This is a genomic window from Acinetobacter sp. S40 (genome assembly GCF_016624705.1).
In the GTDB taxonomy this organism is placed as follows: Bacteria; Pseudomonadota; Gammaproteobacteria; order Pseudomonadales; family Moraxellaceae; genus Acinetobacter.
The window spans coordinates 1-57,193 of the sequence record NZ_JACVTU010000014.1; the positions used below are offsets into that span (position 1 = coordinate 1).

A 57,193-nucleotide genomic window follows, 5' to 3' on the forward strand; every position below is an offset into this window, starting at 1 on the left:
ATAAGGCACTTTTATTTTGCCATTCTTTAAACAGTATCTCTGTGATTTCAACAACACTTTTATTCATAAACACGCGGCTATTGCGTCGTTTGTGCCAAAGTGCAGTGGGGTCTTGGACAGTGAGGCTGTCTATTGTAAGCGCCCCATCGCTCTGGCCTTGGCTTGCTTGTGTAATGAGGCCTGATAGTCGGGCAAATTGCCCAAGATCAGTCACTTGATCAATCGCTACCTGACAGCCAATGAAGTGTTTGAGTGCAAGATGGGCATTCGTGGATAAACAGGTTAATTTAATTTCCAGACCCTGATTAAGGCAATGCTGTCCTTCTATCCCTTGTAAGAAAACCTGTGTATTGAGTGAGACATTACTAAATTGGACATGAAGAGTGCGGTGTAGGGTTCCTAAACCTAAGTGTTCTAATATATTATCAATATTGTGCAGCATGGTTTTTCGCTGTGTCTATTCTTTATTTTCATCTTAGAAAAGAGACCCGTTTAAATCTTGTCATTTTAAACTTTATTTTTAGCACGAAAACACAAATTTAATTATAAAATATTGATTTTTAAAAAAATTTAAAATATAAAAAAGGATATTGAGATTAAAAATTAAACTAAACATCCTTCACTGATGAGTAAGGTTCAAAGAGACTACTTTTTTATTCAAGGTTGATTCGATATTTTTGTATCGTAAATTCGTGTGAGAATATACGCTTGCTGAGGCAAAATAAAACTCTCACCTAATTGCTGACGATTTTCACCACGATCATCATTCATGGTTTTGGTGAGATTCATTTTTAAATGATCTTGATCATTCACCGTGAAATAGAGATTTCCTCCAGCTGCGACACTCACCACAATTTCATGCTGAGTCCCCTGTTGATCCATCATCCAATTATCATGTCGGTAAGATTTGGTATTCTGGCTATCATCTATTTTCAGACGTCCTAAACTCACTCGCTGACGATAAGCAGAACCATCCTCCAATAGATTTAAAATATAGTCGACTTCACCCGTGTTCCCTTTGCAACGCGCAAATGGATCAGTACAACGAATATGCGCGTGATAGCGCCCTACATATTTCAATGCATCATCAGACAATAAAGCTGATTTCTTCTCAGAGGCTATGCTTTCAGCAGGCAAGGTTGCTTGTCCTGCAACATCCACCAGTTTACTGCCCTGTTCATCTTTAGGAGATGAATCTAGCGCCACAGAAGATACCCCAGCACGATCATTAGACATAATGTCGTGTTCAGTTGACTGTCCGTCGCATGCCGACAATCCCAGACTTAATAACAGTACAAACAATAAACGCTGCTGCACAACTGGGAGACTGGCAAAGGAAAATTTAAAATAAAACATAGATAAGCATCTTTACCGCCTTTTTTCTTATTTTTAGAAAAAAGACCGTTATATCATAAGGTTAAGACCATGATTATGTTTCAAATCTCATGATGAGAGGTTGATATAATTTAACGAATTCAATTTCTGCTTGAAATTGGTGCAAGTTTATCTATTTCAGCTTTTATGAAGTCATTTTATTTACATAAAATAACGATTTTTTAGTTTTGCTGCCTTTAAAGCATATAAATTCTCCCCACTTTATACATTACATAGCAAAAATTATTTGATTGCGTATGTAGTTACTTTTATCTAAGGAGATCTTCTGAATGGCCAATACTGGTTTATATCGTTCTAACCGACAACATGTGATCGCCGGTGTTATGGGCGGTATTGCTGAACGTTTTGGTTGGAATGCAAATTTATTACGGGTTATTTTCGTCCTGATTTCAATGATGAGTGCTGCTTTCCCTGGCATTTTAGTTTATTTAGTTTTATGGCTAGTCATGCCAAAAAAAACTGAACGCCTGCAATATCAGCAGAACTCGTATCACCCGATTCGTACGGTAAATGAAGAGCAACGAATTAGACGTTAATTCTCCACACTATTTGACCTTGTTATTTTGGTCGCTACGATTGTGATCCCCCTAAAATACAATCGTAGCTTTTTTTTAAATTTTAATTCTACTGAGTCCAATCCTTATTTAATCTGATTGAGCTGCTGTTGTAATGCAGCAATCATATCGGCACGACTGATAATACCAATCAATTTTTGATCTTCAACGACAGGAATATAATTAAAAGATTTTTCCACAAAATAAGGCACTAGATCCTGAATAGGTTGCAATGGCGTAACGGTGACCACTTTACGATTCATAATCTGTTTAACTAAATGTTCCCAAGACGCTCTCGGATCTGCCGCTCGCTTAAACCACTCTACGACCTCATATAAAGCCAGAGTTCCAACAATACGGCCCTCTCCCTGAATCACAGGTAAGCTCATTAAATTATTGTGTTTAAATTTATTTAAAGCCTGATGAATATCATCATTCTCATCAAGAGTGATAACATCCTTACTCATAATATCCTGACACACGTAAATATTGACCTGTCTTTCATTGGCCAATTCTTGTGCTTCGAGAATAATTTTTTCCAGATCGTATTGGCTAATATCCAATAATTCAGTGTGTTCATCCAGCGCACGTTGAATATCTTGAGGCTGGATACTCACTTTTTGTGTGGGCGTTGGGTCACTGGAACGTTCATTGACATGTTTCGGGTAAGGATAATGTCGCCCAATCACGCGATTAAAAAGTAAGGCGAATGCCAACAATAGTACAGAATTAAGTAAAACAGGATAAATCACAAAGTTAAAACCCAAGTGATGAACTGTTTCTCCACCTAAAACAGCAGTCATTGCAACTGCTCCACTTGGAGGATGTAATGAATCCGTCGTCATCATCAAAAATATTGCCAAACCTACGGCAAAACTAAATGCCCCCGTAAGATCAGGAATCCATGTAGAACACGCTACGCCAATGATCCCTGCTATCGTGTTGCCAATGACTACATTCCAAGGCTGTGCCAATGGACTTGAGGGGACAGCAAACAATAAGACAGAAGATGCACCCATCGGCGCAATATACCAGGCATTTATTCCACCCAATATATACCAGCTAATTAGGGAAGAAATCGCTAGGCCGCATAAGGCACCAATACCGCATAATAATCGTTCTTTTAAAGGAAGAACTTTGAAGTTTGGTTTTAAGGCCGAAAGCCAATCTTGCTGTATACCGCTCACAATTCACCTAGGTATTGATCTTGCCTGAGTCGCAAAATTATAAGCGGATTTATTTTAAATATGTATTTGTATTATATCTTATGATTATGAGAAAACTTGTTAATGACTTTTAATTCACGTATTCACCCAATTGCTTCACTCGATTTTGATATTCTGACATCGGACAGAATCCATACATTGGAGAACCGATATAATCACCTGCATTCTGACACTCTTGATCAACATATTGTTTCCAAAGCTTTTGCGATTTCATAATGTTGCTATAACGTTCAGAATTCCCCGTTTTTTTAATTTGATCCAACAATTGCACAATTTGCTTTTCATAAATCCGTCGGGCATGTTCACTACAAACGTCTACTACAGCATTATTAATACTAGGTAAATGCTGCTCCTGTATGGTTTCGTCCAAACATTGGCTGTATAAGTCTGGTTCTGTTTCAGTTTGCGCCCAAAGGTTTTGACTCATCAACAAACTGGATAAAATAAAAGCATAAGTTTTTAGATTTTTATTCATGAACTTCATCTCAAGTCATGCGGTGTCGGTATCGTATTCAGAGTAAATTAACATAAAGGTTTTAAATACCCACAGATTATTTATTGGTTTTTGATCTTATAAAAATGCAAGCATTAATTCAGCAGAAATCTTTGCCACTCCCCTTTAAAATCCTTATACTTGAACGCAATTTTTCTTTGATTTTTTAGTGGATGCACCATGAGTCGCGCCATATCGCATATTGATACCTTTCAGGGCTTAATTCTTGCCCTTCAAAACTATTGGGCGGAGCAAGGCTGCGTCGTATTACAACCCTATGATATGGAAATGGGTGCTGGGACATTCCACACCGCAACATTTTTACGTGCGCTCGGTCCTGAAACATGGAATGCCGCTTATGTGCAACCTTCGCGTCGTCCGAAGGATGGCCGCTATGGCGAGAACCCAAACCGCTTGCAACATTATTATCAGTTTCAAGTCGTGTTAAAGCCAAACCCAGACAATATTCAACAACTTTATTTGGACTCACTCAAGGCGATTGGGATTGATACCCTCACCCACGATATTCGCTTTGTAGAAGATAACTGGGAATCTCCAACCTTAGGTGCATGGGGCTTAGGCTGGGAAGTTTGGTTAAATGGCATGGAAGTGACCCAGTTTACGTATTTCCAGCAGGTTGGCGGTGTTGAATGTTATCCTGTCACTGGTGAAATCACTTATGGTCTTGAACGTTTGGCCATGTATTTACAAGGCGTCGACTCAGTTTATGACTTGGTCTGGACGAAAGGTCAATTTGGAACCGTAACGTATGGCGACGTGTTCCATCAAAATGAAGTCGAACAATCGACCTATAACTTTGAATATGCACCTGTCGATAAATTATTTGAGCTATTTGATTTTTATGAGTCAGAAGCAGTTCGTTTAATTGAAGCAAAACTTTCTTTGCCTGCCTATGAACAAGTGGTTAAAGCATCACATACCTTTAACTTACTTGATGCGCGTGGGGCGATTTCGGTGACTGAGCGTCAACGATACATTTTACGCGTACGCACTTTAGCACGCGCTATTGCACAAAGTTATGTTCAAGCTCGTGCTGAACTTGGCTTCCCAATGGCAGAGCCACACTTACGTGATGAAGTTTTAGCTCAATTAAAAGCACAAGCAGAAAGCGATGCAGCGAAAGTGCAAAAAGCGGAGAACAAATAATGAGTCAACATACGGTCTTATTTGAACTTGGCTGCGAAGAGTTGCCACCCAAAAATTTAAAAACATTACGTGATGCCCTACAAGCAGAAACGATCAAAGGTTTAACTGACGCTGGTTTAAACTTCACAGCAGTCGAAGCCCATGCAGCACCACGCCGCCTTGCCCTCAAAATTATTGATGTCGATGGCGCACAGGCAGACACTCAAAAACGTTTTGATGGTCCTGCACTTCAGGCAGCCTATGATAGTGAAGGTAAACCTACTAAAGCGCTTGAAGGTTTCATGCGTGGTCAAGGCATTGAGGCGGCTCAGGTGTCAACTTTTCAAACAGGTAAAGTTGAGAAAGTCTGCTATTACAAAGACATTAAAGGCCAAAGCCTAGATGAATTATTACCCAATATTTTACAAACTGCTTTAGATCATTTACCTATTGCCAAACGGATGCGCTCTGCGGCAAGCCGTACTGAGTTTGTACGCCCTGTAAAATGGGTGGTTTTGCTCAAAGATGATCAGGTCATTCAAGCTACTATTCAGGATCATCCAGCAGCAAATGTGACCTATGGTCACCGTTTCCATGCACCTCAAGCAATTACATTGGGTCATGCTAATGATTATTTGGCAGCACTTGAAAACGCCTATGTGGTGGCTGATTTTGAAAAACGTCAAGCGACTATTCAACAACAAGTCAAAAAATTGGCGGATGAAGTCAACGCCTCTGCAATTGTACCTTCAGATTTATTGGACGAAGTCACGGCATTGGTCGAATGGCCTGTTGCGCTACGTGCAACTTTTGAAGAACGCTATTTAGCCGTTCCTCAAGAAGCCTTGATCACCACCATGCAAGACAACCAGAAATATTTCTGTCTGGTTAATGCTGAAGGTAAGTTACAACCCTACTTCATTACCATTTCCAATATTGAATCGAAAGATCCAACCCAAATTATTGAAGGGAATGAAAAAGTTGTACGTCCTCGCCTAAGTGATGCCGAATTCTTCTTTTTACAGGATCAAAAACAACCACTTGCCAGCCGTAAAGACAAGTTAGCCAATATGGTATTCCAAGCTGAACTCGGAACACTGTGGGATAAGTCTCAGCGTATTGCCAAGTTAGCAAGCCAGATTGCCACTTTAACTCATGGTGATAGCGCAGCCGCAGAACAAGCAGGTCTTTTGGCGAAATGTGATTTGACCTCTGAACTCGTCGGTGAGTTCCCTGAGTTACAAGGAACTGCGGGGACTTATTATGCACGTCTGGAAGGCTTACCAAGTGAAGTAGCAGATGCGATTGCTGAACAATATTTACCGCGTTTTTCAGGTGATGTGTTGCCGCAAACCAAAACAGGGACTGCCCTTGCATTGGCAGATCGTTTAGACACATTGGTTGGTATTTTTGGAATTGGTCAAGCACCCACAGGTTCAAAAGACCCGTTTAGTTTACGTCGTGCCGCGATTGGTGTGTTGCGTCTATTGATTGAAAAAGGCCTAGACTTGCCATTGGTTGAACTCACCAAAATTGCTTCTGAAAACTATCATGGCAAATTACGTGAACCTGTCAAAGCTCAACATGAAGCATTGAACTTTATTGAAGCACGTTATCGCGCCATGTATGAAGATCAAGGTGTTGCGATTGATGTAATTCAATCCGTTCAGGCATTGTCTCCAAAATCTCCACTGGATTTTGATCATCGCGTTAAAGCTGTGAATCATTTCAAGACTTTAGCAGAAGCACAAGCTTTAGCGGCTGCCAATAAACGTGTCGCCAACATTCTGGCGAAAGAAGGTCAAATCACGGGTGATGTGGATACTAGTTTATTAACTGAAAATGCGGAAAAAGAGTTATTTGCTGCCCTTCAAAGTATTGGTCCTATGGTACAACCCTTACTCGAAGCACATAACTATACCGATGCATTGTCGCAATTAGCGTCTTTACGTGCACCAATTGATGCTTTCTTTGATACCGTTATGGTAATGGCGGAAGCCCCTCAACTGAAAGCCAATCGCTTACGTTTACTCGCGCAATTACGTGGTTTATTTACGGCAATTGCGGATGTAAGCATGTTGCAATAATTTATATGAGAATCAAAAAGTGCCTCTGAATTGAGGCATTTTTTAATTCTTATTAAACTATTGTAGTTTTCTGAACAGATTCAATCACTTTATTTTTCCAATTCATCCATCCAATACTTCCTACAATCATCACACCACCCATCAAAACATAAATCGATGGTCGTTCGCCCAAAAATAGGATGGCAATGCTCATTGCCACTAAAGGCGTACTATACAAATAATTTGAAGCCTGCATTAAAGGCATCTGTTTAAGTACATATCCCCAAAGTAAGTAAGCTAAAGCACTTGGAAAAAGCCCCAAGAGTAACACTGCAATATTTGCCTGCCAGTTCGCATATTGAATTTGTAAAATCACATCAGGGCTATAAACCAGTAACGGCAAGGTTCCGAACCAAATCACATAACACATCATGCTAATTGAGTCATAAGGAAGATCAAACTTTTTATACAGTACAAAATAAATAGCCCAACACATCGCCGCCAAGAGAATCAATACACTATGGAAATTGGGCAAATCTAGTCCATGGTCGCCACTCACCACTAAAATTGCACCAGCTAATCCCATTAAAATACAACCACTTTGTTTGAGGGAGATGGTGTCTTTAAAAACTAATGCTGAAATGATTAGGGTAAAAAGTGGAATGGATTGACTTAAAATACTCGAGGCAGTTGCTGTGACATATTGTTGTCCAGTATTAATCAACACATGATGCAAGGTCACGGAAAAAAGCCCCAAGATTAGAAACACTGGAATATCACGTGTTCTTGGAATCATAATTCCTTTATGTATTGCAATTATCCCTAAAATGCCTGAGGCAACCATAAAACGTAAGAGCGCGATATGTTCAGGAGAATAAGACAATAAAGCCGTATGCACACCTACAGGTGAATAGCCCCAGCAGATCACGACTAAAGCAATAGAGAAATAAAGTTTGAGTTGTTGATTTTTCAGAAATGAAAAGGCGAAATGATGCATTAAACACGACCAGACTTAGTCTTTTTTGCATCATAAAGAAATAGATGATTAAGTAAAATTAACTTATATTAAGCTTATCATTCATTTTTATTCAATCATAAAATATGGATATCCAACAGCTCAGAATTTTTCAAAGCATTGTGGAGTGTGGCAGTATGGTACAAGCGGCCACTAAACTGCATTGTGTTCCGTCTAACGTCACTATACGTATAAAAAAGCTTGAAGAAGAACTCAAAGCTCCTTTATTTTTGCGTGAAGGAAAGACCTTGAAACTAACTGCATCAGGAGAGGTTTTTCTAGAATATTGTGAAAAAATTTTAGCATTATGCGACGAAGCCAAACGCAGTATTCATCCGGATAGTGCTCCATCGGGCCCACTAAGAATAGGAGCAATTGAATCGTCCGCCACAACTCGCCTTCCCCGTTTACTGGCAAAATATCACCAACGATATCCAGATGTTTCGATCCAAATTACTACAGGTACCTGGAAACAATTATTGCAGGATGTTCTTCAACATAAACTGGACGGCGCGATTGTAGCTGGACAAATTCAATTTCCTTTACTGCATAAACTCGAAATTTATAAAGAAAATATGGTGCTGATTGCGCCTGCCTCTCTTGGTGAAATTAAATGTCAGGAAGATTTGATCGATAAAGAAATTTTTATGTGGACCGAAGGTTGTCCTTATCGTGCAGCATTGGAAGAATGGCTTAACCTAAAAAATCTATCCCTCCCAATCACAGGAATTACCAGTTATGCCACAATTATAGGTTGTGTAAGTGCAGGTTCTGGGGTTTCTTTAGTTCCCCAAAGTATTTTTGAGCAATACAAAATCATGACTAACATCTGTGGATATCAGTTCACACAACTTGCATCTATGCAGAATCAATTTTTATGGCATCAAAATATTCAACATCATAAAGCCAGAGAAGCATTTATTGAGCTATTAAAAGCAGAATTTTCAAACAAAAAATAGCTTAATTTTTTCATTCATTACTCTAGCTGAACGATCAAATATGGTTATACTTAGAGTCAATAACAACATATGTAAGCAATTGAATGATGAAACTTAAAACTCTTTTTTTAGCAACTGCTACCTGTTTAACTATCACTGCGTGTTCTACAACTCCCCCTCTTCCAGAAACCACGGTAGGGGTAATTGAAGAAGTCACAAACATTAAAGCATTTCCTGACACCAAAAATAATAAGGCAAAGCTGATCAAAATGGGCGATCATTGCAATATTGAATTTACTGGTATTATGGATGCAGCTCGCGCTCGCGAGAACTGGGTATTTAAAGGCAATACCTTGATTTCAGCTGGAAGCGTGATTGTTGCCAAAGATGGAACCAGTTCAGCCAAGTCTTTTGACCTGTATGACAAACAAGTTCAAGCGAATTTCCTTTCGCTACGTGACAATTTCAAAAAAGAAAATGTTGCGGCTTGTGAATAAAGTATCCCGTTTTGCCCTTAATGTGAGTTAAGGGCAAATCCTGATCATTTCCCTTATTTTTTCTTCACTGTATATCGCTTGTAGCAAGCTGTATCAGTTTGATCTCTTTTATTCTTAAATTGACGTGATCCCGCTAATATAGCCAACATCATAGAATCAAGAAAAAAGGATTGCTAAAATGCTTAAGCACGCCCTTTATAGTGCAACTCTCAGCCTAGCTATTATTCTGCCGATATCTGCCAGTGCAACTGAAAGTCCTACATCTCCATCTGATCAACCTAAAACCATGCCTTATGGAGATAACCCGAATATATTTCGTGTATTGACGTATAAGACTGGAGAAAGTATTAGTCGTTTAGGTAATTCAATTCAACGCGGTGCTGATAAATCTTCGGCCAAGATTAGTGAGAAATGGCAAGAAACCAAAACCTATGGCTCAGAACAATCCCAAGTGGCCCAAGAAAAAGCAACTGAAGCAAAAACCTATACTGAGCAAAAATGGCAACAAACTAAAGATGCAGTGGTAGGCACAAATGGCGGCACAGTTCCGATTGAACAAGGGAGTTTAACTCAGTCTTCCACTGTACCAACGCCAGCCGTAGCTGCACCCATTGCGCCTGCAAGCTCTATTAGCTCAGCAACTTCGACGGCTCCCCTGCCTGAAAGTGCTAATCCTTAATTTTTTGGGAATTATCATGCATCAGGCATTGACCTGCCGTAAGATTTGTCCGTTGATAAATCCTTTTGCATTTTCAGTCAATTGTTCCACCATACGCTGTCTGGACTGAACGCTCCCCCAAGCAGAGTGCGGGGTTATGATTAAGTTAGGAAGATTTGCATCTAATAGCACATTGCCATGTTTTGGAGGTTCAACGCTCAGCACATCGGTGGCTGCACCAGCAATTTTTCCTTGTTTTAATGCATCGACCAGATCTTTTTCATGCACGATGCCACCACGCGCACAATTGATCAAAAAGGCAGAGGTTTTCATTAATGCAAAGGCATCTGCATTAATCAGATTTCGGGTCTCCTCTGTAAGCGGACAATGTAAACTTAAAAAATCTACTTGTGATAATAGCTGATGCAGTTCTAAACCATTGGCATGTTTTGGTCGGTTCGGTAGATTGGCAATTAAAACCTGCATACCAAAAGCTTGTGCCAAGCGCGCAACCTCTTGTCCGAGCTCACCATAACCTACAATGCCCAAGGTCTTTCCTGAAAGTTCAATAATCGGATAATCCAAAAAGCAAAATTGCGGTGATTGTTGCCAGCGTCCTTGTGTGACCGCACGATCATAATCAATGAGTGAAGTAGCAAGTGCCAGCATCAAGGTCAAGGTATGCTGTGCAACAGAAGCCGTTCCATAGCCTTGACAGTTACACACTACGATACCTTGTTCTTTGGCTGCATCCAGATCGACATTATTCGTGCCTGTTGCAGAGATCAAAATCAGTTTCAGTTGAGGAAGCTGCTTGAGCATCTCCGCATCTATTCTGACTTTATTACTAATAGCGACCTCAACATTGCTTAATCGTTCAAGTACTTGATCAGATTCGGTACTTTCATATAACTGAAGCTCACTAAAACAGTCTTGTAATGAACTAAAATCCAGATCATTCATGTCTAATGAACCATAATCCAAAAATGCGGCAGTTAAATTCATCATGTACTCTTGTGTAAATTATTGAATAGAAAACTCAGCATTCCTCATAAAGAATGAAGGCTGGTATTTTGGGATATACATATGACTATCTATCCGAAATAACAATGCGTCAAGGCTCATTTACGTTGAATGAATGATTTAATATTTCATTTAGAAATGAGGTTTTTTTTCATCCTCCACAATTTCTCCTTGATTTTATTGATGTTGTTAAATGCGTGTAATTTTTTTGAATTATGTCACACAAATTAGGGATTGTTGCATATGATAGCGACGTCGATTACTCAACCTTAAACTGAGTGAATTCACAAAAGGAAAGAAAAATGAAAATGATGAAGACTGCTATTTTAGCTGCAAGTATTTTAACTTCTGCAACAGTATTTGCAGAAAACGCCTCCGTTAATGCGGGAGCAAACGCCCAAGTAGAATCTGGTGGTTTATTAAGCAACATTGGAAATGGGGTGAAAAATGGTGTCAGCAATACCGCTCACGCTGTGCATTCAACAGCCGTGAAAGCCACAGATGCTACAATTGATGCGGGTAGTCATGTTGCGCATAAAACACATGATGTTGCTGTGAGCGCCAAAGATAAAACTGTAAATGCCGCAGAGAAAGTAGGCGATAAAAGTGAACAAGCTTGGCAGGACACTAAACGCGGAACTAAAAAAGCAGTAAACAACACTGAAAAATTTACTGCTGAGGAAAAAGCCAAAGCTGAATCACATTGGGATGCAAAGAAAAAGCAGTCCGAAGCTAAACGCGATGCTAAAGCACAAACAGGCATAAAAGCAAATACTCAAGCAGGCGTCAAGGTTGGTTCAGTGAATGCCAACGCGGGTGTAGATACCAACATCTCACCACGTAATGCTGGCGTACAAACTCAGGTCGGCGTTGGTCGATAGGCTGTAGCTGCATTAAAAATGATTTGATAAGACTCACGCTAAATAGACCAAAGAGACGAAAATTCGTCCCTTTGGTCTTATCTATTTCAAATAAATGAGGATTAAATCGTTTTGAACTTTTCTGCGTCTTGTACAGAATTTTCCGTAAAAACACAAATGCCTTGCTCATCGCTATTTAGACTTAACTGTTTGTAACTTAGTACAAAATAATCCGTATATTTTTTAATTAAAATTGGACTCATATCTGTGGTCAAGGCATCCTCTTCTTTAAACAGCTTCATGACACGCCGGTCATTCATCGCCACAATATAACGCTCAGCATTAATGACAATTTTGACAATACCACTGCTTTTAGCATGAATACTAATCAGGTACTTATTATTGAGTTGCACCGCATCAGCCAGATAACTCTCAAGCTTATGACTAATTAGATTAAATACCAGATGATGTCCAAAATTATCCTGTAACTGATCATTAGTCTCTTGTTGCGACATCGGAAGATTAACTTTAATGCCCAATTTTTGTAAATCTTGTTCTGTGACCTGACGCTTACTCAACATGACACGAGTGATCAGTTGCTTTAAATTGGCATCAAAATATTGATCATCCAGATGAAGCTCATTATTGCGTAAAATGCGTCCAAGTGCCGCGCTATGCCGCGACATCAAATTTGAAATCACAGTACGATAATAAAACTTGCTATTTTTCTTTACACTTCGCATTTGCTGGTAAAAATAGCCTTGATCATAAGGATGACGAATAAGATCATTGAGCAAACTAGAACTTGCTAACACGGAAAGAGCTTCATGTCCTGTAAATGGCAGTTTTAGTGTATAGAGAGCTGGAATAATTTTTTTGATTTTTAAATAATGTTCACGATCTTCTTTGTAGTAAGGATCATAAACCACAATATATTCTGCTTGAGCTGAAATATCAGTGGCCTGAATCTGCATATCACGATTGAGATTAACATCGAAAAATTCAGCATAACGGCGATCTTCGACCTGTTGAGGATCAATGCTGAATTGGGGTACAAAAGCAATAATACGGTTCATTTTCAGCAATTGTGAGTATTTAATTGCCGCATAACCGCCCATCGAACCACCATAGCCAACAATATGTTTAAATTGTTCCAATATCGGCTGCGCACTTTCCATCATCTGTTGCATTGAAGCGTGTGGAAACCATGACTTGAGCTTAGGCATAATACCCAATACATTGTAATCATATTTGATTAATGATTTTTCAGCATTAATGGTCAGACCTTTGGCACGACTAATTAAATCTCCAAATGAAATCACCAGTTCTTGAGATGTCCCTTTTAGAAAAATAACCCGTATGTGTTCGTCTTCAAAAATAATTTGCTTGTCCATTAGGCTACCGAAAAATAGTGACTGGCTCTGATGTATACGCATGCAATGTTCCATTCGGTACAAAACATGGCGGAACCTGTTATTTTATAAAGACTGTGCGAAGAAAACAGGGCAAAAGCTACCACAATGTTGCAATCTTGTTGGCATCTCTCATAAAAATGCGACTTCAAAAGTTATCAGCAAAATAGGAAAAGTTATCCACAATTCACCCCAATCGAGTAAGATTTAAGCCCTATAACCAACCATTAACAAGCCCAGATGTTAAGGAACTGAAACTCTTATTTTTTTCTAAAATTCAGATAAGAACGTTTTATGAGCTTTAGAGCCCTTCCAAATTAATCAAATACTTTGCCCTTACGCCAATATCCCATAAAATTCAGACAGTTTTTATCTATGCCACAATCCTGAATTAAAAATCGGCGTATCGCTAAAACTGCCGCAGACTCGGCTGCAACCCACGCATAAAAGGTTTGCTGTGCCTGTTGTTCATTTTTAGTGAACCACAAAATTTCTTCATCAATATTAATGTCATCCAATTCGACTTGTTGTTGTTTTTGCGGTTGAAATAATTGATGAACTGTTTCGATCAATTTACGACCAGGTTGTTGGCCATCATCACGACTAAACCAGTGGATTTGTATATTTGGATGTTCATTGAAGGTGACTCGATCAAGAGCCGAAGGCATTTCGATATACACTTTGACGTGTGCCTGAGTATTTTGTTGAATTAACTCATCGATGATTCCAGAAACTGCGGGCAATGCTGTTTCATCAGCCATAAGTAAAATCTGATCTGCCTGTTGAGGCGGTTGCCATTCAAATCCCGCTTGATCCCCTTGCCAAATCGCATTTGGCGCAGCCATTTGTACTCGGTCTCCTACTTTGGCCTGTTCAGCCCATGAAGATGCAGGGCCTGTTGCACCATGCATGGCAAAATCAATATCAACCTGTTTCTGTTGTGGACGTAAATAGCGAATTGTATAAGTACGCATCGGAGGACGAATTTGTTCGGGTAATTGACGGTAATATTGATACCATTCAGGACTATTTTCTATCCAGTGTGTCTGTGCTGAATGGTCTGAGACAGGAAAGAATAATTTAACTCGCTGATCAGGCGCATAACTCACGATCTGAGCCAGTTCTTCTGATTGAAAAGTAAACCGAGTCATGGTTGGAGATAGTTTTTGAATTTGAGCCAATTGCATATTCACAATCAAATAAGGTTGTGCCTGATTCATCATCAAACCCTCATAATAGAAGATAGTTTAAATATAGCACTTATTGATAATGCTTATCAATTTCAATAATTCAGCTCTATGGGCGTCCTTGCCACTTAAACTTAATTTTCTTCTGAACCTTACTGTGATTTAAAATTCTTCATAAATAGCAGGATCCTGATTCCGAATTCGGCCCTCTGGACGGGTCAATTGATTAATTTGCTGGACTTGCTCATCACTCAAACTAAACTCAAAAATTTCTTGATTTGCCACCTGATTTTTATCACTGCTGGCTTTTGGAATTGGAATGACCCCAAGTTGATATTGCCATCTTAAAATTACCTGAGGTACAGAATAATTCAGCTCTTGCGCTATGTGTTGTAATACCTGATTTTGCATGACGTCACTGCCTCGTCCCAAAGGACTCCATGCCATTGTCAAAATCTGTTTCGATTGGTCGTAGTCTCGTTGTTGCGCTTGATTAAAATAGGGATGCAATTCAATTTGATTAATCACAGGCAATATGCCTGTTTCACGTTGTAAAGTGTCAATATGCTCAGGTAAAAAGTTACTTACACCTATTGATTTAATCAGCCCATTTTTTTGTGCATCAATCAACGCTTGCCATGCCTCGACATACAATCCCTGTTTAGGATTAGGCCAGTGAATGAGATAAAGATCCAAATAATCAAGCTGCATGCGATATAAAGATTCTTCAATCGTTTCAGCCGCCGTTTTATATTCATGGTGACGACCCGGAAGTTTTGAAGTAATAAATACCTCTTTTCGCTCTAATCCCGACTGGCGAAAGGCTTCGCCAACAGCGCCTTCGTTTTCATAGTTAAAGGCGGAGTCCAACATACGATAGCCATTATTTAAGGCACGTAGCATGACTTCAACGCCAGCTTTGCCTTTTAAAGTATAAGTACCAAAGCCAAGCGCTGAGATCTGATGTCCGTCATGCAGTTTTATAAGAGGAATTTTCATCTGTTTAGTCATTTTTCAATATTTTCTATATTGATCGTATCTTTCTTTTTAACATGCATAACCTGAGGACTCAGCAACAACCCCATATAAAAATGTTATAAAATTCGTCGAATTGTATGAGAAATGCTATTTTCTCAACAACTTGCATACGAGCTCAGTTCATAATAGAAAAATATACGGTTTACACATCATTCATTGTTATTGAGCCCGATCTTATGAAACCGATTCATCATGCTGCACAACAAGGATTTACTCAGGCTGCTGAACTCTATCAACAAGTTCGTCCTGATTATCCGCAAGATATTGTGAACTGGTTAAAGCGGGAGTTGCGATTAGATCAAAGTTCACGTGTAGTAGATTTAGGCGCGGGTACAGGTAAATTTATTCCTTATCTAAAACAGATAACCTCAGATATTATCGCTGTGGAACCTGTACAGGCCATGCGAGAACAACTTAGTAAAGTGCATCCTGATGTTAAAACCCTAGCCGCCTATAGCTCTGAAATTCCCCTTGCGCCCCAAAGCGTTGACGCGGTCATATGTGCACAATCATTCCATTGGTTTTCTAATATCGAAACACTCAATGAAATCCATCAAATTCTCAAAAAAGAAGGACATTTGGGATTAGTCTGGAATCAGCGTGATATTGAAATTAACTGGGTCAAGGCTCTGGCAAATATTTTGGAACCCCTAGAACAAGATACTCCCCGTTACCACAGTGGTGATTGGAAAAAGGTATTTGAACATCAATTTTTATTCCGACTTGAAAGTGTCAACGTTTTTTCACAGACCCAAAAAGGAAGTGTTGAACAAGTCGTGAGCAAACGCTTACTTTCTACAAGTTTTGTAGCTGCCCTGCCCGAAGATCAACAATATGAACTGAAGCAACAATTTGAACAGGTCGTATTCGAGTTAACGGGTAAACAGCCACAGGACGAAATTGAATTTCCGTATATTACCTACGCTTATCATTTTAAAAAAATCTAATATTGATTCACATTTAATAAGGAATCCCTATGAGCATCCAAAATAATAAACCCTTACAGATTTTAGCCTTAGTTTTAAGTAGTACGCTATTACTGAGTGCATGTAATAAAAACGATCACACCCAAACCGCTCAAACTGAGCAGCAGCCCCCTTCACATGAAGCAGACGTTGATCAGTTAAAAACACCACCTGTAAAAGAGTTCCCTGCAACAGCACAAGATACGCATGATATTGCTCTGTTAGATGAATTTGATGAAAAATTCACTGCCATGACTGATGATATGGACAATGAACTGGCAAAAATGCAACAGGATGGAACATTGACATCAGAGTTCGATCGTAATCGTAAACTAGATCATATACAGTCAGCACTCACTATGCTGAAAGAGCTAGACTTAAAAACAGCACAAGGGCGCTATATTCAGGGATTGCTTTATCAATACTGGGAAAATCAGGGTAAGTTAATCAATGAGCAAACGAGCTCCGCAAATGCACAAAACCAGAAAAAAACCGCCATTAGCGTTCAAGATTTAAGTGATTATTTACATGCTCAGGAACAGTTAAAACACTGGAAAGATCAACAGAAGCCAACATAAATTATATAAAAACAGCGGTAAAACTCAAAGGGAATCTAGTTGGCCGCTGTATAACTAAAATTTTGAAAATAAATTTAAATTTTCTGCCGTTCAATCCATTGGATGGACTGCACCCGAAAGACTTCACATGCTCCATCGCCGACACCACCCGGAGAAAGAGAGGATGTCCATACCAGATTATTATCTTTGACTTCAACCAGTTCACCTTTTAAACGGACCAGATCGCCACGTTTCACTTGGGTAATCTGTTTGGCAATATTCGGATTAGCAGGAATAATATGCATATTCGAGACCAGCTTTAAAGCTTGATCGGGAGGTACTGGAAGTGTTTGCATAGTCCAGTTCAAATAACGATCGTACTGATTAATTTTAATTTGCGATGCAATATTGGGGTGAGCAAATAAGCCATAACTCACAGCAAAATCTATAGGCGAAAATTTTGCCTGTTCATCATCACGGTATTGCTTAGAACCCAAAATACGAAAATCACCTTTAAATGGTTTAAGTACAGAAATAGATTGGCCTTTGACCTCTGGCGCTAATCCTCTTGCAATATTATAGTCGCTGGAAGTGGAAGCGCTGACTTGCCCAATACACAATGCAACCATCACCCCCAGACATAGATGCTTGAGCATATTGACTCCTCTTCCTAGTTAAATACGATTAATCTTTTGACTTTTATGTTAAATCTAATATGAATAAAAAGAAGGAAAATTAAGTAACAATAAATAGATTTTTCGTCACTTTTTGTCTGGATTGTTGTCTTCCCAATTGATCAGTCATGCTGCAAGATGCAGTAATAAACGTTCAATCTTCAAAATCAATCCTAAGCGTTTCAAAACGGACTCGACCTTCTTGCACAGCCTGTGCAATCGCTTGTTGCCCTTTGGTCAGTCTTGCTCCACCACTTTTAATATCAATTAAAATAACCTCAATATCTTCGGCTAATCCCTCGCCATCCCGGAAATCGGTATAACCATCAAACACCACATAATCTACTGGATCGCCTAGGAATTTAGCGTCACTCGGAAGATAACGAAATTCTGGCATTATCGGTGCAAGTTGTTCTGCCATTTTGCCTTTTAATACAGCGCGACTGGTATTCACACTGCGTTTTTGTGCCTGTGCCAAAGCTTGTTGATGCTCAAATTGCAGTTCAGCAATATACTGTTCATATTCCGCTCGAATTCGCCCATTTCGTGTATTTGAAAGAATCAGGGTGGTAACCACCACACCAATACACGCCCCAATTAACATTGCCATCCAGATGGACATGAACTTACCTGCTACCGATTTTGCTTAACACTTTAAATAAGCTTAAGACTTTTGTCATGTGTAACCTTTCGGTGTTAAAAAGATGCTAATCTAATTGAGTAAATCAAGAATATATCTCGAGCATGAAAACGATACTTATAGCAAACCAAAAAGGCGGATGCGGTAAAACCATTACAGCGATCACATTGGCTTCAGCATTGGCTCAGAAAGGATATAAAGTTGCATTGGCGGATGCAGATAATCAGAAATCTGCTTTACAGTGGCTGAAACAACGCCCAAAAACAGCAGCAATCATTCAGAGTCTGGATTGGCGACACGAAAAATCGATTGGCGAGGCGCCCAAAAATATTGATTATCTGATTATTGATGCACCTGGGGCATTATCGGGTGAACATGCTGAACAACTGATTAGTGAAGCACATGCGATTGTCACTCCATTACAACCTTCTTTTTTTGATATTGACAGTACCAAGCGTTTTTTAAAACATTTACAGGACATTAAACGGATTCGTAAAGGTAAAGTGGGAATTCATTTAGTCGCTAACCGCATGAAAGCCAATACTTCGAGCAGTAAAGATATTCAGCAGTTTTTTGAAAAAATTGAACAACAGCCTGTGGCTGCGATTTCTGAACGTAGTGCTTATGGTCAACTGGCCATGCAGGGCTTAAGTATTTTTGACCGCTCTCAAAAGAATTTTCTGTTATTACAGGCGCAGTGGCAGCCATTGCTAGATACTTTAATTGAGGATTCTGCTGAATGGTTTTAGACCTCTGCTGAACGCTTAAAACCTCTAGATTTTTTTTGCATTCATTTTTACAACGTAATGAAACTCAACATTTATTTTCGGATGGTTTTTTTTCAGTTAAGATGATTTGCCTAATATTTAACAGATAGAGAGTTCAGTGCAACAATACGCGCCTACGCTACAACGAGCTTTACTGTTCGGATTACTCATTATCCTGCTTTTTTTGGGATTTAATATCCTGAAATACTTTATTGTTCCTGTAGTTTGGGCAGCCATTATTGCGTATATGACTTGGCCAATTTATCAATCAGTACAACGCCTCTGTGGCGCTCAGCGTCCCAATCTCAACGCCTCTATCATGATTTTACTAATCATTCTGGTCATTGGTGTCCCGCTGACCTTTGGCGTCTTTATGTTACAACATGAGGGGCGCAATCTGTTTTTTGAACTGCAAAAACAGATTTTCTCAGGACATCTGGATGCCCCCGATTTTATTCGTGAACTTCCGATTATAGGTAAGGAAATTTCACGAATTTTAAATGATATTAATAATGACCCCAATAGTATTACTCAGAATGTAGCCGCGTGGATTCAGGGGCATATGGGTTATGGACGTTTTGTATTAAGTGAGATCAGTCGAAATCTAGTCAAACTAGGTTTTGCATTGTTATCCCTGTATTTCTTCTATCGTGATGGGCCGACCATTTTAAATCAGGTTAAAAAAGCCATGGAAATGGTCATTGGTCCACGTGTCCATCATTATATGGACACCATTTCTGAAACCACCCGTGCGGTTGTATATGGAGTCGGTTTAACCGCAGTAGCACAGGCAATTTTGGCCGGTTTAAGTTACTTTATAGCGGGTGTTCCCAATCCGATGGTATTGACTATTGTTACCTTTTTATTAGCTCTGATTCCTTTTGGGACACCTGTTGCATATACATCGGTCGCACTTTGGTTATTTTCTCAGGATCACATGATGGGAGCCATTGGGGTTATGCTGTGGGGGGTCTGTATCGTTAGCACCTCTGACAATGTGATTCGTCCTTTGGTGATTTCTGGCGCAACCAAGATCCCATTCCTACTTATTATGTTTGGCGTACTTGGTGGTTTAGCAAGTTTTGGTCTAGTCGGTTTATTTATTGGCCCTGTGATTTTGGCAATTCTACTTGCAATCTGGCGTGAATGGTTACATGAAAATATTGAACCTGAACCGATGCCGAAAACCACTATGATTTATGATGATCTGGATGATCCCAAAATTTAATTTTGAAATATGTTAAACCTACAGGCTCAGGATTTTAGAGGCTCCATAATGAGTCACATTAATCCTGAGCTTATCTGAATATGCCCTTCCATTTTTTTGCAAAGATATTTGCTTTTTCTCTATTTTTTCATTTTCAAAAATCTTTATAAAATTTAAGTTTCTTATTCATATTTAATTACTTAAGTATGATTGTTACATGGTATGGACATAAAACGAACGTAACTTACAAGCCAGACTGGCATGATAAGAATCACTGTAATTCAAACCTAAGTTAAATTTTTACAAGAAACAAAGAGGCTTACAATGAAAATCGCTTTAATTGGTGCAACGGGTATGGCAGGTTCACGTATTTTGGAAGAATTGGTTTCACGTGGTCATTATGTCAAAGCTATTGCACGAGACACGCATAAAGTGGCAGATACTGAGCGGGTGATGGCAGTTAATGTCGATTTAAATGATCATGAGGGTTTAGTAAACGCTTTAAAAGGACAAGATGCCGTCATAAGTGCAGTTCGTTTTCAGGGTCTAGATGCTCATGCACTGATTCAAGCGGTGCGTGACTCCAAAGTAAAACGTTATTTAGTCGTGGGTGGAGCAGGAAGTTTAAATGCACCCCATCAAAATATCCGCGTTTTAGATACCCCTGATTTTCCTGAGGCATATAAACCAGAAGCAGAAGCAGCCGCCACTTTTTTGGATAAACTCAAAGAAGTAAATGATCTCGACTGGACTTTCATTTCACCTTCTGCCGAGTTTGGTCCAGGCAAACGTACAGGTGAATTTCGCTTAGGCAAGGATGAGCTGTTGGTAGGTGATGAAGGAAGTAAAATTTCAGCCGAAGATTTTGCAGTTGCCTTGGCTGATGAGCTTGAGCAAAACAATCATATCCAACAGCGTTTTACAGTCGGTTATTAAGATCATACAACGTGTTTTTAAAGGAAGCGAAGGATTTGCTTCCTTTTTATTGGATCGGGATTGACAGTGTTTTAAAAAAAGCCCAACCTCAACAAAAATATAAATGAACTACCTACAATTCATGAATGGTCTCACCCGTTTTTTAAAGCATTACAATTTTAATGCGACGCTGGTTTATTGCTTTCAAATATTGATTGTTCTCACTGGCACCACATTGGGATTGCGCTGGTTCGGACATAATGAGCTGATCGTACCTGTTACATTGGGGGCGATTGCAACAGCATTGACGGACTTTGATGATCGTTTGAGTATTCGGCTTAGAAATTTATTTTATGTTGCCGCCTTATTTTTTGCTGTCAGTAGCATTTTAGAGTTTTTAGCCCCTTATAAATTTTTACTCATTTTATATTTATCCCTCTCTAGTGGTTTTCTGATTTTACTGGGTTCGCTGGGTCAACGTTATGCGACCATTTCGTTTGGCACTATTTTACTCTCGGTATATAGCCTTTTTGGTTTAGGTGAATATCAGCATTGGTATCAACAGCCAATTTATTTTGTTTATGGCGTAGTGTGGTATGGTTTCACCTCAATTGTCTTTTTTCTCATAAAACCGACGCTTCCCGTTCAAGAAAATCTTTCACAAGTATTTAGTCATTTATCTGATGTACTCATGACTAAAGCCCGCTTATTTGACCCAGATAATAAAGATAATGTTGAGCCATTATTATTCGAACTCTCAACTGAACATGCGCAAGTGGTTCATTATTTAAATATTAGTAAAGCATCCTTATTAACACGACTCAAAGCATCACGAGTCAATAAAAATAGTATTTATTGGCTACATTTATATTTTGTAGCGCAAGATATTCACGAAAAGGTGAGTGCCAATTATTTACATTATGAACAGATCCAGCAAAACTTTAGTCGTAGTGATCTCATCTTTCGGTTCCAAAAGAATATTCGGTTATTGGCACTTTCCTGTCAGCAATTATCTGAATGTATCTTAGGTAATGAAGCATTTACGCCCAGTCTTGATCCGACGCATGCATTACAAAATCTGGAGCTTTCCCTACAGGACTGGATTCAGGATCATCCCCATAATACCGAAGTCAAAAATCTGCAATTGATTGTAAAAAATTTGAACGATTTGCACGATCAACTGAGTCACTTACAAAATGTGCAATTTACCTATACTTATCGTTTTGAACAACATGTCGATAATTTAAATCTACTGGATGATGACATTCATGGCTTTAAAGATTTATGGCTTAAATTCAAACAACATTTAACGCCAAAGTCTGCCCTATTTCGCCATGCAACGCGTATTGCTTTTGTCTTTGCAGCAGGCTCACTGGTTTCACTTTTACCATTTGCCCAAAATGGTTATTGGATTGTTCTAACCAGTTTATTTGTCTGTCAGGTGACATACTTTGCGACCAAAAGTCGTTTAAAACTACGAACGTTAGGCACATTACTTGGTGTGATTTTAGGGCTGCCGATTTTATATTTTGTGCCCAGTGTCGAAGGCCAACTGATCATTACGATCATTTGTGGCGTGTACTTTTTCTATCTGCGTCAAAAGAAATATGCTCTTGCGACTTCTATGGCAACCTTGATGGTTTTACTAATTTTTAATTTAAAAGGATTTGGTTACAGTATTATCGCCCCCCGAATTATGGATACTCTCATTGGCTGTGCCATCGCATGGTTTGCCGTGAGTTTTATCTGGCCCGACTGGAACTTTCGCAATATTTCTAACAATATTAAAAAAAGTAGTCATGCCAGTATGACTTACTTAAAAGCGGTACTGGATCAATATCAATTTGGCTGTACCAATAGTGTTGAATATCGCACGGCAAGACGGTTGGCACATAATGCACAAACTGAACTCTCCAGCATGATTTCCAGCTTAAGTGCTGAGCCGCACCCGAATCAGGAATTGATTCATTCTGCGTTTCGATATTTGGTTTACAGCCATAGTCAACTCAGTTATATCTCAGCATTAGGGAGCCACCGTGAAAAAATCGATGATCAGGACGTTATGGATTTACTAATTTGGTGCACTCAAACACTGCAACAGACTTTATTGGAACAAAAAATACTTCCTACTCAAGAAATAGAGCGCAAGTTATCAGAAATTCAGCAACTTTCTGAACAGAATTCGACGTCGGATTACCTGATGCTAATTTTAAAACAAATCAGTTTATTGCTTGAAACTTTACCTGAATTATTGATGTTACAAAATAAACTACTCACTCTAGAAATTAAATAAATTCCGTTTTTGTTTAGCTTTAGATCGATCTGGGCTACACTCGGATTTTGTTTATATTTTAGAGCAACGTATGAACGTAAACACTTTACGCATTGTTGGATTCTTAGAAGGCCTATCTTTTTTATTGCTCCTCTTTATTGCGATGCCACTCAAATATATATGGGATAATCCGCTTTGGGTCAAATATGTCGGTATGGGACATGGCCTGTTATTTATTTTATTTCTATTGGTCTTATTGATGGTATGCCAGCGTATGAAATGGTCGGTTCATATGTTTATTCTCGGCTTTATTGCTTCTATCTTACCCTTTGGCCCTTTTGTTTTTGATCATAAATTAAAACGCTATAGCCCTCCTGTTTCCGATGCATAAAAAAAGGCGAATCCGTGGATTCTCCTTTTTTAAAACTGTCCTTCCTGCTGGCGCTGTTGCATCACATCTATCAATATCTGTTTGGGTTTGACAAACCACATAACAATCAAAACTAAACATGCCAAACTAAATGCCATGATATGAAAATGTACATAGAGCTCACGCACCATTTCAATCATCATAAAAAAGCTCAGCATCAACAACATAGATACTGCGGCAGCCACTGTTCCTTTACTAATTTCAGATGACATCAAGGCAAATCGATACATTACTGAAAAACTGATACCCTCACCAAAACTAATCAGCGTCATGCCAATTAATAGACAGAGCACCAAATACTGTTGCCAAATTGCACCAATGACTAAAATAAGCGTGCCTAATAACATAATTGGCAAACCCATTAAAATGGTTTTTCCTAAAGGATAACGGTCAATGATTTTAATCAACACAATATTTCCCAGAATCAGGCCAATAAATACTGGAAATTGCGCCAAACCATATTGCACACTACTAAACTTGAGTTCTTCGACTAACATCACAGGTGACAATGCGATCCATAGCATCAGAGGTAAGCTCACCAAAGGTAAGGCCAGTGTGAGACCTAGAAACTTTTTATCGGTGTAGATTTTTTTAAAATCATCAAATAGATAAATAAAGGGTTGACGAGTCACACTCTGCTGCTGACTCGGCATTTTTGCTTTTAGCCCAAACCAGCTAACAAATGCCAACACCGCAATCGCAACAAAACCCCAGTGCCATGATACATAATCAATCATGAATGCACCTAGCACAGGCCCAAGCAACGGTGCAAGTAAGGAAATATTAGCCATTAACGCCATGACTTTAATGGCATCGCGTTCTTCAAAGCTTTCCTGAATTGCGGCATACCCGACCGCCGCAATCACCGTCAGTCCAATTCCTTGTAAAAAGCGCAAGCTTAGAAATTGCGCCATATTCTGCGTTAATAAAATCAGCAGACAGCAAATACCAAAAAATAACGCACCACTCAGTAAAACTTTTTTACGCCCTAAACGATCCGAAAGTGGGCCGAGCAACCAAGCCACGCTTGCACCACCCAACAAATAAAAAGACATAGACGATGGTGCCCATGTAGAACTGACACCAAAATCCTGTGTAATGGCCAGCATTGCTGGCTGAATTAAATCATTGCCAATATAAACCGCAAGTTCAAACAGAACTAAAGCCAGCGGAAACATTAAGGTCTTACGATTTAATGTTGTCGTTTGCATATCTTGCATTTTGATCTACTTATTCAAGATGTCTGTTTAATGCTGAACATTATTTTTGATCAATATACGCCAGCCCAATGACAAACACTGAGTTTTAAAAAGTTGGATTTTTAATGTGCTGAACACTCAGCAATAAAACACTGTATTCACAAAGTGTCTAAATTTTGAGGAGAAAATAACAACGTGAGATTTGGTAAATGCACATTACCATGATTTATGAAAAAATCTGGCGTCAACATAGCATTTTTTATTTTAAGCGTCGATATTAAAGTGTTAAATAAGAGATAACACTATTATTTCATTCATATTTTTTTAATACTTCGCCCCCAATTATGCTCTATATAACTGTGGTTAAACACGAAGTTATCCACAGTTTGAGTTAAAAAACAAACACAAGGATGACTTATGCCTTTTTATTATTGACTTTTAAGCAATAATATTTTGCATATTAATGCATTTTTTAAACACAATAAACACCCTATAGTCATCCTCATTCATTTTAAAAATTAGGTATTCCCGTGAGTCATATTTTCATCGTAAACGGTGCAAAAGCGTTTGCACATTCCAATGGACAATTAAATGATACTTTGACAAATCTGGCACAGATTCATTTAACCCAGTTAGGTCATGATGTCAAAGTGACGCGAGCGGACAGTGATTATGATATCCAAACTGAAATTGAGAAGTATGTCTGGGCAGATGTGGTGATCTATCAAATGCCGGGTTGGTGGATGGGCGCACCCTGGACCATGAAAAAATATATTGATGACGTATTTACCATCGGCCATGGCGTACTGTATGCCAGTGATGGACGTAGCCGTTCGGATGATTCTAAAAAATATGGTTCGGGTGGATTGATTCAAGGAAAAAAATATATGTTGTCGTTGACATGGAATGCTCCAATTGAAGCCTTTAATGATCCTGATCAATTTTTTCACGGCGTCGGCGTAGATGGAGTTTATCTTCCTTTTCATAAGGCAAACCAATTTTTGGGAATGGACTCACTCCCCACTTTTATCGTCAATGATGTGATTAAAATGCCAAACGTGCCGAGCTATCTGGACGCGTATAAAGCCCATTTAGATCAATTTTTTAAAACTGAAGATTGAGAAAGAGAATAATATGCTGACAATTATTGCAGAAATCCATACTCATGCAGGTTCTGAGCATCGTCAAGCGGTGCTAGATGCCTTTCAAAAAATCATTCCAACAGTGTTGGCAGAAGATGGCTGTCAGGGTTATGAAACTTTGGTTGATCATCTTCCTGCAATTAACATGCAAGTGCAAGATGACAATTTGATTGTGATGCTGGAAAAATGGAAGAGTACGGAACACCTTGAAGCACATATGCAAACAGAACACATGCGGCAGCATTTCAATCTAATTAAAGATCATGTGGCAGATGTGAACATTCGTATTTTAGAGCGTGGAATCTAACTGCTAAAAAATATCAGTAGACGTAAGCTTCTACTGATAATAATGCTGTTTTAGATGACGGCTATATTCTGTTAAATATGCGTCCAAACCTGCACGATGATCCGCCTTTTGCATTGATTTTGCTGTCAACTGTTCAATCTTTGTTTCCAGTAACCGAAGTATCGCGGCTTGTTCTGTTTCAGGCAGTTGTGCCTTTTCTTTTTGCCGCTTTTTAATTTCCAGATAGTTCTCAGCCCAATGACGTAACGGATCATTCGAATCTACTTGTGCAAACAAATCAGTAATAAGCAATTCAGGCAGTTGCTGTTGGGTCGCTAACTCTGCTGACATCAATCCACGAATTGAATAAAATACCTTCTTATAAGTAAAATTATCTGCGGTTTGCATTACTTTCATGCCGCCTTTTGCCAATGATAAATAATGGTGATACAAGGCACTATACTCAATTCGCTCAAGCAATCCTTCACGAAAAGTCTGCCATTCTGGAAATGCATTAAAATAAACAATATGTGCTCTCACCCACTCCAGAACCGTTGGGTTACTTTTTGCGAGTAGTCCAAACATTTTATCCAAGTCATAAGATACAAAATCAAAATCGCCATCCATGATTTCGATCAGATCACGATACTTTTTATAGTCAAAATATTGATTTTTACTGGCTAAATGAAAGCCACGAACATCATAGTCACTATCAGGACTTGCCATGCCCCATAAGCGACTACCACTTTCAATATAAAATAATGGAATGTCTTGGCGCTGTTGAAATAATTTTTCGATTTCATGATCAATATTCATTGTTATAAATTTCTCATAATAAAAAAGCGCATCTTTCGATACACTTTTTACCTAAATTTTTCTATTTATTCAAGTAATAAAGCCTAATCCATTAAGAACACATCTGTTTCTGAAAACCTCGCGTATTCTTCCCTCTAGCACATTGATAACTTTGCTGTTTGTTTTGCAACTGCCACTTTTTATCATCTAACTTAAATAGATATTCAGTCTTGATCGCGGACACCGAATCATCCATCAAACCTGTTTGAATTACAGTAATTCTGGAAACAGTTGCCGATTCAACACGATTAAATACTTGTTGAATCGACGCATTCTGATGTTCTTTAGTAATCTCAGGTTGTGCTTTTAAAACCTGTTGCATTGGGCTTTCTCCGCCACCGAATGACATGAGTTTTGTTGTGGTCGCACAACCCGTCATCAATCCCAAACATAATCCTGAAATCGCAAGTAAACGTAACATCTTTTTCACACATCTAATCAAACAAAAGGCGTAGCTTTATGATGCTACGCCAATGCCAATTACACTGTAGAAACTATGTAGCTTCTAGAAAATGCTAACCTTATAAATCAAATAATTTACCCGGATTCATAATCGCATTTGGATCAAATGCCAATTTCAAAGCCTTCATATATTCAATTTCTTCTGGTGAACGCGAATAGTTTAAATATGGTTTTTTGGTCATACCTACGCCATGTTCAGCAGAGATTGAACCATCATATTTTTTCACAGTATCGAACACATATTTATTAACAATCTGGCATTTAGCAAAAAATTCGTCTTTGCTTAAATTTTCAGGTTTTAAAATATTTAAATGCAAGTTACCGTCACCGATATGGCCAAACCAGCAGATTTCAAAGTCAGGATAATTATCCTGTACAATTGCATCAATTTCTTTAATAAATGCAGGAACATGTGTAATCAATACTGAAATATCATTTTTGTAAGGGATAAACGGCGCAATTGATTCAGAAATGTCTTCACGTAAACGCCACAAGCTTTCAACCTGATCCAGACTTTGACTCATCACACCATCAAGTACCCAGCCTTGTTCCATGCAATGTTCAAAGATCTGCATAGCTTTATCCATAATCGGTTCATATGGCGCTTCAAATTCAAGCAATACATAAAATGGACATTGGGTTTCAAATGGGCGTTGGACATGGCCACGATCCAGTACTTTTTGCATCGCAAGTTCACCAAAGAACTCAAATGCAGTCAGGTCAATTTCTTTCTGGAAAGCGTGTAGTACTGGCATGACAGCATCGAAATCAGGCACTCCCAAAACCAGAACTTGTAAGTTTTGTGGTTGTCGTTCCAATTTAATTTCAGCTTCAGTCACTAAACCTAACGTTCCCTCACCACCAATAAATAGATGTTGTAGTGCATAGCCTGTGGCATTTTTAACCATGCCTTTATTTAAGCGTAAAATGTCACCTTTGCCTGTAACCACCGTCAGACCTAACACCCAATTGCGAGTCATGCCATATTTTATGACTTTAATACCGCCGGCATTGGTGCCAATATTGCCCCCTATCTGGCTCGAACCTGCTGATGCAAAATCAACTGGATAATACATCCCCTGTTCTTCAGCATAATTCTGCAATTGCTCAGTCACCACACCTGCTTGCACACGTACCATACGATCTGCTGGGAAAAATTCCAGAATCTGGTTCATCTTGTCCATACTTACGACAATTTCACCATTGGTCGCAACTGCACCTGCGGACAATCCTGTGCGTCCACCGGATGGTGTAATAGCAACATTAAACTGATTGGCCAATTTTACGATGGCTTGAACTTGCTCAGTAGTCGATGGAAAAACGATGACTGATGGGTGTGGATCAAAATGCTTGGTATGATCGCGTCCCCAATTTTCGAGACTATCCGCATCGGTTTTTATACGGTTTTCACCGACGATTGCAGTTAATTGGGTAAGTAACTCAGGTGTTAAAGCGACTGGAGCATTCATCGTTTACAGGCCTAGCAAGAAATAAACAGGTGGGTTTAGGAAATTTGGGAATGCTATTAAAATCAATTGCACGTCTTGCAAATTTCTAAAAGCTTTTTAGATTCTACCAAAAATCAGCGTTTATTTTACATGTAAGCACGGGCTGGATAAAGCATCGCTTAAAAATGCAGTCGCTACAAAATGTGTTGAATCCACAGCCAAACCGCCAATATTCCTCTCAACGCTAAACACAGCTTGAATGAGATTGTCAATAAACTGAAATTTATTCACCTATTGAGTCCATATCGTCTATTTATAACGCATAAACAACTGGCATGACTTGTGATATAATTTCGCGACTAAATTTGGCCTTTGTAGCGGAGCCGTAATGAGCCAACATCTATCACTACCTAAAGATAAAATTCGTTTCTTATTGTTAGAAGGCGTTCACCAAAATGCCATCGATACCTTAAATGCAGCGGGTTACACCAATATCGACTACCATAAAACTGCACTTGAAGGCGAAGCTTTGAAAGAAGCTGTCAAAGATGCACACTTTATTGGTATTCGTTCGCGTACTCAATTAACTGAAGAAGTATTTGAAGCCGCGAATAAATTGATTGCGGTCGGCTGTTTCTGTATCGGAACAAATCAGGTTGATTTAAAAGCAGCGATGTCACGTGGGATCCCAGTTTTCAACGCCCCGTATTCAAATACGCGCTCCGTTGCAGAGTTGGTACTTGCTGAAACAATTTTGTTGTTGCGTCGTGTACCAGAGAAATCAACAGATACACATGCAGGTGGATGGAATAAATCTGCTGTGGGTTCTTTTGAAACTCGTGGTAAGACTTTAGGTATTGTCGGTTACGGTTCTATTGGTTCCCAACTTTCTGTATTGGCAGAAAGCCTAGGTATGAAAGTCATTTATTTTGATGCTGTCACAAAGCTACCATTAGGTAATGCGCGTCAGGTTGGTTCACTAGATGAACTTTTAGCGACTGCTGATGTAGTCACTTTACACGTTCCAGATGTACCTTCTACTCGTAACTTCTTCAAAAAAGAACAGTTTGCAAAAATGAAAGAAGGCGCAATCTTCCTAAACGCTGCACGTGGTACATGTGTCGTGATTGAAGATCTGGCAGATTCTTTGAAATCTGGTCATCTTGCAGGTGCGGCGGTTGACGTATTTCCGAAAGAACCTAAAGCCAATGGTGAAGAATTTGTTTCTCCATTGCGTAACATTCCAAACGTAATCCTCACTCCACATGTGGGCGGTTCGACTATGGAAGCGCAAGCCAATATTGGTCTTGAAGTTGCTGAAAAATTTGTAGCGTATTCTGATAAAGGTATGACTCTTTCTGCGGTGAATTTCCCAGAAATTGCATTACCATTGACCGAAGGTAAACATCGCCTATTGCATATTCACAAGAATATTCCGGGTGTTTTATCTAAAATCAATAATCTGTTTGCAGAGCAAGGCATTAACATCTCTGGCCAAAGTTTAATGACCAAAGGTGATATTGGCTATCTTGTGATGGATGTAGATGCATCGGCATCTCAGGAAGCATTAGATATGTTGAGTGAAGTCGAAGGGACTATCCGCGTTCGTATCCTGTTCTAATCAAATCCTTGATAAAAGGCCACAGCATTGCCTGTGGCTTTTTTATATCAAGATGAATTATGATGATATAAAATATACCGTTTGTTCAAAATGTCGTTATCCAGTCCAAAGTCACAATTACAGGCACTCATCTTTTTGCTTGTCGCGATGATCTGTGTACAGAGTAGTGGTTCTCTCGCAAAAATCTTATTTCAAAGTTATCCCGTTTTGACAGTTTCAGCCATGCGTCTATTTTTTGGGGCGCTGATTTTAGCAATCATTTTTCAGGCATGGAAAATTGAATGGCAGCAGGTTCGTTGGAAAGCCATTATTAGTTATGGGATTGCACTGGCTGGAATGAATGCGCTGTTTTATTTATCATTACAACGCTTGCCTTTAGGGATTGCGGTAGCGTTTGAATTTGTGGGTCCCCTTAGCATTGCTTTATATTATGCGCGACAAAAGTATGATCTGATCTGGGTATGTTGTGCGATTTTGGGCTTACTCTTATTGTTTCCATTTCATCAAGCCAGTCATCATCTTGATCTCATCGGAATTGCATTTGCATTAGCTGCAGGGGTCTGTTGGGCTTTATATATTATTGCGGGGCAAAAACCTTCAGGTATATCAGGGAATCACACAGTATTTTTAGGCGTGAGCGTAGGGATGATCATTTTACTCCCCATTGCGTTTATGACAGGTTCGATCGCTCATGTGTTTGAACTTCCCCATATTTTTTATTTTATTGCGCTTGCAATTTTAGCCAGTGCCTTGCCTTTTTCGCTGGAAATGTTGGCATTAAAACGACTGACTGCTCTTAGTTTTGGCACACTAATGAGTATGGAACCTGCTGTTGCTGCATTTTCAGGATTTATCTTTTTAGGTGAAAAATTGATATGGAGTCAATGGCTTGCTTTAGCGACGATTATTACTGCTTCAGTGGGTTGTACAGTAACAACTCAACGAGCCAAAAGTACCGATACGATTTCTTGATGAAGGTCTTATCTATTTGGATATGGATTTATTCGAGATTTTATTAGCCAGATTATTTTAATCCCTTTTATACATTTACTTATGTTGAGCCTTAATCATGCCTAACACCCCATTGATTGCTGTTATTGCCATGTTGCTGTCGATGATGTGTTATCAGATTAGCGCATCTTTTGCGAAACAACTCATCGCCGTACTGGATCCTTTAAGTGTTACCATTTTAAGACTTTGTTTTGCCTCGGTTTTAGTTTTTTTCATGTTCCGCTCATGGAGGATTTTAACTAAACTCTCCACACTCAAATGGCGAGATTTACTTGGTTATAGCGGTGCATTAGGTCTAATGAATGTGCTGTTTTATATGTCACTGGGCAAACTTCCACAAGGAATCGCGGTCGGGCTTGAATTTATTGGTCCGCTAGGACTAGCCTTGCTTTCGATTCAACAACGGCGTGATTATATTTGGGTCTTTTGTGCAATTTTAGGTATTGCCCTGATGGTGCCGTGGCAACAGGCGGCACAGGCTAATTTTTCCATCAGCGGCGCCGCTTTCGCACTTGGCGCTGGATTATGTTGGGCATTTTATATTTATTTTGGTCATAAAGTAGTACGTCAAAACATTGGTATGCATGCATTAACCATAGCAATTAGCCTTTCAGCAGTAATTCTGCTTCCCATCGGTTTAGTACATCAACCTGAGCACCTAATCAATCCTGCACATTGGCCCAAAGCATTACTGATCGCCATTCTAGCTACTGCGATCCCCTATGCATTAGATTTATTTGCGCTTAAAAGACTGACCAAACTGAGTTATGGCACACTTTCTAGTCTTTCGCCTGCTTTAGCTGCACTTGCAGGTCTGGTTTTACTCAGTGAAAATATTACGTTATTACAGTGGATCGCATTAGGTTTTATTATGTTGGCTTCCATTGGGGTAACGTTTCGTGCATCGGGTCAGGTAACTGACACTGCCAGTTCCTGACTTTATGCAATTTTATAAAATGTTTTTGATATTTTTACTGGGGCATCAGGCGAGTTCATTGTTCTTATACTTTGCATATTCTTTTAAATATTGCTGACCCAGTTTTTCTTTTTGCTTGTCATCTAAAATTTTTCCTGCCTGTTGGAAAAATTTATGCTCTTCTTCTTTTAAATGATGATGAACGACTTCACTTAATTGTTTAGCAATCGCTAACCAACTAGGGCTACTCATATCCGTTTCTTCAAGCTGCTCAACCAACTCATCCATTTCATGATGTTCTGATAATGCATGGCGACTAATATCCAGCCCAATATCATTAAACATCAAGGGAATATAAAGATAGCGATCTTCAGCAACCGAATGTGCCCACAGTTCATTTTTTAAGTTTTTAAATAATTGTTCTCGTTCTTCAGTATGTCCATGCGTTTGTACCAGTCGCTCTGAAAGTGAACGCTGATTTTCATGACTTTCCCGCAATGCTTCAAAAATATTCATCTATTTATAAGTCCTATTCTGGCTATTATCATGTGGCTAAATAAGAAAAAGGTAACCCTTTGGCTACCTTCAGTTTACTTTTTTGATGTGATAAAAAAAGATTATTGATGTCAAAATCTGTTTCAGAACGTTGCTTTAGCCATTAGCCTGTTACAAACATTTGATAACCAATACGACAGATGAGAATTGAAACTAAAATCAAAAAGATGATCCGGACAAATCCACTGCCATATTTCAGCGCAACACGTACACCAACAACCGAACCAATAACATTGGCGACTGCCATCATTAAACCGATATGAAAAATAACATGACCTGTAGGCGCCAAAAAGCTAAGAGCGGCAATATTCGTCATAAAATTTCCGATTTTTGATAATGCTGAGGCATGCAAAAAATCAACATTCAAAAAGCGGATAAAGAAAAAAATAAAAAAACTACCTGTTCCCGGACCAAAAATACCGTCATAAAAACCAATGAGTAGACTGCCAATTGCAGCCAACACTAAAACTTTAGGGGTAATGCTTAAAGCGACATGGACTTGCCCAAAGTTCTTTTTAATCAATGTATAGATCGCAATAACGATGAGCATTACAAATACAAATGGGCGCAAAACAGATTGAGGAATTAATGACAGACAGGCCGCACCTAAAAAGGAGCTAATCAATGCACAAACTGCGATCACTGCAAGCAGTTTCCATTGTAGTTTAACCCTGCGTACAAAAGTATATGCCGCAGAAGCCGTTCCAAAAACCGATGAAAGTTTGTTCGTTCCAATCACCGTTGCAGGTGACATTTGCGGAAAAGTACTCATAATCGCAGGAATCTGAATCAGGCCACCGCCACCTACTGCTGCATCAATTGCACCTGCACAAAACGCAAAAAAGATTAAGCTGAGTATGACTTCAATTTCCATCGGGGAGCTATGCCTATAAGTTTAAAATACGCTTCGGCACCAATCTTTTTTTATCGGTAATTTCAGCCAGACCCAAACATTGATCCTGATCAAACACCAGAACTTCAGGCGCAGGCCCATGTTCAATATTGCTTTCCTGACCATTGCAGAAGTATTTGTGGCGACCTTCTGGGATTTGAACTTTCGGTAAATATTCGACTGGTGCGTAGGCCGGCAATAATAGCATATCGCGAGCGGATTCATTAAGTTGCTCTAAATATTCAATGCTATATTCTGGAATTAATTCAAAATGCCCCGTCTGAGTACGATGTAACTGGGTTAAATGACCACCACAGCCGAGTGCTTCACCAATATCTTCACCTAATACACGAATATAAGTTCCCTTAGAACAAGTCACATCCAAGGTTAAACTTTCTGCATCAAAATCAATTAATTTTAACTCATAGATCGTCACAGGGCGGGCTGCACGTTCAATTTCAATACCCTGTCTTGCCAACTCATACAAAGGACGTCCGTCGCGCTTTAAGGCTGAGTACATAGGCGGTACTTGCTCAATCTCACCACGGAACTGATTTAGTACTCGCTCAATACTTTCACGGGTCAATACTGGAACCCTTCTGGTTTGTAGGATCTCCCCTTCCACGTCACCCGTTGAAGTGGTTTGTCCGAGTTTGACTACAGTTTGATAACGCTTGGTTGAATCTAATAAATAATGCGAAAACTTGGTGGCTTCTCCCAGACAAATAGGCAATAAGCCTGTGGCCAATGGATCAAGTGCACCTGTATGCCCCGCCTTCTGTGCCCGAAACAACCAACGAACTTTTTGTAGTGCCGCATTTGAGCTAATTCCTAAAGGTTTATTCAACAGAAAAACACCACTTAAGTGGCGACGAGGAATTTTTCCAGATTTAGCGGTCATGTGTGTCCAGTGCAAGGCAGTCAAAACTGCCGCCATGTTATCAAATCCGCTTATCCATTTTTACAGTATTTTATGTTTAGTGTGCTATTTTTATGCATGGATTCTTTAAATCTACTAAAACAAAAAAATGAAATAGGGATGGATCTCTAGATGCAAGGATTTCGCAATCATTATGTTTGGATCACTATTGGTTTTATTCTTCTGCTCGTGATTGGTTTGGTATTCTGGCTTAAACCTCAGCCCGCCAATGGGTCAATATCTACTCAGGAGAACTCAAAGCAAAAGATCATCGGGCAAAGTGCTTTGACGCCATCATCCCCTTTATCAAATTTAAGCTCATCAACATTCAATAGCCCGAGTCAGGCAGACACCCAGATTAACTGCCAGCTTCAGCTGGATAATCACAATAGCTTAATCGTGAATGAGCAAACCAAGGATTGCTTTGAATATTTTATTAGCCAGTATGGCGAAAAAAGTATTCCCCAAATTGACGATGATTTTAAAAAGTATTTACAGGGAAATTATCAACAACCTGCTTTATCCCAGATTCAGGATCTTTGGAGTCGTTATTTAAAATATCGCCAGCAGCTTGGAGAACTCACCCCACCGAATTTAAAACAGGATGACCCAGCTTATTATCGTGCAATTTTTAGCAATATGAAAAATCTACGCCAAAAATTTTTCTCCGCTTATGAAATTTCGGGACTGTTTGGGAGTGAGGATATTTATCATGAATATACACTGAACCGTATGGCAATACTGGATGATAAAAATCTCTCTGAAAGCGATAAAGCCAAACGTTTAAAAGCACTATTCGATCAGCTTCCTCAAGATTGGCAGGAAAACCTACAACAGACTACAAAACTTGAAGAACTGAGACATTTAACTCAAGCAATTCAAGAGCGTCATGGCTCTCCAAGTGAATTGCGGCAGATGCGTTTGAATCTGGTGGGAGCAGAGGCTACCCAACGTTTAGAAACATTGGATCAAAACCGTGATAGTTGGAAAAGTCGAGTTAATCAATATCTAGATCAGCGTGACAATATTTTAAGTAGCAGTATGTCTGAGGCGGCCAAGCAACAAGCCATTCATCAATTACGTCAGCAGTCTTTTGACCAACCACAGGAGCAGCTACGCTTACAAACGTTTGAATCAGTTCACGATCAAGGCGGGAAATTACCTTTTTCCAATTAAAATAATAGTAATCACAGGAGGATGCCTTTTAAACCATTTGCTGGAGAGGACAGCCAGCAAAAAATCCAAAAACAAAAAGAGGATAAGATCAAATGCGATCAAGATTATTCATAACAGGACTTCTCAGTTGCCTTGTAATCCAAAGCAGTTTTGCTGCGGAAGGGTTACAAAGTGCAGAAACAAAAAATGTTATTTCAGACTATGCCAAAACCAAATACCCTTTAGTATTTGTACATGGAATGTTTGGATTCAACCGTTTAGGTTCAGCCGAATTTGGGTTGGATTATTGGTATCAGGTATTGCCCGATTTAGCCAAAAATGGGGCAACTGCCTATGCGACACAGGTTTCACCACTTGAATCCACAGAAGTACGTGGTGAGCAACTCCTACAGCAAGTCGAAGAAGTCGTTGCACTGACTGGAAAAAACAAAGTCAATCTCATTGGCCACAGTCATGGCGGTCCAACAGCACGTTATATTGCAGGGGTCAGACCAGATCTAGTTTCCTCAGTCACTAGCGTCGCGGGTACAAACTTTGGCTCTCCTGTCGCCGATTTGGTTCAGAACGTGCCGTTACTCAATACTGCACTGGCTGCTGCGGTAGATGCTTTAGTTTCGCCTATTATTAGCTATGCACAACTTCGGTCTAAATTGCCCAGTGATTTTAAAGCATCTATTCGTAGTTTATCTGCTCAGGGGGCAGCAGAATTTAATACTAAATTCCCACTCGGCTTGCCATCCAAAGCTTGTCAGGATGGGCCTGCAACGGCCAACGGTATTGCATTTTATTCATGGACAGGTGCTGCACAGACTACCAACCTCCTAGATCCTGATACCTTACTTACTTCAATGGGCTACGTCGCATTTAGTGGTCAAAAGAATGATGGTCTGGTGAGTCAATGCAGCAGTCGACTCGGAAAAACCATTCGAGATGACTACTATCATAATCATTTTGATGAAGTGAATCAGGTACTCGGGTTACGCAGTGTTTTCTCGGCAGATCCTGTGTCGCTTTATCGTCAACATGCTAATCGTCTTAAACTACAAGGTTTATAACAAACATAAAAAATGCGCCAGATTCGGCGCATTTTTTTGCTTGAAAACAAAGTTAAGATTAACCTTGTTTACGTGCTGGCAATTTTTCACGAATACGTGCAGCTTTACCAGACAAGTCACGAAGATAGTAAAGTTTCGCACGGCGAACATCACCACGACGTTTCACTTCAATTTTAGCAACAACTGGAGAGTGAGTTTGGAAAACACGCTCAACACCAACACCGCTAGAAATTTTACGAACAGTGAACGCAGAGTTTAGGCCACGGTTTTTCTTCGCAATCACAACACCTTCAAATGCCTGAAGACGCTCACGATCACCCTCTTTTACTTTAACTTGGACAATAACTGTGTCACCAGGAGCAAAAGCAGGAATGTCTGATTTTAACTGTGAATTTTCAATTGCTTGAACTAAAGGATGTTTACCACTCATTGTGGAATCTCCAATATGTGCGGGAGAGAAGAGGTCTCTTACACCGCTGGGGATAGAGGCTAAAGCGCATATCAACCCGTTTAACTTTCCCTTTAAGACAAAACAAAACTGCCTTAACTTAAAGAGCCTATTTTTAACTTAAACCAAGTTTAAGCAGAACTCGAAGCAACGCTTCTCGTTGGATACGGGGAAAAACAATCATCATGTTTGCTTATCGTCGTGCAAAAGCAAAGCTTTTACCTTCTGGCGGAGCTTTCACTCCTTAGGGCAGCCATCATTTAATCACTGCCATTCCCTCGTTCATCTTTGAGCCATTTTTTTTGCTGCTTACTCAACGTAACCTGCTCAAGCAACTCAGGTCTGCGCGCAAGTGTACGTTGATAACGTTGCAAAAAACGCCATTTTTCAATATTGGCGTGATGTCCTGATTTCAGTACCTCAGGCACATCTAGCCCTTCAAAATGGTCAGGCTTGGTATATTGCGGGCAGTCTAACAAACCATCCACAAAAGAATCCTGTATATGCGATTGCTCATCAGACATAACATCTGGCAGACGCCGAATAATACTGTCTAAAAGCACCATCGCTGGCAATTCACCACCCGATAAAACATAATCACCAATTGACCATTCTTGATCAATATAACGCTGGATCAAACGCTCATCGACGCCCTCATAACGACCACACAGTACAATTAAGCCATCGTATTGGACGAATTGTTGTACCGCCTGTTCATTTAAGGTTTTACCTTGTGGCGACATATACACCACAGGTGCATGAACACATCCTGCTTGGCTCGCAAGTTGTTTGGCATGTTGAATTGCTTTTGCCAAAGGCTCAGCCATCATCACCATACCAGGGCCACCACCAAATGGACGTTCATCCACTCGTTTATAGTTACCCTGTGCAAAATCACGTGGGTTGATACAGGTCACCTGTACCATGTCACGCTTGGCTGCACGACCACTAATCCCATATGCAGTAATTGCATCGAACATTTCAGGAAACAGTGTAATGACTGCAAAAAACATCGCAGACTCCTCTATTTTCCTACTGCGTTCGTACTCCACTACTTATTCGTAATTTAGTAATCTACGCCCCAATTGACGTAAATACGACCCGCTTCAAGATCAACACGCTGTACTACATCTTTATGCCAAGGAATCATGCGCTCTTCAGCATCCACACTATCAGCAGTGGCACGAACCACCATGACATCGTTGGCACCTGTTTCAAAAAGCTCATGAATCTGCCCAAGATTTACTTCTTGCTCATCTTCACTTAGTCCCAAAACTGTAAGACCTTTGAGATCAGACCAGTAATACTCGTCCACATCTGCTTTTGGCAATTGTGATTTAGCAACCCAGATATTGGCACCTACCAGACTATCAGCAGTAGTGCGATCACTCACACCTTTTAAGCTCACAACCAGACCTTTACCATGCGGTTTCCAGCGTTTTACATCTATAGTTTGCCAACCTGCTTTGGTCTCGATGTACCAAGGCAGATAGTCAAACATATTGCTCATAGGTTCTGTATTGGAATACACCCAGAGCCATCCATTTAAACCATAGGCTGAACGTAACTGTCCAATCTGGATACGATCTTCGGGAACATTCAGTGCTGAGGTCATGGATTACCTACTACTGATTAAGCAGCAGTTGCAGCTTTTTTAGCTTGAGCAGCTAAAGAAGCAACACGCTCAGATGGTTGAGCACCTTGAGAAACCCAGTGAGCAAAACGGTCTGCATCTAAACGAAGTTTTTCTGCTTGACCTTGAGCTGTTGGGTTAAAAAAACCAATACGTTCGATGAAACGACCATCACGTGCATTGCGGCTATCAGTCACAACGATTTGATAGAATGGACGTTTTTTTGCACCACCGCGCGCTAAACGAATAACAACCATGATAAAAGCCTTATAATTCTTACGGATTATCCCTGTAGCCGACCATCGGCAACACTTCAAACCCCTTTCATAGAGGGCGATATTCTACGTGATATTTAAGCCAAATGAAAGATGCTTTTTAGAGTTATCCGCAGTTTTGAATTTAGAGTTTAACGGCCATCCCAGTTGGAGGTGGCAGAGGGTACACATGGGGTTCCATCATTCTTATCCGTTCCTTTAGTCCAGCAACGCTCTCCCCTATGATTCAATACAATATGCCCATCACCGAATTGACCAGCGTTTGTAATTGGAGTCGCTGTCAGTGTCCATGTTCCAGTTGTGACATTAGATAAGGCTAAGTCATATAGAGGAGTACTAGATTGAGGAATTTGACTAGATTGACCGATATCACTTAAGCTAATTGCTGAATCATTTGATTTTAGATAAGAAAAATTTACAATTTTATATTTTTGCAGTCTATTCGCAATATTCATCATATCTGCTTGCGCGTCAGTACGTTTAGTCTTATGAACATATTCTTGATAAGATGGATATGCTATTGCGGCCAAAATACCAATAATAGCCACTACTATCATTAATTCAATCAAACTGAACCCATAGCTCTTCATTACCATTCCTCCGAACCAATACCGCAGGTCGTAAATGTAATATTTGCTTGAGTTTTATTTTTACATTGTATACCTGTACTCGTCATTAAAAATGAGTAATTTTTTTCATCATCATTTAGCACACGAATTGCCCAATTTTGACCACTTGCTGTAGCGGCTGTTAATAATGGATTACCTACTGCTGCATCTCTAACTTCAAAAGCTGTAGAGGGATATCCCCCCTGTACTGTTCGTGCAGATAGATTATAACCAAGGTAGTTAAAGTTCCTAGATTTCCAGCGAGCAAGCTCACCTGCAATACGTTGAATTTCTTGTTGAGCCTGAGACGCTTGAGCACGGCGAACATACCCTTGATAGCTTGGAATAGCAATTGCTGCAAAAATTGCAACAATTGCTAGCACTGTCATTAGTTCTATCAAAGTAAAACCTTGTCTCTGGGATAAAATATGCTTCATAAATTACCCCTTTATTTTAGACTGGCACGTTCATACCAGCGTTGTGGAATTAAACACATTTGGGTTGCTTCGCCTTTACCCACTCCACCAGTCACTGTAATAGCCATACGTCCACCTGTACTAGCACAATAATTAGAAGCACTTGCCACTGGACCGTCATCAGTTCCTCCACCAGTTCCTCCACCAGTTCCTCCACTAGTTCCTCCACCACAATTATCACCTGTACAATTACCTACGGTCACATTATGGATACCAATGCCTATAGGTGCTCCTCGACTTCCTCCATCATCCACAGATGAAGATTTACATTGCCCATAAGGTAAACAGAATGAACTTAATAAGCTTTCTCCTTTAACACCCGCACCGCAATCTCCAGAAAGCCCTGGTTTACTGCTATCAAATGTCGAAACATATAAACGATAGTTCATTGCAAGCGGGGTACCAAACACTTTTTCACTTTGCAACTTATAGTCACTACACCCTGTTTTTGTTCCATCTATACCCGCAACACAGTTATCAAATTCATAATACCAACCATCTTTCCCTCCATAAGGAGCGATAAGGGTAGTATCGCTATAACGATTGCTTTCTGTCAGCTTGCCTAAAGTCGCTCGAGTAATATTCTGAGTATTTGAACTGCCTGTAGTAAATAAACTTTTTTTCGCTACATCTTTATCATAAATATTATAAACTGCATCATTATTAGTATTAGCAGCGCCTGTTGTATAGCTCACTAAAGGCTTACTACGATTACCACTTCCTATGGAAATGACCGCAAAAGTCTCACCATTATTACTATATATAGAGAATCCTGGCATATCATAAAAACGAGGGCTTTTACCACTATTTTCATGCAAGTTTAATAACCGAACAGGAGTTTTGGCGAAACTAGTTAAACTCGATGCGTTATTATCTAAATCGATACGGAACAGTTGCCCACCCAAATCACCAAAGTATAAATGGTCAATAAGATCATCACCATTTCGATCGACAGTACGAATTTCACTAACAACACTATATTTTAAATTTTCATTATTTGTGCCAATAGGTAAGGTAGATCCTGTACTCGTGGTTGCATTTGCGCTTGACCACCATAATAGAGTACCAGCTTTAATTGTATTGCCATTTTTATCTACACTGTCTTCGGCACTAAACATATATATTCCAGCACCTTTCTTATTAGTTTGATCATAGCCATCGCTTTCATAGCCAGTGTCATAACCACCGCCAACAAACATCACTAAGGTACGTTTACCATTCCAATTTACATAACCAAGTGCCGGTTTCGACCAACTTTGCCCCATATAACTGAGTGGTCCACTTGTTACAGCATCAGGATTAATATGGAATTTTAATGCAGGATTACTAATATTTGCCAAATCCAAAGAATAATAACTTCGGCCACCCATACGTAATCCACCAAACGCCAACTGTTTACCTTTCTGATCTGTTCCCTTACCTTTTCCTACAGTCAAATTTCCAGAACTATCAATAACGTATTCAGTATATAAAGCCCAAGGTCCATCTATACCATAGTAAAGATTACTCATTCCACCATTAGTCGAGGTGTAGTTAAGAAATGCTTGTTTTTGACTATCAACCATTTCATTAGGTACGAACGCAAATTTTTCTTGCCCCGTTTTAGCATCCACAACTTGCAATAAACCTTGTGTAGTACCAAACAATACATAGTCTTCCCGATTAGTTGATTCTATTTTCTTTGTAGTGGAGTTATATGCAACCTTACCTTTATTGGTTACTAATACTGGAAGTGAATGCATTACTGAACCAATTTGACGTAATTCAGCTGCCGTATTTAAAGAGGCGGCAGTAATCGTTGATGGATTAGCGGCATCAACCACGTATCCCAATAAACTAATTAAATAACCACGATCTGGATCATTCTGATAGGTAGTATCTGTTAAATAATCCAAATTAATTTGTCTTAGACTTGTTCCATCACCAAATGTTGCTGAAGTTCCTGTTCCAGTTGCTACGCGATTGGTAAACAACTTACGCTGAACTTTTCCATCTGTATCCGTACGCAATTTCAGTTGGGACCAAGCCCCACCTTTCGCTGAAAACTTTTTACTTCCAAATGTATTTTCATCTGCGTCAGCAATAGTGCTACTACTATCAATGCTCGTTGACCAAAAATCATAAGTAGCAGTTAATAATTTACCGCTATCGTCGTAAGTTGGGGTAATCAATCTACCTTTACTATCTGTAACGCTTGCTCCACTTCGGCCTTCTAACTTTCCAGATTCCGCAACTAAATATTTCTTTAAATTTCCCGCCCAGAGCTGATAACCTTTGTCTGGAGAAGGCTGAAATTGTTGGTAATAAGCATCATCCTGTAAAACAGCCGGATTCAGCATATCCTTTGGAATTGTTGGCGACCCCGTGGTCACTGATGGAATATCTGTATTTAAGTCACCTAAGAATGAATTAACACTATTAACAATATCTTGTGAACTATTTCCTGAATACCAGCCCCCTTCTCCAATAATTCCCCAATATGCGGCTTTTTTAACATCTGTATCAATTGTACCTAATGCTGCAATATTTTGTGCCTGTGTTTTTGTTCGATCAAAAGAAGATAAGTTATTAAAATCAGAACCAAAACCAACAACGGCCGTTCTAATTTTTAAACCTGCTGGATTATTTACTGTATTTAATAAATTTTGTACAAACTTATGCATACAATCCCAGCCACTATCAGAATCGGTACAGCTCAAAGTCGAACTTTTTGCAGCGGTTAAGGCATTTTTCATTAAAGACTGGGCACTTGTATTATTATTTGGTGCACCATCTGTAAGAACATATATCCCTTGTCCACTACATTGCTTAACCTCATCACTTTGCTGCAAGGAGTCAGGTTTTTTATAGAAGGTTTGATCGGTATTTTTGGTGTCAGTATAAGAATTTTCAAAACCACTATCCGTTGCTGAGGTCTTAAAGTCTTCGTTTTCATATACACAATTACCTGTAGTACTTGTACCACTTACTGGAACTGTACATGACGAGGTACTATACGGTACTGTAGCAGGGTTAGTTGTACCAGTTGAACCCCATGTAGTACAACCACTTGAGGTAAAAGCTGTACAACTTTGATAATACGGTGTTGTTCCTGTCGAAGTAGTACTAGTATAAACACCTTTATAATAATATTTTTTGCTTGAACTACCTGTATAATATAGCGTTGTATATGTTATTACTTTCCCACTGGTTGAACTGGAAGTACTTGCCGTGTAACTCGCAAGTGTTGATGCCGTTGGTGCTGTAGTTGGTGTATAAGTACAATTAGAACTATTTGTACTACCACTCGCAGAAGCATTACCACAAGCAGAGTATGTCGTTCCTGAAGTGGTAATTACATCAGGATAATATCTAAAATACTTCGGAATATTTACAGTGGTTGTTCCAGCTGTCCTTGTTCCAAATAAATATGCTGCTGTTTCAGCATAAGCATTGGCCGTTGGCGTCCCCCCCCTTGCTCCCAATTGAGCGATTTCATTTAACAAAATCTGACGTTGTGAAACACCATTAACAATGGTACCTAATGGCCGTGCAGGTATACGTACTTGACCTGTGGTATTATCAGCAGTTAATGGTGCACCCGAACTATTAAAACTGGTTGGTCGAGAGTAAGTTGATAAACCAATGACCTTGGCATCATCTAAACGAATAATCCCTTTAGTTGTATTCCCATATAGCAAATCGAACAAACCGTCTTTAACGCGAGTAATACGGTCATAATATTTAGTCGTTGCTCCGGTTACATCTTTATAATAATAAGTAATTGTACTACTTCCACTACCACTACTTGTTGTGGACATATCTGTTGTAGACATATTGGAGCTAGAGATAGATGTTATACAATCACTCTGTGAGATCGAACCACTAGTACCACAACGATAATAAGCATAGTTGTTATTCCTATTACCAGTACGCTTATAATAGTAAGTTCTTGTTGTATCCGTTACATTACAATAATAACGCTTGTAGGTCGGTGAACCATTAGTCGAATCTTCACTACCACTACCATTACTACTTGGAGCGTCACAAGCCCCTGCATCATTTGTTAATTGCGGCGCCCCCATACTTCCCGAAATATCCAGCATAAACATTAGCGTAATTTGTCCTGATTTAGCTTCCTGATAAATATCAATATCGCTAGCCTGAACAACGCTGGTCATAATTAAACTGGTAGATATTGCCGCAATACTGGTCGCAAGCAATTTATGAGGGTAGGATTTTTTTAGTATTTTCTGAATCTGATTCATTTTCCTTGCTCCTACTTATACAAAATCTTGCGCGATTAGGTATTCGGTAACTTGGGTAGTAAACGGTATATTTCGACGTGCCAAACATTCTGTCACACTATCTTTTGCCCCTGTAGCTGGCGTTATTCCTGATGGCATAGTGACTTCACTCATATGCGAATTGAGACATTCATCAATATCGGCCGATGACTCGCTAGAGAATGTCGGCATAATCGATACTGCAAATACCTTTACAGGCTTATTTTTTTCAAATTTTACGCCATTTGAATCGGTACCATATTGCATTGCATAAAATGGATCATTTTCTGATTGACTAGAAAACTTCACGGAAACCTGTGTCATTACTGCTCTACGTCCAGAAGTAAAAAAGTTTCCACTTGAGGCAGAAACACTGCAATAGCCATCTTTACCTAAGGCATCATTTGTAGGCTGGGTTTTTCCTGCTTCCCACATCATTAAGCTGGCTCGATTAATATCAAAAAAAGCGGACTCTTCCCCTCGAAAGCAGAACACCATTTCTTTATCTTTATTTGCTGCGCCATTGATATAACCAAACATGCCACTTGCAGTTAAGCTTTGAATTAAATTGTCTTCTCTTTCAACATTGAAAAAAGCACTATCTGAATTTTGTATTAATAACTGTTGTGCTTGACCATTTGTAGCAATACCTAGTGAAATTAAACTTTGTCGCACTGCAAGAGTCCCAATAATCATAATAACTAATAGCATAATCATTACTACAATTAAGGCCGCCCCGCGTTGAAATGAATAATGTCTCATTTCCCTCTCTCCCCAAAAGTATTACGCAATGCGATATTTTGCACGACCACTTGCCTCACATATTTTGGCGCGGATGCAGCTGGCGTTTTAACCTTAATAGATTGGTCTAAGACCTGAAATATTTGGCTATTATCAATAATGGCATCATTACCTGCAGGTTGAGCAGAACGAACCAATGCACCTAGTTGTATAGAAAGAATCCTTGGGCGTGAACCTGCAGCAATATCCATATAATCCTTAAATGAAATATAGCGATAATTGGCACCACTCTGGACACCTAATAACACCCTAAAATAATCCACTCTTTTCATAATAATTTGCCCGGAAGTACTACCAAATAATCGCGTTCCCAGGGCGGAAGATGGTGCTCCACCTTCTACTTTTGTAACTGCTGGTGTTTCAGCAATGGCATAAAAACCAGCTTCACAAGCTAAAGCAAGCGGAGTATTAGGTTCATTAGATGCTGCACTAGCGTCTGATCTTAAAAAATAACGTTGAACAATCATTTGCTGACCAAAGGGAAGACCTCCCCCAGGATCTTCAACCTTAAATCTCAGTTCACGCCCTTCACAATCATAACCGCCTACCCACTCATCATCACTGGTAGCTGGTGAGCCTTTATCATCCAGAATATACTGCGGTCGATATTGAATAGTCAGTTGATCACTTGATAAACTTCCATCGGAATCGGTAACAACATTGGAGGCACCTGTCCATGCCGGAGCAGTGCCAGCACTCATCCCATTACTTCTAGATAGAAAATTAACCCCAGCACTATTTCCAACGATAGTGCGAAATAAATTACTTAAAGGTCTAGCAGGAGTATATGATCCATCTTTCGTCGCATTAACAGAAGAAGTTAAAACAACTCCGCCATAACTCGTCTGATCATTAATTTCAGAAACAGAGATATTTAAATTTGTTAGACGAATATCTCTTGTTATGTAATTTAAACCAAAGTTAGCATTATCCTGTAAATCGGTCATTCCTTGCTGGAGGGTATAACTACGTTGAGCCGTAAGAAATAACATTATTGCAGCAGCAGAAATCACTAACCCCAACGCTAGAGAAATCATTAATTCAATTAAAGTCAGTCCTGCTTGATTTTTTAGCATCAGTACATCTCCATAATCAAGCACGTTGAGACAGGATCATAAGCTGTACTGGTTGTACAATTTCCCTCCCCATTTGCTTCTCCATTAAGGGGAGCCGTATCCCCCCAAGCAATATAAACACAATTACGATTGTCATTATTGCCAGGACAAGCAACTAAATTTACCGACATCCCTACTGAATGTGCCCTTGTAGTGATTTGAGCCACATCAAAATCAGCTAACTCTGTTACATTACAATCTGCGGTAAAACAATTTTTTGTCGAAGTTGTTTGGTTGGCTGCTGTTTTTATTTCAGTTTCATAAGTTGCCAATGATCCTCGATTGACACGTACTCGCTCTGCTAAATCTCTTGCAAGATTCATTGCCTGAACTCGATAATTACTCTCGGATGTAGCCTCAACTGCACGGTATTGCAAAGCAATAAATCCTAATATGCCAATTGCCAAAATTAGTAACGCGACTAATATCTCTATTAATCCTACGCCACGTTGATTTTTTATAGTTATTAGCATGTTGAGCTCTCTGTAATATTTACTGTACCCATTAAAGATATATCAATACTTTTAGATTTATCCCCACCGCTTTTATTGCAAATAACAAAAGGCTTATTTTTAATATTTGCATCAAAATCTTTCACACCACCACTCAATAAAAAAGTAATTTCTGTCGGTGATCCAGATTTTAAAACTGCATCGCCTGTGGGTATCCAATATAGGGTTGTTGCAGTATCTGGAGTTTGTTCAGTTTTACTTAAATCGACTGTCATTTCTTTACGCTCTAACACAGCTTTTGAACGTGCCTGATTCAACTGAGATACAAGCTGCTGCGTACTTCTATTAAAATTTTGTGCCAAAGCCATATTCCTAAAAGAAGGCACCGCCATTGTCGCAATGACTGCTAACACTGCAATAGTGACCATTAATTCAATTAGCGTAAATCCTGAACCCTTAACCATTGTCCGCCCTACTTTTTATAACCGCTTTTTTTATGATTCTAGATTAACTGTTTTTTTTACAGAACCAATACAATCAAGATTAAGGGCGTAAAAAAACGGATGAGTAGCACTCATCCGTTTTTTTAGGTCTTTACTGGGTAAAAATTAAGCTTGAACCACTTGTATTCTTAACTCTTTTGGCAAGCTAAATGTAATATTTTCCTCTCGCCCATCTAACTCTTTTGGTGCTTCTGCTCCCCAATCTTGCAAACGCTGAATGACCTGTTTAATTAAAATTTCTGGAGCAGATGCACCTGCTGTTACCCCGATTTTATCCTGAGGTTTAAACCAAGCCTGTTCAAGCTGATCTGCATTATCCACTAAATACGCCGATTTCCCCATACGCTCTGCAAGTTCACGAAGTCGGTTGGAATTGGACGAATTTGGAGAACCTACCACAAGCACCACATCGCACTGCGCAGCTAAATCGCGTACCGCATCCTGACGGTTTTGCGTAGCGTAGCAAATGTCATCTTTACGTGGTCCCTGAATATGAGGAAAACGTGAACGCAATGCATCAATGACTTTAGCTGTATCGTCGATAGATAAAGTAGTTTGTGTCACAAAGGCTAACTTTTCAGGATGTTTTACCGCTAGCTCAGCAACATCTTGTTCATCTTCAACCAGATAAATATTTCCGCCACTTTTTTTGTCATATTGTCCCATGGTGCCTTCGACTTCTGGATGACCTTCATGACCAATTAAAATCGCCTCTGTGCCCTCACGCGCGTATTTAGTCACTTCAATATGCACTTTAGTGACCAAAGGACACGTGGCATCAAAGACTTTTAAACCTCGCTGCTCCGCCTCAAGCTGAACAGCTTTAGAAACGCCATGTGCACTAAAAATCACGATCGAATCATCTGGAACTTGATCCAGCTCATCAACAAAAATCGCGCCACGCTGACGCAAATCATCTACCACAAACTTATTGTGAACCACTTCATGACGCACATAAATGGGAGGGCTAAAACATTCAAGTGCACGATTGACGATTGCAATCGCACGGTCTACACCAGCACAAAAACCTCGTGGATTTGCCAATACGATTTGCATATGATCCTCAACAACTGACTGAAATGAACAATATTTTAAATTTTTAAGTGAGATAGCGGGCTAAAGTTGGTCTTCGACTCTTTAGTTTAAGCTGTCGGTACACTACAATAGCGAAGATATTTTATCATATCAGGAAAAATATCATGTCGGGTCTATTGTTTGTCGTTTCTGCTGCATCAGGAACAGGCAAAACATCTTTAGTCAAAGCCCTACTGGAGCGTGTCACCAATTTACACGTTTCCGTTTCGCATACCACCCGTGGACAGCGATCAGGTGAACTCGACGGCGTACACTATCATTTTACCACAAAAGACGCTTTTCTAAGCCACGTTGAACAGGGTGGTTTTATTGAATATGCTGAGGTTTTTGGTAACTATTATGGAACCTCACAAGCTACTGTAGAACAGCAACTTGCAAAAGGTCATGATGTATTACTCGAAATTGACTGGCAAGGTGCACAACAGGTTCGCCGGCTTTTCCCTGATTCCCGACAAATTTTTATTCTTCCTCCTAGCCAGTTTGATTTACGTCAGCGCTTATCCAACCGTGGCACAGATTCTGTTGAAATCATTGAGCATCGCTTGAGCTGTGCCGTTGAAGATATGCAGCAATATGTCAATTTTGATTATGTGATTATTAATGATGACTTTAATAAAGCACTGCACGACCTTGAATCCATTATTACTGCAAACCGCCTGACTTTGGCACAGCAAGTTTATCGTCATCAGCCTCTGATTGAACAGCTCATCACCCCGAATAACGAATAAACTTGAGTCTGCGCCCAATACATTTTATACTTCGCAGTCTAGTTGTATTTATAACCCGAGAATTTATATGGCACGCGTAACCGTTGAAGATTGTTTAGACCATGTAGACAACCGCTTTGAGCTTGTACTAGTGGCAAGCAAACGCGCGCGTCAACTGGCTCGTCAGGGCATTGAACCGACTGTAGAATGGGACAATGACAAACCGACTGTAGTTGCATTACGTGAAATTGCTACAGGTCATGTCACTAAAGATATTTTAAAACAGCGCGATCAAGATTATCAAACGTCTAGTCTTGATTTAGCTTTATCTGCAAATAGCTTAAATCTGGAAGGCTTTTCTTTCCAATAAGCTTTTGTTCAGTGAAAAAGAGTGCTTATATAGCACTCTTTTTTATACCCGAAAATATAATAATCTGCGGCTTCACATTACAATTTAATTTTTCCATATTCATCTTTTTGTCATCAATTTTTCTCTATTCTTTATTTCAACCCAGCCATTTTGCTCAAAAATAAAACACTCATTACATTAAACTGCCTAAAAAAATGCATCTTGCCCATCAAAAATGGTGCATCTCAATAAAAGATTTGATACAACTGTAAGATTCGATTGATTCTGCCGATCTCTTCTATTGAAATTTACCAACGCATATTTTTTGTGAACAAATTGACAAAATTTGCAATATGCATTTCATTAAGAGATAGGTACATTCTAATTATTCACTGCAAATAAAGGTGCTCTATGCCAGGCGAAGAGGTCAGCCAAGCCAAGCGACAGCTCAAACTTATTATCGATGCCTATTTAAAAGTTGAGGATGTCGAGCGTGTGCTTGCTGCCTGTGATTTTGCCGATTTGGCACATACGGGCATTACCCGTAAAAGTGGAGAGCCTTATGTACTGCACCCTATTGCAGTATGCTGTATTTTAGCGCACATGCGGTTGGATGCAGAAACCTTGATGGCTGCGTTATTACACGATGTCATTGAAGATACGGAATATACTAAAGATGATGTAGCGGAGCGTTTTGGGCGTACCGTTTCAGATCTGGTTGATGGGGTGACTAAACTTACCCATTCAAGCGATAAACAATTTAATAAAGCAGCTTCTTTTCGTAAAATTTTACAAGCTACCTTACAAGATCCACGTGTCATTATTATCAAGCTAGCAGATCGCTATCATAATATGACCACGTTAGATGCCCTGCGCCCAGATAAACGCGCACGAATCGCACAAGAAACGCTCGATATTTTTGTACCTATGGCGCGTATTGTCGGTATGAATGAAATGGCGGATAACCTTGAATTGTTGTGTTATCAGAATCTAGATTTGGATATGTACAATAATGTACAAACAGCATTACTTGAAAGTAAACCCAAACGCTGTGAGTATCAGACTCAATGGGAAAAGCATTTAGCTGATTTACTTCTGGCCTACCAGTTAAATGGTCGAATTAAAAAGAAAAACAATAATATTGAATTATTACGTCATTTTGTGAAAAATGAAATTGATTTGCATGAACTGACGCATAGCCATGCCTTTGAAATTATTTTACATAGCATTGCCGATTGTGATCGTTTGGTTGAAGCGTTAAGGGAAAATTTCAAAGTATTACATTACGAAGATCATATTCGACGTCCACTTCCAGGTGGTAATCAATCTTTATTGATGAAACTCAAAGGTGAAAATACTACGCTGTCCTTAACTATTCAAACTGAGCTCATGCGTAAAGCAGCGCGTTTTGGTGTGGTACTTGGTGAAAATGCCCCACAGGCTTGCCGATCAGCAATTCAGGCTTCCATGCAGAATTTAAATACCCTGATTGATGATGCCTGCGCCAAAACTACATTTAATGATTTGTTGGATTATCTTCATCAGGAAAAGATCTGGGTGTACACACCACACGGTCACTTGCACGAATTACCACAAGGCGCAACCGTTGTTGATTTTGCCTATGCTGCCAGCTTATTTCTTGGCAATCATGCCGTAGGTGCCAAAGTTGATGGTGAAATTCGCCCCCTTTCTACTCCATTAACCAGTGGTCAGGTAGTCGAAGTTATTACCGATGTTTTAGCCACACCTAATCCAGATTGGTTAAGTTTTATTAATACTCAAAAGGCACGCCGCGCCTTGCAAAATATTTTGCGTGATCAAGACATTGAGGAACAGCGCTTAGTTGGACAACAAGCTTTGAACCGTGCCTTAAAACTATTTAACCGATCCATCAATGATTTATCTGAATCGGACTGGCTTGATTTATTACAATGGCGTCATGTTGAGACCCAAAACGCTTTATTTGAACAGATAGCGGTAGGAGATCTGTTACCGCAACTGGTCGCTAATCATTTATATGTGCAACAAGATACAGCGCCCGTTGAAACACATGAATCCGATAGGTTAATTCAGGGAACTGAAGGGATTGATGTCAAATATGCGCATTGCTGCAATCCTGTTTTAGGTGATCCTATTCAAGGCCATTTGTCACGTCGCGGGCTCATTGTACATCGTGCACGATGTCATAATTTACTGCATGAACAGCATTTACATCCAGAAAATATTATGCCATTACACTGGCAATCCGATGATCTGGAAGATGTCAGCTTTAATGCATATTTATGTGTAGAATTGGCGATGGATGATGAACAAGTCTCTGAGTTAATCTATTTATGTCGTAAATCGCATATCGGAGTAGAGCAAGTTTATCCTAATGCTGATTCTACCTATGCCAATATTGTAGTTAATAATCGAAAGCAAATTGCGCAAATCATCCGAGATTTACGCATGCAATTCAATTTCCCCCGTATTTCTCGCCTCGCTCTTCCCCCTTCGATTATGGAAAGCTCTCAAGCCAGTTAAAGCCCTCATTGCTTGAGTCAAACAGAATGAATTAATTCTGGATAATTCATGGATCGACCTTTTGTCCAGCCGCTGCATGGATTATGATGGGGAATAGTTTAGATTGAGGAAAAATCAATGACCCGTCAAGTGATCCATACTGAAAATGCACCTGCTGCGATTGGAACCTATTCTCAGGCAATTTTAGTGGACAACACGCTTTATTTATCGGGTCAAATTGGTTTAGACCCTTATAGCATGGAGCTTGTTGAAGGCATTGAAGCGCAAATCCGCCGAGTATTTGATAATTTAAAAGCAGTCTGTGAAGCAGCTGGTGGAACACTAGCGGATATCGCGAAATTAAATATTTTCTTGACTGATTTATCTAATTTTCAGTTAGTGAACCAAATTATGGGTGAGTATTTTGCTCAGCCCTATCCTGCACGTGCGGCCTTAGGAGTAGCAAGTTTACCAAAAGGTGCTTTGGTAGAGATGGATGGTATCGTGATTATCAACTCATAATTAGATAAATAGATTAATTTATAATCGATACCACCTATTAGGTGGTATTTTTTCATTTAAAATGGCAATGATCAAAACCCTCTTTTTAAATGAATTTCATTGACAAACGATAATAATTATCAATAATATCAGTTATCCCATTTCATAATGCGAATAAGTCTGATGTACGTGTGTTTATGTCGCGGTATTACCGATCAAGATATTAAAGATGCTGTTGCAAACGGTGCTGAAAGCTATCGTGAAATTCGTGATTTATTAGATTTGGGTACATGTTGCGGACGTTGCGCGCCAGAGGCCCGCAATATTATTAGTGATGAACTTGCTGAAATTGCTGCACGCATTTCAGTTGCTGCTTAAATTCTATTTTAAACATAATTATAACAATATCATCATGATCCCCAGATCATATTCTCCTCCCCGCTTGTGACTCTAAGCGGGTTTTATTTTTTCTCAATTTTATATTTAGTTGTTTTTGATTGCGATTTTCATTTGCTGTTCCATAAATTACTCGCTTGAACCCAAAATCTTGATTAAACTTAGCTTAAAAGATGGCCTTGAATCTTACTGTCGGGTCAAAACTTGTTTTGGGAGTCAGCACAATGAAAGGCAATCGTGAAGTTATCAATCAACTCAATCAGGTGCTTTATCATCATTTAACCGCCATTAATCAATATTTTTTGCATTCACGTATGTGTAATGACTGGGGCATTGAAAAATTAGGCTCAAGCGAATATAAAGAATCGATCCGTCAAATGAAACATGCCGATAAAATTATTGAGCGTATTTTATTTTTAGAAGGTCTTCCAAATTTGCAACATCTTGGCAAACTTTATATCGGTCAACATACTGCAGAAGTTTTAAAGTGCGATGTACGTAAGGTAAAAGAAAACATTGAAGTCGAAAAGAAAACGATTGAAGTATGTGAACAGGCTCAGGATTATGTCTCTCGTGATTTAGTTCGTGAAATTCTGGAAAAAGAAGAAGAATTTTGGGATTGGACCGAAACACAAATTGACTTAATTGAAGATGTAGGTATCGAAAACTATATTCAAAGTCAGGTTTGATTCATTTACATTGATTCTTTAAAAAACAGAAAAAGGCAACTATTGATTATTTGCCTTTTTTACTGTGTAGCTGCGGTTACATCTTGTTCTAAAGTTTGCGCGTTTTGACTTTTGATTTTTTCAATGTCTGCATTCAGCCGTAATACATCTTGATAGAGTGTATTAAATTGTTTGACTTGACTACTTTCATAGAATGAGATTTTACCTTGTTGTTTTTGCCAACGATGATTTTTGAGTAACTCAAACATTTGTTCTGCTTTATTATAAATTTGTTGCTCCAGATTAAATAATGCGTACTCCTTAGGTTGTTCCTGTTTTTGACTTAATTTTTGTAACAGAGTGGCTTTCATTTGAGGATTAATGGATAAACTACGTGCCTGATTGAAGAAATGCCGTTGTAATTCACTTGTGTCCTGTAAATAATTGGTTTCAATCATTTTAACATTAGCTAGCATTTGTGAGGTTTCTGCATAATTTTTCTGCCGATCTTGGTCAAGTCGATCAACATCTAGAAATTTATCCCATTGAGCGGCTTTTAGCTCTCGTAAATATAGATTTCTGGCTTCGGCATTTTCCATCCAATAATTCAACAAAAATTCGGACACGATTTTATAATCGCCATACAGTCGTTTATCATGCACATCCAGATGGATCGGTTTTTCCCAGTTTTGAGCCTGATCGTAAAGCTGCTGCATTTTTTCAGACATCACGACATCAAACATTTTTTGGTTATAAGCATCGTCGCGCTGATACTGTGAGTTTTTATAAAACCAGAAGACACATGCCACTAACAGAATGATTAGAACCAAACCCGTCATTAAACGGCGCATTTGCATATGCAGCTCCTTTATTTATTTGTTATTTTGTTTTATTGCTATTGGTCAGGTGAATTCTCAACATTACCAAACTCTTGGCTTGATTGCATAACTTGTAATGCTGTATTGCAGTTTTTGTACTTTAAACTGCGTTTGCTCACCCCTATTATAAAGTTATTATCCATATTTGAGTATAAAGCATGCGTGTAGATATCTGGTCAGATGTAGTCTGTCCATTTTGTTATATTGGAAAAAAACGTCTAGAACACGTAGCAGAGCAGGCAGGTATCGAATTAGAGGTACATTGGCATAGTTTCGAACTTGATCCTCATTCGCCTGCAAAACATGATATGTCAAATACTGAACGTCTGGCGATTAAATATGGTCGTACTTTTGAGCAAATGCAAGAAATGGAACGTAATATTGCAGAGATGGCAGCCACTGAGGGGATTGACTTCCAATGGCAGCAAGCCAAATCTGGTAATAGTTTTAACGCACACCGAATTATTCATCTGGCGCAAAGTAAAGGCTTAGGTGATCAAGCCGAAGAAGCCTTCTTTCATGCGTATATGACTGAAGGCCTTGCCATTGGCGAACGTGAGGTGGTCGAGGAAATTGCGTCTCGTATTGGACTAGACCATGCAGAAGTTGAGTTTGTACTTAACAGTGATGAATTAGCTGATTTTGTACGCCATGATGAAAAAATTGCACATGAACAGCTCAATATTAGTGGTGTTCCTTTTTTTGTTTTTGATCAAAAACTGGCTTTATCGGGTGCACAGCCACGTGAAGTCTTTTTACAAGCTTTACAACAAGCACAAGAGCAAAATCAGGAAGGGCCTATTTCACCCTCTACAGCACTATGTAATGATGATAGCTGTGAATTCCCATCCAAGTAAAATATGATTTTTTCTGTCTAGGGTTATTTTGCAATGCTGCGTTGCAAAAATAGACTATGCTACAAAATGATTAAATTATAAAATTCAGCCTAGAAAATGCGCTGTAATTTCTTATTTTAATGCTCATCAGCCCAATACTATTGATGAGTATTATTCAGTTTATCCCCCCCGCTTAAGGGGGATTTTTTATAATTCTAATTCAATCTGATAAATTTTACGTTTTGCTACGGTTTTAAGTCGTGGCACAATCGGACGCACATTGGTAATCTCCCATGCCCAATAGCCTGCTTCCCAATGATTTGCACAAGCAACTCCAAATTCGTTTTCAGACCACGGATGCACAGCAATAATATCAATCATGGCAATGGCTTCTCCGGCCTGTTCATCACCATTTTGATAAAGAAACTGCGTATTTTGTACGATCACTAAATCTCGTAAGGGCAATTGTTCAGGCTGCCATGAACGGATTTCCAGTTTTTTGAGTCCTGATACGATCCGTTCACAACCAGATGCAACAATCGACAAAGCTTTAAATTTCTTCAAAAGTACTAACTTCCCCATGTCTACTATTTTATAAAACTTTAAACATTCGACAAACCATAAAATAGCTTAATTCATTTTATAGGTATCCTTCTTCACTGAAGTCATTAAACTTGCAACCAAAATGTCAAGGTTGTTACTAAACTCAGTTTTTTATTAACAGCTCTGCCACAAAAGCAGGCCAAATCTATGTTTAGATAATTTCAATGACTCGTTCGACTCAATTCAGGTCATGGATATTGCAACCTAAATAAGAGGAAATGAAAATGGCAACTGATCAAAATCCTAATATATTAGATACTGCCAACACTTCAACAGTAAATGAGCAGGAATCCGCAAAGAAATCCCGTTTTTCTCCGACTGTCAAAGGTGTTGTTATTGGTGCTGTGGCAGGCAGTATTTTGCCTGTGTTCGGTACATTTAGTGGCGCGCTAATTGGCGGTATTGCAGGTAAACTTTACTCCCGTCGCTGTCAACAAACCCATGCTTCGGCCTAATCAAAACTGATGTGAATAACTTTAATCACTGAATTATTCTAATGTCATAAAAACTCTCCGCTTGTGGGGAGTTTTTATATGGGTCTAGTTTAATTCATTCAATTTAGATTAAACTGCTCCTTTGCAACTATTCTTCATCTGTCTCAGTATGTGCA

The 57,193-nt window shown here is 39.3% G+C and carries 62 protein-coding genes; 29 read left to right on the top strand and 33 right to left on the bottom strand.

Features of this window, described 5'->3' with window-relative positions; all coding sequences use genetic code 11:
- Both IAE19_RS13760 and IAE19_RS13765 read right to left on the bottom strand, forming a co-directional pair.
- Window positions 1-442, bottom strand: a 442-nt coding sequence (locus tag IAE19_RS13760) for a phage late control D family protein (protein ID WP_200461486.1), incomplete at its 3' end; no start/stop codon positions are given.
- Between the two features lie 215 nt (window positions 443-657).
- On the bottom strand, window positions 658-1,356 hold the full coding sequence (locus IAE19_RS13765) for a hypothetical protein (RefSeq protein WP_227612267.1): 699 nt from the start codon (window positions 1,354-1,356) through the stop codon (window positions 658-660).
- A 308-nt stretch (window positions 1,357-1,664) separates the two neighbouring features.
- Here IAE19_RS13765 and IAE19_RS13770 point away from each other — a divergent pair, with 308 nt between their 5' ends.
- On the top strand, window positions 1,665-1,931 hold the full coding sequence (locus IAE19_RS13770) for a PspC domain-containing protein (protein ID WP_200461487.1): 267 nt from the start codon (window positions 1,665-1,667) through the stop codon (window positions 1,929-1,931).
- Window positions 1,932-2,035: 104 nt separating this feature from the next.
- Here IAE19_RS13770 and IAE19_RS13775 read toward each other — a convergent pair whose 3' ends face one another.
- Entirely contained in the window at window positions 2,036-3,136 is a 1,101-nt protein-coding gene (locus IAE19_RS13775) for an HPP family protein (protein ID WP_200461488.1), read from the bottom strand.
- A 109-nt stretch (window positions 3,137-3,245) separates the two neighbouring features.
- A complete protein-coding gene (locus tag IAE19_RS13780; RefSeq protein ID WP_200461489.1) occupies window positions 3,246-3,650 on the bottom strand; it encodes a lysozyme inhibitor LprI family protein in 405 nt (134 codons plus the stop codon).
- A gap of 198 nt (window positions 3,651-3,848) precedes the next feature.
- Here IAE19_RS13780 and glyQ point away from each other — a divergent pair, with 198 nt between their 5' ends.
- Complete coding sequence (gene glyQ, locus IAE19_RS13785; RefSeq protein ID WP_200461490.1) at window positions 3,849-4,835, top strand: glycine--tRNA ligase subunit alpha; 987 nt, start codon at window positions 3,849-3,851, stop codon at window positions 4,833-4,835.
- Window positions 4,835-6,901, top strand: a complete 2,067-nt coding sequence (gene glyS, locus IAE19_RS13790) for a glycine--tRNA ligase subunit beta (RefSeq protein WP_200461491.1) — start codon at window positions 4,835-4,837, stop codon at window positions 6,899-6,901. Before glyQ ends, glyS begins: the two co-directional genes overlap by 1 nt.
- Window positions 6,902-6,953: 52 nt before the next feature.
- Here glyS and IAE19_RS13795 read toward each other — a convergent pair whose 3' ends face one another.
- Window positions 6,954-7,877, bottom strand: coding sequence for a DMT family transporter (locus tag IAE19_RS13795; RefSeq protein ID WP_200461492.1), 924 nt, complete (start codon window positions 7,875-7,877; stop codon window positions 6,954-6,956).
- 104 nt (window positions 7,878-7,981) lie between these two features.
- Here IAE19_RS13795 and IAE19_RS13800 point away from each other — a divergent pair, with 104 nt between their 5' ends.
- The 3 genes from IAE19_RS13800 to IAE19_RS13810 all read left to right on the top strand — a co-directional run bounded on the left by IAE19_RS13800 (window position 7,982) and on the right by IAE19_RS13810 (window position 10,009).
- A complete protein-coding gene (locus IAE19_RS13800) occupies window positions 7,982-8,854 on the top strand; it encodes a LysR family transcriptional regulator (protein ID WP_200461493.1) in 873 nt (290 codons plus the stop codon).
- 86 nt (window positions 8,855-8,940) lie between these two features.
- Entirely contained in the window at window positions 8,941-9,330 is a 390-nt protein-coding gene (locus IAE19_RS13805) for a hypothetical protein (RefSeq protein WP_200461554.1), read from the top strand.
- A gap of 178 nt (window positions 9,331-9,508) precedes the next feature.
- On the top strand, window positions 9,509-10,009 hold the full coding sequence (locus tag IAE19_RS13810) for a hypothetical protein (protein ID WP_200461494.1): 501 nt from the start codon (window positions 9,509-9,511) through the stop codon (window positions 10,007-10,009).
- A gap of 21 nt (window positions 10,010-10,030) precedes the next feature.
- Here IAE19_RS13810 and IAE19_RS13815 read toward each other — a convergent pair whose 3' ends face one another.
- The gene (locus IAE19_RS13815; RefSeq protein ID WP_200461555.1) at window positions 10,031-10,993 is read right to left on the bottom strand and encodes a 2-hydroxyacid dehydrogenase; all 963 of its coding nucleotides are present in this window, start codon (window positions 10,991-10,993) and stop codon (window positions 10,031-10,033) included.
- 320 nt (window positions 10,994-11,313) lie between these two features.
- Here IAE19_RS13815 and IAE19_RS13820 point away from each other — a divergent pair, with 320 nt between their 5' ends.
- Window positions 11,314-11,892, top strand: a complete 579-nt coding sequence (locus IAE19_RS13820; RefSeq protein ID WP_200461495.1) for a hypothetical protein — start codon at window positions 11,314-11,316, stop codon at window positions 11,890-11,892.
- Window positions 11,893-11,993: 101 nt separating this feature from the next.
- On the opposite strand, the gene IAE19_RS13825 is transcribed toward IAE19_RS13820, so the two are convergent.
- The 3 genes from IAE19_RS13825 to IAE19_RS13835 form a co-directional block, all read right to left on the bottom strand.
- Entirely contained in the window at window positions 11,994-13,265 is a 1,272-nt protein-coding gene (locus tag IAE19_RS13825) for a hypothetical protein (RefSeq protein ID WP_200461556.1), read from the bottom strand.
- A 335-nt stretch (window positions 13,266-13,600) separates the two neighbouring features.
- Window positions 13,601-14,506 (bottom strand): siderophore-interacting protein, encoded by a 906-nt coding sequence (locus tag IAE19_RS13830; protein ID WP_227612268.1) that lies wholly within the window; start codon window positions 14,504-14,506, stop codon window positions 13,601-13,603.
- Between the two features lie 126 nt (window positions 14,507-14,632).
- Window positions 14,633-15,481, bottom strand: a complete 849-nt coding sequence (locus IAE19_RS13835; RefSeq protein WP_200461496.1) for an aldo/keto reductase — start codon at window positions 15,479-15,481, stop codon at window positions 14,633-14,635.
- Window positions 15,482-15,684: 203 nt separating this feature from the next.
- Between IAE19_RS13835 and IAE19_RS13840 the strand changes: the two genes are divergently transcribed.
- Window positions 15,685-16,455: a class I SAM-dependent methyltransferase gene (locus tag IAE19_RS13840; protein WP_200461497.1), complete on the top strand. Its 771-nt coding sequence runs from the start codon at window positions 15,685-15,687 to the stop codon at window positions 16,453-16,455.
- Between the two features lie 29 nt (window positions 16,456-16,484).
- Complete coding sequence (locus tag IAE19_RS13845) at window positions 16,485-17,051, top strand: hypothetical protein (protein WP_200461498.1); 567 nt, start codon at window positions 16,485-16,487, stop codon at window positions 17,049-17,051.
- A 74-nt stretch (window positions 17,052-17,125) separates the two neighbouring features.
- Here the strand turns inward: IAE19_RS13845 and IAE19_RS13850 are convergent, their stop codons facing one another.
- Window positions 17,126-17,659 carry a hypothetical protein gene (locus tag IAE19_RS13850; RefSeq protein WP_413784503.1) on the bottom strand — a complete coding sequence of 178 codons (534 nt, stop codon included), beginning with the start codon at window positions 17,657-17,659 and terminating at the stop codon, window positions 17,126-17,128.
- A gap of 199 nt (window positions 17,660-17,858) precedes the next feature.
- Complete coding sequence (locus tag IAE19_RS13855) at window positions 17,859-18,326, bottom strand: Holliday junction resolvase-like protein (protein WP_200461500.1); 468 nt, start codon at window positions 18,324-18,326, stop codon at window positions 17,859-17,861.
- Between the two features lie 122 nt (window positions 18,327-18,448).
- Here IAE19_RS13855 and IAE19_RS13860 point away from each other — a divergent pair, with 122 nt between their 5' ends.
- From IAE19_RS13860 to IAE19_RS13880, 5 genes are all read left to right on the top strand, one after another.
- Window positions 18,449-19,093, top strand: coding sequence for a ParA family protein (locus IAE19_RS13860; RefSeq protein ID WP_200461501.1), 645 nt, complete (start codon window positions 18,449-18,451; stop codon window positions 19,091-19,093).
- Between the two features lie 136 nt (window positions 19,094-19,229).
- A complete protein-coding gene (locus IAE19_RS13865) occupies window positions 19,230-20,339 on the top strand; it encodes an AI-2E family transporter (protein WP_200461502.1) in 1,110 nt (369 codons plus the stop codon).
- A 303-nt stretch (window positions 20,340-20,642) separates the two neighbouring features.
- Window positions 20,643-21,254: an NAD(P)-dependent oxidoreductase gene (locus IAE19_RS13870; RefSeq protein ID WP_200461503.1), complete on the top strand. Its 612-nt coding sequence runs from the start codon at window positions 20,643-20,645 to the stop codon at window positions 21,252-21,254.
- 121 nt (window positions 21,255-21,375) lie between these two features.
- A complete protein-coding gene (gene yccS, locus IAE19_RS13875) occupies window positions 21,376-23,526 on the top strand; it encodes a YccS family putative transporter (RefSeq protein WP_200461504.1) in 2,151 nt (716 codons plus the stop codon).
- A gap of 70 nt (window positions 23,527-23,596) precedes the next feature.
- Entirely contained in the window at window positions 23,597-23,896 is a 300-nt protein-coding gene (locus tag IAE19_RS13880) for a DUF3817 domain-containing protein (protein WP_200461505.1), read from the top strand.
- 29 nt (window positions 23,897-23,925) lie between these two features.
- On the opposite strand, the gene IAE19_RS13885 is transcribed toward IAE19_RS13880, so the two are convergent.
- The gene (locus tag IAE19_RS13885) at window positions 23,926-25,155 is read right to left on the bottom strand and encodes an MFS transporter (protein ID WP_200461506.1); all 1,230 of its coding nucleotides are present in this window, start codon (window positions 25,153-25,155) and stop codon (window positions 23,926-23,928) included.
- Window positions 25,156-25,664: 509 nt separating this feature from the next.
- Between IAE19_RS13885 and IAE19_RS13890 the strand changes: the two genes are divergently transcribed.
- Together IAE19_RS13890 and IAE19_RS13895 are read left to right on the top strand one after the other, a co-directional pair.
- Window positions 25,665-26,255 carry an NAD(P)H-dependent oxidoreductase gene (locus tag IAE19_RS13890; protein WP_200461507.1) on the top strand — a complete coding sequence of 197 codons (591 nt, stop codon included), beginning with the start codon at window positions 25,665-25,667 and terminating at the stop codon, window positions 26,253-26,255.
- Between the two features lie 13 nt (window positions 26,256-26,268).
- On the top strand, window positions 26,269-26,583 hold the full coding sequence (locus IAE19_RS13895) for a putative quinol monooxygenase (protein WP_200461508.1): 315 nt from the start codon (window positions 26,269-26,271) through the stop codon (window positions 26,581-26,583).
- 30 nt (window positions 26,584-26,613) lie between these two features.
- Here the strand turns inward: IAE19_RS13895 and IAE19_RS13900 are convergent, their stop codons facing one another.
- From IAE19_RS13900 to IAE19_RS13915, 4 genes are all read right to left on the bottom strand, one after another.
- Window positions 26,614-27,378 (bottom strand): DNA polymerase beta superfamily protein, encoded by a 765-nt coding sequence (locus tag IAE19_RS13900; protein WP_200461509.1) that lies wholly within the window; start codon window positions 27,376-27,378, stop codon window positions 26,614-26,616.
- Between the two features lie 91 nt (window positions 27,379-27,469).
- The gene (locus tag IAE19_RS13905) at window positions 27,470-27,838 is read right to left on the bottom strand and encodes a hypothetical protein (protein WP_200461510.1); all 369 of its coding nucleotides are present in this window, start codon (window positions 27,836-27,838) and stop codon (window positions 27,470-27,472) included.
- A 100-nt stretch (window positions 27,839-27,938) separates the two neighbouring features.
- Entirely contained in the window at window positions 27,939-29,348 is a 1,410-nt protein-coding gene (locus tag IAE19_RS13910; RefSeq protein ID WP_200461511.1) for an FAD-binding oxidoreductase, read from the bottom strand.
- Between the two features lie 120 nt (window positions 29,349-29,468).
- Window positions 29,469-29,618: a hypothetical protein gene (locus IAE19_RS13915; RefSeq protein ID WP_200461512.1), complete on the bottom strand. Its 150-nt coding sequence runs from the start codon at window positions 29,616-29,618 to the stop codon at window positions 29,469-29,471.
- 97 nt (window positions 29,619-29,715) lie between these two features.
- Between IAE19_RS13915 and serA the strand changes: the two genes are divergently transcribed.
- The 3 genes from serA to IAE19_RS13930 all read left to right on the top strand — a co-directional run bounded on the left by serA (window position 29,716) and on the right by IAE19_RS13930 (window position 32,896).
- Entirely contained in the window at window positions 29,716-30,948 is a 1,233-nt protein-coding gene (gene serA / locus IAE19_RS13920) for a phosphoglycerate dehydrogenase (protein WP_200461513.1), read from the top strand.
- A gap of 90 nt (window positions 30,949-31,038) precedes the next feature.
- Complete coding sequence (locus IAE19_RS13925; RefSeq protein WP_200461514.1) at window positions 31,039-31,920, top strand: EamA family transporter; 882 nt, start codon at window positions 31,039-31,041, stop codon at window positions 31,918-31,920.
- A gap of 97 nt (window positions 31,921-32,017) precedes the next feature.
- Window positions 32,018-32,896, top strand: a complete 879-nt coding sequence (locus IAE19_RS13930) for an EamA family transporter (protein ID WP_200461515.1) — start codon at window positions 32,018-32,020, stop codon at window positions 32,894-32,896.
- Window positions 32,897-32,941: 45 nt separating this feature from the next.
- On the opposite strand, the gene IAE19_RS13935 is transcribed toward IAE19_RS13930, so the two are convergent.
- From IAE19_RS13935 to truB, 3 genes are all read right to left on the bottom strand, one after another.
- Entirely contained in the window at window positions 32,942-33,391 is a 450-nt protein-coding gene (locus IAE19_RS13935) for a hemerythrin domain-containing protein (RefSeq protein ID WP_200461516.1), read from the bottom strand.
- A gap of 142 nt (window positions 33,392-33,533) precedes the next feature.
- Window positions 33,534-34,304, bottom strand: coding sequence for a sulfite exporter TauE/SafE family protein (locus IAE19_RS13940; RefSeq protein WP_200461517.1), 771 nt, complete (start codon window positions 34,302-34,304; stop codon window positions 33,534-33,536).
- Between the two features lie 13 nt (window positions 34,305-34,317).
- The gene (gene truB, locus IAE19_RS13945; RefSeq protein ID WP_200461558.1) at window positions 34,318-35,223 is read right to left on the bottom strand and encodes a tRNA pseudouridine(55) synthase TruB; all 906 of its coding nucleotides are present in this window, start codon (window positions 35,221-35,223) and stop codon (window positions 34,318-34,320) included.
- Window positions 35,224-35,373: 150 nt separating this feature from the next.
- On the opposite strand from truB, the gene IAE19_RS13950 reads away from it, so the two are divergent.
- Window positions 35,374-36,417 (top strand): lipase secretion chaperone, encoded by a 1,044-nt coding sequence (locus tag IAE19_RS13950; RefSeq protein ID WP_200461518.1) that lies wholly within the window; start codon window positions 35,374-35,376, stop codon window positions 36,415-36,417.
- 92 nt (window positions 36,418-36,509) lie between these two features.
- A complete protein-coding gene (locus IAE19_RS13955) occupies window positions 36,510-37,472 on the top strand; it encodes an esterase/lipase family protein (protein ID WP_200461519.1) in 963 nt (320 codons plus the stop codon).
- Between the two features lie 58 nt (window positions 37,473-37,530).
- On the opposite strand, the gene rplS is transcribed toward IAE19_RS13955, so the two are convergent.
- From rplS to ispH, 12 genes are all read right to left on the bottom strand, one after another.
- A complete protein-coding gene (gene rplS, locus IAE19_RS13960) occupies window positions 37,531-37,902 on the bottom strand; it encodes a 50S ribosomal protein L19 (RefSeq protein ID WP_200461520.1) in 372 nt (123 codons plus the stop codon).
- A gap of 278 nt (window positions 37,903-38,180) precedes the next feature.
- Window positions 38,181-38,933 carry a tRNA (guanosine(37)-N1)-methyltransferase TrmD gene (trmD, locus tag IAE19_RS13965; RefSeq protein WP_200461521.1) on the bottom strand — a complete coding sequence of 251 codons (753 nt, stop codon included), beginning with the start codon at window positions 38,931-38,933 and terminating at the stop codon, window positions 38,181-38,183.
- 53 nt (window positions 38,934-38,986) lie between these two features.
- Window positions 38,987-39,535, bottom strand: a complete 549-nt coding sequence (gene rimM, locus IAE19_RS13970; RefSeq protein WP_200461522.1) for a ribosome maturation factor RimM — start codon at window positions 39,533-39,535, stop codon at window positions 38,987-38,989.
- 17 nt (window positions 39,536-39,552) lie between these two features.
- Window positions 39,553-39,810 carry a 30S ribosomal protein S16 gene (gene rpsP / locus IAE19_RS13975; RefSeq protein WP_004923845.1) on the bottom strand — a complete coding sequence of 86 codons (258 nt, stop codon included), beginning with the start codon at window positions 39,808-39,810 and terminating at the stop codon, window positions 39,553-39,555.
- 149 nt (window positions 39,811-39,959) lie between these two features.
- Window positions 39,960-40,424, bottom strand: a complete 465-nt coding sequence (locus IAE19_RS13980) for a type IV pilin protein (RefSeq protein WP_200461523.1) — start codon at window positions 40,422-40,424, stop codon at window positions 39,960-39,962.
- A complete protein-coding gene (locus IAE19_RS13985) occupies window positions 40,418-40,873 on the bottom strand; it encodes a type IV pilin protein (RefSeq protein ID WP_227611103.1) in 456 nt (151 codons plus the stop codon). Before IAE19_RS13985 ends, IAE19_RS13980 begins: the two co-directional genes overlap by 7 nt.
- Window positions 40,874-40,884: 11 nt before the next feature.
- Entirely contained in the window at window positions 40,885-45,159 is a 4,275-nt protein-coding gene (locus tag IAE19_RS13990) for a pilus assembly protein PilY (protein WP_200461524.1), read from the bottom strand.
- A 15-nt stretch (window positions 45,160-45,174) separates the two neighbouring features.
- Window positions 45,175-45,939 (bottom strand): PilX N-terminal domain-containing pilus assembly protein, encoded by a 765-nt coding sequence (locus IAE19_RS13995; RefSeq protein WP_200461525.1) that lies wholly within the window; start codon window positions 45,937-45,939, stop codon window positions 45,175-45,177.
- A complete protein-coding gene (locus tag IAE19_RS14000; RefSeq protein ID WP_200461560.1) occupies window positions 45,936-47,054 on the bottom strand; it encodes a PilW family protein in 1,119 nt (372 codons plus the stop codon). The genes IAE19_RS13995 and IAE19_RS14000 overlap by 4 nt, the downstream gene beginning before the upstream one ends.
- The gene (gene pilV / locus IAE19_RS14005; RefSeq protein ID WP_200461526.1) at window positions 47,054-47,566 is read right to left on the bottom strand and encodes a type IV pilus modification protein PilV; all 513 of its coding nucleotides are present in this window, start codon (window positions 47,564-47,566) and stop codon (window positions 47,054-47,056) included. The genes IAE19_RS14000 and pilV overlap by 1 nt, the downstream gene beginning before the upstream one ends.
- A complete protein-coding gene (locus IAE19_RS14010) occupies window positions 47,560-48,009 on the bottom strand; it encodes a GspH/FimT family pseudopilin (RefSeq protein ID WP_200461527.1) in 450 nt (149 codons plus the stop codon). Before IAE19_RS14010 ends, pilV begins: the two co-directional genes overlap by 7 nt.
- Window positions 48,010-48,153: 144 nt before the next feature.
- Window positions 48,154-49,104 carry a 4-hydroxy-3-methylbut-2-enyl diphosphate reductase gene (gene ispH, locus IAE19_RS14015; RefSeq protein ID WP_200461528.1) on the bottom strand — a complete coding sequence of 317 codons (951 nt, stop codon included), beginning with the start codon at window positions 49,102-49,104 and terminating at the stop codon, window positions 48,154-48,156.
- A gap of 143 nt (window positions 49,105-49,247) precedes the next feature.
- On the opposite strand from ispH, the gene gmk reads away from it, so the two are divergent.
- The 6 genes from gmk to bfr all read left to right on the top strand — a co-directional run bounded on the left by gmk (window position 49,248) and on the right by bfr (window position 54,287).
- The gene (gene gmk / locus IAE19_RS14020; RefSeq protein ID WP_200461529.1) at window positions 49,248-49,871 is read left to right on the top strand and encodes a guanylate kinase; all 624 of its coding nucleotides are present in this window, start codon (window positions 49,248-49,250) and stop codon (window positions 49,869-49,871) included.
- A gap of 67 nt (window positions 49,872-49,938) precedes the next feature.
- On the top strand, window positions 49,939-50,220 hold the full coding sequence (gene rpoZ / locus IAE19_RS14025) for a DNA-directed RNA polymerase subunit omega (protein ID WP_120371097.1): 282 nt from the start codon (window positions 49,939-49,941) through the stop codon (window positions 50,218-50,220).
- Window positions 50,221-50,610: 390 nt separating this feature from the next.
- Window positions 50,611-52,722 carry a RelA/SpoT family protein gene (locus IAE19_RS14030; protein WP_200461530.1) on the top strand — a complete coding sequence of 704 codons (2,112 nt, stop codon included), beginning with the start codon at window positions 50,611-50,613 and terminating at the stop codon, window positions 52,720-52,722.
- Window positions 52,723-52,839: 117 nt separating this feature from the next.
- On the top strand, window positions 52,840-53,223 hold the full coding sequence (locus IAE19_RS14035) for a RidA family protein (RefSeq protein ID WP_200461531.1): 384 nt from the start codon (window positions 52,840-52,842) through the stop codon (window positions 53,221-53,223).
- A 162-nt stretch (window positions 53,224-53,385) separates the two neighbouring features.
- Entirely contained in the window at window positions 53,386-53,580 is a 195-nt protein-coding gene (locus IAE19_RS14040; protein ID WP_004683388.1) for a bacterioferritin-associated ferredoxin, read from the top strand.
- A gap of 242 nt (window positions 53,581-53,822) precedes the next feature.
- Window positions 53,823-54,287, top strand: coding sequence for a heteropolymeric bacterioferritin subunit Bfr (bfr, locus tag IAE19_RS14045; RefSeq protein WP_200461532.1), 465 nt, complete (start codon window positions 53,823-53,825; stop codon window positions 54,285-54,287).
- 59 nt (window positions 54,288-54,346) lie between these two features.
- On the opposite strand, the gene IAE19_RS14050 is transcribed toward bfr, so the two are convergent.
- On the bottom strand, window positions 54,347-55,117 hold the full coding sequence (locus IAE19_RS14050; protein ID WP_227612270.1) for a hypothetical protein: 771 nt from the start codon (window positions 55,115-55,117) through the stop codon (window positions 54,347-54,349).
- A 185-nt stretch (window positions 55,118-55,302) separates the two neighbouring features.
- Here IAE19_RS14050 and IAE19_RS14055 point away from each other — a divergent pair, with 185 nt between their 5' ends.
- Entirely contained in the window at window positions 55,303-56,001 is a 699-nt protein-coding gene (locus IAE19_RS14055; protein ID WP_200461534.1) for a DsbA family oxidoreductase, read from the top strand.
- A 186-nt stretch (window positions 56,002-56,187) separates the two neighbouring features.
- Here the strand turns inward: IAE19_RS14055 and IAE19_RS14060 are convergent, their stop codons facing one another.
- A complete protein-coding gene (locus IAE19_RS14060) occupies window positions 56,188-56,562 on the bottom strand; it encodes an ASCH domain-containing protein (RefSeq protein WP_200461535.1) in 375 nt (124 codons plus the stop codon).
- A 245-nt stretch (window positions 56,563-56,807) separates the two neighbouring features.
- On the opposite strand from IAE19_RS14060, the gene IAE19_RS14065 reads away from it, so the two are divergent.
- The gene (locus tag IAE19_RS14065; protein ID WP_200461536.1) at window positions 56,808-57,038 is read left to right on the top strand and encodes a glycine zipper domain-containing protein; all 231 of its coding nucleotides are present in this window, start codon (window positions 56,808-56,810) and stop codon (window positions 57,036-57,038) included.
- Window positions 57,039-57,193 lie beyond the last annotated feature (155 nt).

What these genes read in the sequence shown, in the direction of transcription:
- IAE19_RS13765 (WP_227612267.1), bottom strand. Translation starts at nt 1,356, where the DNA reads ATGTTTTATTTTAAATTTTCCTTTGCCAGTCTCCCAGTTGTGCAGCAG.
- IAE19_RS13770 (WP_200461487.1), top strand. Translation starts at nt 1,665, where the DNA reads ATGGCCAATACTGGTTTATATCGTTCTAACCGACAACATGTGATCGCC.
- IAE19_RS13780 (WP_200461489.1), bottom strand. Translation starts at nt 3,650, where the DNA reads ATGAATAAAAATCTAAAAACTTATGCTTTTATTTTATCCAGTTTGTTG.
- glyQ (WP_200461490.1), top strand. Translation starts at nt 3,849, where the DNA reads ATGAGTCGCGCCATATCGCATATTGATACCTTTCAGGGCTTAATTCTT.
- glyS (WP_200461491.1), top strand. Translation starts at nt 4,835, where the DNA reads ATGAGTCAACATACGGTCTTATTTGAACTTGGCTGCGAAGAGTTGCCA.
- IAE19_RS13795 (WP_200461492.1), bottom strand. Translation starts at nt 7,877, where the DNA reads ATGCATCATTTCGCCTTTTCATTTCTGAAAAATCAACAACTCAAACTT.
- IAE19_RS13800 (WP_200461493.1), top strand. Translation starts at nt 7,982, where the DNA reads ATGGATATCCAACAGCTCAGAATTTTTCAAAGCATTGTGGAGTGTGGC.
- IAE19_RS13805 (WP_200461554.1), top strand. Translation starts at nt 8,941, where the DNA reads ATGAAACTTAAAACTCTTTTTTTAGCAACTGCTACCTGTTTAACTATC.
- IAE19_RS13810 (WP_200461494.1), top strand. Translation starts at nt 9,509, where the DNA reads ATGCTTAAGCACGCCCTTTATAGTGCAACTCTCAGCCTAGCTATTATT.
- IAE19_RS13815 (WP_200461555.1), bottom strand. Translation starts at nt 10,993, where the DNA reads ATGAATTTAACTGCCGCATTTTTGGATTATGGTTCATTAGACATGAAT.
- IAE19_RS13820 (WP_200461495.1), top strand. Translation starts at nt 11,314, where the DNA reads ATGAAAATGATGAAGACTGCTATTTTAGCTGCAAGTATTTTAACTTCT.
- IAE19_RS13825 (WP_200461556.1), bottom strand. Translation starts at nt 13,265, where the DNA reads ATGGACAAGCAAATTATTTTTGAAGACGAACACATACGGGTTATTTTT.
- IAE19_RS13830 (WP_227612268.1), bottom strand. Translation starts at nt 14,506, where the DNA reads ATGATGAATCAGGCACAACCTTATTTGATTGTGAATATGCAATTGGCT.
- IAE19_RS13835 (WP_200461496.1), bottom strand. Translation starts at nt 15,481, where the DNA reads ATGACTAAACAGATGAAAATTCCTCTTATAAAACTGCATGACGGACAT.
- IAE19_RS13840 (WP_200461497.1), top strand. Translation starts at nt 15,685, where the DNA reads ATGAAACCGATTCATCATGCTGCACAACAAGGATTTACTCAGGCTGCT.
- IAE19_RS13845 (WP_200461498.1), top strand. Translation starts at nt 16,485, where the DNA reads ATGAGCATCCAAAATAATAAACCCTTACAGATTTTAGCCTTAGTTTTA.
- IAE19_RS13850 (WP_413784503.1), bottom strand. Translation starts at nt 17,659, where the DNA reads ATGGTTGCATTGTGTATTGGGCAAGTCAGCGCTTCCACTTCCAGCGAC.
- IAE19_RS13855 (WP_200461500.1), bottom strand. Translation starts at nt 18,326, where the DNA reads ATGTCCATCTGGATGGCAATGTTAATTGGGGCGTGTATTGGTGTGGTG.
- IAE19_RS13860 (WP_200461501.1), top strand. Translation starts at nt 18,449, where the DNA reads ATGAAAACGATACTTATAGCAAACCAAAAAGGCGGATGCGGTAAAACC.
- IAE19_RS13870 (WP_200461503.1), top strand. Translation starts at nt 20,643, where the DNA reads ATGAAAATCGCTTTAATTGGTGCAACGGGTATGGCAGGTTCACGTATT.
- yccS (WP_200461504.1), top strand. Translation starts at nt 21,376, where the DNA reads ATGAATGGTCTCACCCGTTTTTTAAAGCATTACAATTTTAATGCGACG.
- IAE19_RS13880 (WP_200461505.1), top strand. Translation starts at nt 23,597, where the DNA reads ATGAACGTAAACACTTTACGCATTGTTGGATTCTTAGAAGGCCTATCT.
- IAE19_RS13885 (WP_200461506.1), bottom strand. Translation starts at nt 25,155, where the DNA reads ATGCAAGATATGCAAACGACAACATTAAATCGTAAGACCTTAATGTTT.
- IAE19_RS13895 (WP_200461508.1), top strand. Translation starts at nt 26,269, where the DNA reads ATGCTGACAATTATTGCAGAAATCCATACTCATGCAGGTTCTGAGCAT.
- IAE19_RS13900 (WP_200461509.1), bottom strand. Translation starts at nt 27,378, where the DNA reads ATGAATATTGATCATGAAATCGAAAAATTATTTCAACAGCGCCAAGAC.
- IAE19_RS13905 (WP_200461510.1), bottom strand. Translation starts at nt 27,838, where the DNA reads ATGTTACGTTTACTTGCGATTTCAGGATTATGTTTGGGATTGATGACG.
- IAE19_RS13910 (WP_200461511.1), bottom strand. Translation starts at nt 29,348, where the DNA reads ATGAATGCTCCAGTCGCTTTAACACCTGAGTTACTTACCCAATTAACT.
- serA (WP_200461513.1), top strand. Translation starts at nt 29,716, where the DNA reads ATGAGCCAACATCTATCACTACCTAAAGATAAAATTCGTTTCTTATTG.
- IAE19_RS13925 (WP_200461514.1), top strand. Translation starts at nt 31,039, where the DNA reads ATGTCGTTATCCAGTCCAAAGTCACAATTACAGGCACTCATCTTTTTG.
- IAE19_RS13930 (WP_200461515.1), top strand. Translation starts at nt 32,018, where the DNA reads ATGCCTAACACCCCATTGATTGCTGTTATTGCCATGTTGCTGTCGATG.
- IAE19_RS13935 (WP_200461516.1), bottom strand. Translation starts at nt 33,391, where the DNA reads ATGAATATTTTTGAAGCATTGCGGGAAAGTCATGAAAATCAGCGTTCA.
- IAE19_RS13940 (WP_200461517.1), bottom strand. Translation starts at nt 34,304, where the DNA reads ATGGAAATTGAAGTCATACTCAGCTTAATCTTTTTTGCGTTTTGTGCA.
- truB (WP_200461558.1), bottom strand. Translation starts at nt 35,223, where the DNA reads ATGACCGCTAAATCTGGAAAAATTCCTCGTCGCCACTTAAGTGGTGTT.
- IAE19_RS13950 (WP_200461518.1), top strand. Translation starts at nt 35,374, where the DNA reads ATGCAAGGATTTCGCAATCATTATGTTTGGATCACTATTGGTTTTATT.
- IAE19_RS13955 (WP_200461519.1), top strand. Translation starts at nt 36,510, where the DNA reads ATGCGATCAAGATTATTCATAACAGGACTTCTCAGTTGCCTTGTAATC.
- rplS (WP_200461520.1), bottom strand. Translation starts at nt 37,902, where the DNA reads ATGAGTGGTAAACATCCTTTAGTTCAAGCAATTGAAAATTCACAGTTA.
- trmD (WP_200461521.1), bottom strand. Translation starts at nt 38,933, where the DNA reads ATGTTTTTTGCAGTCATTACACTGTTTCCTGAAATGTTCGATGCAATT.
- rimM (WP_200461522.1), bottom strand. Translation starts at nt 39,535, where the DNA reads ATGACCTCAGCACTGAATGTTCCCGAAGATCGTATCCAGATTGGACAG.
- rpsP (WP_004923845.1), bottom strand. Translation starts at nt 39,810, where the DNA reads ATGGTTGTTATTCGTTTAGCGCGCGGTGGTGCAAAAAAACGTCCATTC.
- IAE19_RS13980 (WP_200461523.1), bottom strand. Translation starts at nt 40,424, where the DNA reads ATGGTAATGAAGAGCTATGGGTTCAGTTTGATTGAATTAATGATAGTA.
- IAE19_RS13985 (WP_227611103.1), bottom strand. Translation starts at nt 40,873, where the DNA reads ATGAAGCATATTTTATCCCAGAGACAAGGTTTTACTTTGATAGAACTA.
- IAE19_RS13990 (WP_200461524.1), bottom strand. Translation starts at nt 45,159, where the DNA reads ATGAATCAGATTCAGAAAATACTAAAAAAATCCTACCCTCATAAATTG.
- IAE19_RS13995 (WP_200461525.1), bottom strand. Translation starts at nt 45,939, where the DNA reads ATGAGACATTATTCATTTCAACGCGGGGCGGCCTTAATTGTAGTAATG.
- IAE19_RS14000 (WP_200461560.1), bottom strand. Translation starts at nt 47,054, where the DNA reads ATGCTAAAAAATCAAGCAGGACTGACTTTAATTGAATTAATGATTTCT.
- pilV (WP_200461526.1), bottom strand. Translation starts at nt 47,566, where the DNA reads ATGCTAATAACTATAAAAAATCAACGTGGCGTAGGATTAATAGAGATA.
- IAE19_RS14010 (WP_200461527.1), bottom strand. Translation starts at nt 48,009, where the DNA reads ATGGTTAAGGGTTCAGGATTTACGCTAATTGAATTAATGGTCACTATT.
- ispH (WP_200461528.1), bottom strand. Translation starts at nt 49,104, where the DNA reads ATGCAAATCGTATTGGCAAATCCACGAGGTTTTTGTGCTGGTGTAGAC.
- gmk (WP_200461529.1), top strand. Translation starts at nt 49,248, where the DNA reads ATGTCGGGTCTATTGTTTGTCGTTTCTGCTGCATCAGGAACAGGCAAA.
- rpoZ (WP_120371097.1), top strand. Translation starts at nt 49,939, where the DNA reads ATGGCACGCGTAACCGTTGAAGATTGTTTAGACCATGTAGACAACCGC.
- IAE19_RS14030 (WP_200461530.1), top strand. Translation starts at nt 50,611, where the DNA reads ATGCCAGGCGAAGAGGTCAGCCAAGCCAAGCGACAGCTCAAACTTATT.
- IAE19_RS14035 (WP_200461531.1), top strand. Translation starts at nt 52,840, where the DNA reads ATGACCCGTCAAGTGATCCATACTGAAAATGCACCTGCTGCGATTGGA.
- IAE19_RS14040 (WP_004683388.1), top strand. Translation starts at nt 53,386, where the DNA reads ATGTACGTGTGTTTATGTCGCGGTATTACCGATCAAGATATTAAAGAT.
- bfr (WP_200461532.1), top strand. Translation starts at nt 53,823, where the DNA reads ATGAAAGGCAATCGTGAAGTTATCAATCAACTCAATCAGGTGCTTTAT.
- IAE19_RS14050 (WP_227612270.1), bottom strand. Translation starts at nt 55,117, where the DNA reads ATGCGCCGTTTAATGACGGGTTTGGTTCTAATCATTCTGTTAGTGGCA.
- IAE19_RS14055 (WP_200461534.1), top strand. Translation starts at nt 55,303, where the DNA reads ATGCGTGTAGATATCTGGTCAGATGTAGTCTGTCCATTTTGTTATATT.
- IAE19_RS14060 (WP_200461535.1), bottom strand. Translation starts at nt 56,562, where the DNA reads ATGGGGAAGTTAGTACTTTTGAAGAAATTTAAAGCTTTGTCGATTGTT.
- IAE19_RS14065 (WP_200461536.1), top strand. Translation starts at nt 56,808, where the DNA reads ATGGCAACTGATCAAAATCCTAATATATTAGATACTGCCAACACTTCA.